We start from the raw sequence: 55,857 nt of genomic DNA on the forward strand, positions 1-55,857 counted from the left end.
AGATTTAAATGCGCCATTTGATTGGGAACATCACAATTCCACCAAGAAAAATGTGAAACATTCCCAACGTACTTGTTCCCAACTTTTGTCGCAGTACCTTCTTCAACCCAAATCCCCATCTCTTCGTTAAAAGACCACAACGGAATAGTTGCCGGCGCAGACGAAGCTTGCGAAGAAGCAATTGGATAAGTAATTTGAGCTGTATGTCCACTTGCAATTTGTAAATCTTGACCAGCACTTCCTGTTAACTGCACATGCATCATTCCATAGGATTCTAACATACGGGCTTCTCCACTACTTCCACTTGCCAACAGACTTCCTGGCATAGTCTCATTAAAGTAAGTATCTGTTGTTGAAAGATTAAAAACTGCAACATTGACATTACCTGAGTAAGCGTTACCATTAGCATCTTTAAAACTTCCATCAAATTTGACAGACGTACCATCAGGAAGCGTCACGGTACTTGTTGCACCTGTTGCAATGGTAGAAGTCGTGGTAATAGGAATCATCATAATATTGACTATCTCCGTTAGTTGGAATCAAGACTCTTGAAGCATCCACAAAGCCGGTCTTAGTCACCTTTATATGTGCAAATTTTTCCTTCACTGGAGCATTCTTAATCATGAAGAAACCTTCAGATGTTGTCTGAACCGTAGAAGTCCCGATTGAAATCGTGGCTCCCGAAACAGGGTTACCACTCCTATCCAAAACCTGACCATAAAAAGTCCGGTTAACAGCGTTGCCGTAATTATATTGAAATTCGACGTTCTGTTCGTCTACATCTTCGTAGAACGAATCGCTTTTACATGAATTAGTAAAAAATGCAAAAAGCATAAAATAAAGTAAAACTTTTTTCATATTGATATTTTTTTATTACTATAAAGATACTGATTTTCATAATAGTTGCACTTCGGATTAAAAAAAAAATTAAAAAGTTGTAACATTTCGCTCTTATAGATGTCTTATATAGAAAAGTTCGGAATGTTGCAGAGTTGTACTTTGTATAACAAGATACTAAACATAACATTTGACCCAGCATTTCAAATATTTAAAGTAAAGATTACCACCACCATCAACTAAAGAATATCAAAACATGAAAAAAATATCTATCTCATTATTTTTACTTACAGGCCTCCTCGCCTTTTCACAAGAAAAAGCTAAAGCGGATTCAGTCAAGACTTCCGCAATTAAGGAAGTCACCATTCAAAAGAAAATTATTCAAAAAAAATCAGACCGCTTGGTCTATGATGTTGCTAACTCTCCTGTTGCTAAAGGAAACACCGCTTTTGACCTTCTCAAAGTTACCCCTTTGGTTTCTTCAACAGACGATAAAACCTTAAAGATCGCTGGAAAAAATAATGCAGTGATCTACATCAATGGTAGAAAAACCCAAATGAATGCAGAGTCTTTGGAAGGGTTTTTAAAAAATACACCAGCGGAAAACATCCAGAAAATTGAGGTAATTACCTTGCCAGGAAGCGAATTCAATGTAGAGTCTTCCGAAGGCGTTATCAATATCATTTTGAAGAAAAAAATGGATGATGGCGCGAACGGAAATCTGCGTTTCGGGAATACCCAAGCAAAACAAAACAGCCAATCCGCATCTGGAAATATCAACCTAAGAAAGGGAAAATTTGGAGCTAATGCAAGCCTAAGCTTTAGCGACAATATGAGAAATCAAGATTATACACTATTTAATGGAAATGATGAATATAGCTACAAATCCATAGGAAGTGTTGACAATGAAGATAGAAATCTCGGAGGATACATTAACATGGATTACGCTTTGACCGAAAGACAGAATATAGGTCTTAACTACAACCTCTGGACGAGTGAAACACCAGAAATGCATTCTGATTTTTTCAATATTATAAATGAATCAGAATATACCAATTCCAAAAACATTGGTCACGGAAAAGACACCAATCATTCGGTCAACCTCAACTACGAAGTAAAATTCGATGAAGATGGTACTAGTAAACTGAATCTCAATGCCGCTTACCTTAACTTCCACAAAACGGAATTCAACAACAATATCACTAACGAGGTAAATTGGGCGAACGAAATCATCAAAAAACAATCGGAGTTTAATCAAAAAGCACCTCAAAAAATTGATAATTATTCAGCAACAGTAGATTATACAAAAGCCTTTAAATCGTTTACTTTAGGAGCGGGAGGTAACTATAACAAAACAAAAACAGATAACGACACTTACTTTGAAACACTTGATACAACAACAGGAATTTTCAGCAAAGATGAAAACCAAAGTAACCATTTTGTTTATGACGAAAAAATAGGTGGTATTTATTTGAATTTAGAAAAGAGTTTTTCAGACAAATTCTCAGGAAAAATAGGGACTCGTTTGGAGTTCACGGATAGTTTTGGTGAAATATTAGGAACTACCACTACAGTCAAAAGAAACAACACCAACATTCTACCCACACTAAGTTTGAACTACAACCCGAGTGAAAATCACATGTGGTCTTATGCCTTTACCAGTCGAGTGAGAAGACCAAGTTTTTGGGAAATTAATCCAGTTAGAATTTATTTAACAGAGGTTAATTACGTGCAGAACAATCCTTTCATGAAAGCGTCTTCAGTCTATAACCAAGAGCTGATGTACATGTGGAAAGGGACATATTTTATTCAGATTCAGGATACCTACACCAGAGATGCAATTACGCAGGTTCCTTTACAAAAAGTAGTTGATGGTGTTAATACCATCCGTTACATCCGAACCAATTATGGAACCGAAAATAATTTTGCAGCAAATCTAGGATTTAACAAGTCTTTCTTTAAGCAAATTTGGACCGCAAATGTTGTAATAGGACTACAAGTGAATACTTTCAAAGGTTCTGTCGACACCGATCCAATTACCAATGAAGTTCTTGATCCTTTTGTATTTGATTATACTCTGGCGACCCCTTTCTTCCAAGCCAATAACAACATTAGACTGGACAAAAAGAAAAGCTGGTATCTAGGAGTCAACTACTTCTATCTTGGAAAATCTCGTCAGGATTTGGGAACGTTGGATCCAATTCAGCAGCTCGATTTGTCTTTGAAAAAACTTTGGAATAATTGGACATTTGCTTTTAACTTTTATGACGTTTTAAGAACCAACAAAATCCAAATTTTTGATCAGCAAGCTAATGGAAACTTTAACAGCATCAATCAGTATCAATATAGCCAAAAGGGCGCTTTAAGCATCACTTACAATTTTGGAAACCAAAAAGTGAAAAAAATTCGCTCTATTCAAAGTGCAGCTGATGACATCAAACAAAGAACAGGAAACTAAATTTCAAACATTCATATCAAACTAAATTGAAAAACCACCGGAATCTTTCGGTGGTTTTTAGTTTTTACTCTTTTGACTTATGTCACACTGAAAAAAGTCGAAGCATTTATTTTCTTGGCAAAAAAACTTCTGCCAACATACATCTTGCACTTCCGCCACCATTAACCTCTATGGTATTTAAATCTGAATAAATAATCTCCGAATATTTTTCAATACTCGAAATTTGTTCTTGTGTCAAAGAATTATATGCAGATTGACTCATCACCAGAAATGTTTTTGGTGTCATGCTGAGCGAAGTCGAAGCATCTGAGCTTCTTACTTGCAACATATTACCAGCAAATTGTTGCATTTGACTTTCTGAAATTTCAATCAATTCCTTTCCTGACTTCGTAATCATATCAACCACATGAGCTCTTTCAATCTCATCATCAATACAATCCAAACAAATCACAACAAATCGGTCCGCAACGCACATCATCACATTGGTATGATAGATAGGAAGTCTTTCTGCTCCCGCAGTTTGATAGGAATGAAAAACAATTGGTTGATATCCAATTCTTGCACAAAAATCTCTAAATAATTTTTCATCTAACCTCAACGAAACCGAACCATAAGCCAATTGATTATCGTGGTCGAAAATCATACTTCCAGTCCCTTCCAAAAACAAATTCTCGTTTTCAGAACCTGATAAATCAACAATTTCCTTAATCTCATAACCTTGATTCCTAACTTCATTGATAATCTCTTCTCTCCTTTCATCCCTGCGATTAGGAGCAAACATCGGATAAAGAAACACAGTTCCATCTGCACCAAAACTCACCCAATTATTTGGGAAAATAGAGTCGGGCGTGTGTGGCTCCAATGTATCTTTTACTGTAATTACATTAATGCCTTTCGAACGAAGCTTCTCAACAAAATTTTGAAACTCCCGCAAGGCTTTTGCCTGCGTATCAGAGTTCTCAGAATTAACCTGAAAGTAATTATTTTCAGCGGTTTGAGCGTTGTAGCCAAAAGCGATTGGCTCTATCATGAGAACGGTATCGGTTGTCTGCATTTTGATTTCAGAATTTTAGAAACCCAAAGATAAAAAAATAGCACCTTTCTCAAGGCACTATTTGATTTTGCTGATATGTTTTTTGATGATCGTCAGGTCACATCTTTGCGAATATCCTAAGTGAAACGCCTTTGCGAACCTGAAAACAATAGATCATTAAAAAAATCTTTGCGCTTGTTGCGTTAAAACGATCAATATCAAAAAAACAGATATCCATATATTATTAGTGGACAATTTATTTTTTATCCAAAACACCGAATACTTTTTGCAGTGAACTGGTGGTTCTCATGGTAGAACTATTTCGGATTCCGCTTTCTTTATCTGCAACCATTTTGAAAACGCCATTAATGGTTTCATTGGTTACATATTCGTTAAGATCCGTGGTAATATTTTGCCCTGTCAGAAGATTATATTTAGAAATTAATCCTTTCCAAACGGTATCTGCTCCCACTTTTGCCAAAGAAGCCTTAACCTTAGGCTGAAATGCAGTAAAAAGTTGATTTTGTGTCTTCGTTTGAAGATAGGTTGTTGCCGCATTATTGTTCCCCAACAAAATATTTTTGGCATCTGTGAAGGACATCGATGTAATCGCATTGGCGAAAATAGGCGTTGCTTCTTGCACTGCATCTTCTGCCGCTCGATTAAGAAGCAAAACTCCTTGGTCAGCCACCTTTCCCATACCTAAAGCCCTCAATTTGGTATCAATTACTCTCAATTTTTCAGGCATCAAAATTTTCACGGCTTCATTTTTATAAAATCCGTCTTGCACACCCAATTTGGTAATTCCTTCTTTCACCCCAACATTTAGAGCTTCCTTCAAACCTGACGAAATTTGAGAGGATGTCAAACTCCCAAGATTAACACCAGAATTATTGGTCGTTGAAGTTGTTGAAGTTTTTGTTCCAGAAGTTGTTTTAGTTGAAGATATGGTTGCTTTTCCGATATCTACACCAGTTTTATCTTTCACTGTACTATTAAGTACATCTAATATTTGAGCTTGGGTTGAAACTGAAAACGAAATTACAAAAAGGAGAATGATAGATTTTTTCATTATAAAGAATTTAGACTTTGGATGGCATTGAGTTCATGAAGTTAATTGCACTTCAAAATATTTTGTATTTTTAAGAACTTTAAATGTCCGATGAAAACAATATCTATACCGCTTTTAACTTTCTTAGCAATCTTCTTTTTTCAAATTCATTTCTCTCAGGAAAAATTGCCTTTAATTCCCTATCCTCAGAAGATAAAAATAAAGCAAGGTGTTTTTAAAATTCCTCAAAACTTAATTGCAGAAAAGGGTGTATCTAATGATACTTTTCTAAGCCTTAAAAATATTTTTTCAAAATATGGTATTGAAATTAAAGTCTCTGATGATAAAAACAGACCTAATATTTCAGCTTCTAATCAACCTCTCTTACCGTACGATGGATTCTCCGAATTTGAAAAATATGAATTAATTATTAACAGCAATCATATTTTTATAAAATCGAAAAGTGAAAAAGGACAATTTTACGCACTTGAAACTTTAGCTCAATTATTTGAAATCTATAAAGAAAAAGGCGAAATCCCTAACCTTGAAATCCAAGACTACCCAAAATTCGAGTATCGCGGAATGCACCTTGATGTAGCTCGTCATTTTTTTACAGTAGAAGAAGTCAAAAAATACATCGATTACCTCGCCATGTACAAGTACAACACGTTTCACTGGCATTTGACTGATGACCAAGGTTGGAGAATCGAAATCAAAAAATATCCAAAACTAACCGAAATTGGAGCTTGGCGAAATGGTTCGCAAGTTGGCGCATATTCGGACATGAAGTTTGACGACAAAAAATATGGTGGATTCTACACTCAAGAACAAATTAAAGAGGTAGTCAAATACGCCAAAGAACGACACATCAATGTTGTCCCCGAAATCGAAATGCCGGGACACGCCGTTGCTATTTTAGCTTCATATCCTGAATTATCTTGTCTTAAAGGTCCTTTTGAAGTTTCTAAAAAATGGGGTGTCGAAGACAATATTTTATGTCCTAAAGAAGAAACTTTCAAATTTCTGGAGGGTGTTATTGATGAAGTGGTTGAACTTTTCCCTTACGATTACATCCATATCGGAGGAGATGAAGCTCCTAAAAAAGTGTGGAAAGAAAGCGAGTTTTGCCAAAATTTAATTAAAAATTTAGGGTTGAAAGACGAGCATGAACTCCAAAGTTATTTCATCACCCGAATGGAAAAATACATTAACAAAAAAGGGAAACAAATCATAGGTTGGAACGAAATTTTGGAAGGCGGATTAGCTCCAAATGCTACCGTAATGAGTTGGACAGGGATTGAAGGCGGAATTCAAGCGGCGAAGACCAAACATAAGGCGATTATGACGCCGACTTCCACTAATTATTTCGATTATTATCAAGGAAATCCCGAAACTGAGCCTATTTCTATTGGTGGAGATTTGAAGTTAAACAAAGTTTATCAATACAATCCAATTCCAGATGCGCTGAATGAAGAAGAAGCTAAGTATATTTGGGGAACTCAAGGAAATCTTTGGACAGAATATATTTTGGATTTCCCACATGTTGAACATATGATTTTTCCAAGAATGATGGCGCTTTCGGAAGTTGCTTGGGGAACATCTAATCCCAACGATTACAAAGGTTTTGAAAAAAGAGTGACTGAACATTTCAAAATTTTGGATAAACTCGGAATCCATTATAGTAAAGCAATTTTTGAAGTTTCAGGGAAAATTGATGCTGATAAAGATGGAAATATCTTTTATGAACTTACCTCTGCTAAACCAAACGATTTCATGCATTTTACAACCGATGGAACCGAACCTACTCCAGATTCACCATCTTATTCACAACCTTTAAAAATTGAAAAATCAATGGCAGTGAAATCGGCTACTTTTGAGAATAATCAAAAAATAAGTGCAACAGTTTCACAAGAATTTGTTTACTCTAAGTCCACTGGAAAAAAAATAGAATTACAAGTCCCTCCAAGCGAAGCTTACTCTGTTGGAGGAGCTTCTGCATTGGTTAACGCCGTAAAAGGTCATGAAAAAAATCATGGGAAAAATTGGTTAGGATTTGGTGGAAAAGATTGTGTCGCAACCATAGATTTTGGAACCAAAACAGAATTTTCTCAATTAAATTTCAACGCTTATGACCGACAAGGAAGTTGGATTTATTTACCGAAATCAGCGATTATTTCGGTTTCAAATGACGGTATCAACTTCAATGAAATTTCAAGAATGTCTTCTGAAGATATTACAAAAAGTGGCGGAAAAGTTTCAATTAATTTCAAAAAACAAAATTCAAAATTCATCAAAATAGAAATCCAAAACTACGGCATTATTCCCGATGGAAAAGAAGGTGCAGGAAATCCAGCTTGGCTTTTTGTGGATGAAATATCTGTTAATTAATATTCCCCTTCTTTTAGAAGGGGTGGCAAAATTTTTATATAAAAATTTTGACGGGGTAGTTTAAACATGAAACTCAAATTGAAAAAATTAACAATTCTAACAAAATTGTTTTAAAACAAATCAATTCACAATTTATATTCAAAAAAAGATATGAACACCAACCGTAGAAAATTTATAAAAAAAGCTGGAATCTTATCCGCCATTTTAGCTTTAAATCCATTAAAAGCCGAAGAATTTCTTCCAAAATCGTCCTCAAAAGTTACTAAACCTGTCGTACTTTCCACTTGGAATTTTGGTTTGCAATGCAACGAAGAAGCTTGGAAAACCCTTTCTACAGGTGGTCATGCTTTGGACGCTGTAGAATCGGGAGTTAAAGTTTGCGAAGCCGATCCCAACGAAAGAAGTGTCGGTTTAGGAGGAAGACCAGACAGAGATGGACGTGTCACTTTGGACGCTTGCATCATGGATGAAATGGGAAATATAGGTTCTGTGGCGTGTTTGGAGCATATTGTTCATCCAATTTCGGTGGCAAGAGCCGTGATGGAAAAAACACCTCATGTGATGTTGGTTGGTGAAGGTGCTTTACAATTTGCATTGGAACAAGGATTCAAAAAAGAAAATCTTTTGACCGAACCCTCAAAAAAAGAATGGGAAGAATGGTTGAAAAAATCCGAATACAAACCTGTCGTCAATATCGAAAATCACGACACGATTGGTATGATTGCTTTGGATGGTGATGGAAATCTTTCAGGAGCTTGTACCACAAGTGGAATGGCTTTCAAAATGCATGGTCGTGTTGGAGATTCTCCGATTATTGGTGCAGGATTGTACGTCGATAATGAAGTTGGCGCGGCGACGGCAACTGGACACGGCGAGGAAGTCATCCGAACTTGTGGAACTCATCTTGTGGTGGAACTGATGCGTCAAGGAAAATCGCCTCAAAAAGCGTGTGAAGAAGCGGTGAAGAGAATTCACAAATTCATCATGATGCGCAAGAAAAATCCAAAGGATATTCAAATTGGTTTTATTGCCTTAAACAAAAATGGTGGAACGGGAGCATTCTGCTTGCAGAAAGGATTCAACTATGCGGTTCGGTCAGAGAATAAGAAAGAACTAATTGACTCCAAGTTTTTAATTTAAAGAAATATTTAATTTAGTCAGAAAAGTAATTATTGAAATCTAAATTAAAGGTTATTACAATTGGAATGTAAAAAACTTTTGTGCCTTTCATGGTTTATTTTTTAAGATTTAAAATACTAATTTACGCACCAATCACGTCATTCCAAAGAAAGCGTTTTAGACAACAAAAGATTCCGACGAAGGGACAAAAACTATCATATCAATTATGAAGAAAAATAACTTTCATTTCAAACTAATTTTCATTGCTGTTTTTAGCTTTCAATTTTTTTTAGCTCAAGAAAAAACGGAGAAAAAATATTATCCCGACCCCAATCCTAATATTCATCAACAATTAGAAAAGTGGCAGGATTTAAAATTTGGCTTGCTCATGCATTGGGGAACGTACAGTCAATGGGGAATTGTTGAGAGTTGGACACTTTGTCCAGAAGATATTCCATGGGCAACAGGAGAGCGCAAAAAAGGTCAAAATGAGGACGATTATTATGCCTACAAAAAGAATTATGAAAATCTAAAAAAAACTTTCAACCCGGAAAATTTTAATCCTGAAAAATGGGCAAAAGCCTCACAAAAAGCAGGAATTAAGTACATGATTTTCACCACCAAACATCATGACGGATTTTGTATGTTCGATACCCAATACACGGATTATAAAGTGACAGACACCGAATGCCCGTTTTCAGAAAACCCAAAAAGTAATATTACCAAAGAAGTTTTTGACGCTTTCCGAAAGGAAAATTTATGGATTGGAGCCTACTTTTCGAAGCCAGATTGGCATAGCGATGATTATTGGTGGAAAAACTTCCCAATTGCCGACCGAAACGCTAATTATCAAATCTCAAAACATCCTGAAAAGTGGCAAAAATTTGTGGACTACACGCACAATCAAATCGAAGAACTCATGTCCGATTATGGAAAAGTGGACATCCTTTGGTTGGATGGAGGTTGGGTGAGAAAAACGTCGGATGAAGCGGTTAGAGACTACCTTAGTCAAGAAATCGAAGGCGTTCGATATCTGAGAAATCCGCAAAGTCAGGATATTAAAATTGAAGAACTTGCCCGAAAAGCGAGAAACCACAATCCGAATGTGTTGGTTGTTGACCGAGCATGTGAAGGGCCGTATCAAAATTATTTGACGCCTGAACAAGAAATCCCGAAAGAAGGTTTGCCTTATCCTTGGGAAACTTGCATGACGATGGCCACGAGTTGGAGCTACAAAGAAAATGACGTTTACAAATCCTCGGAGGAACTCATCAAAAAATTAGTAGATGTGGTGAGTAAAGGCGGAAATTTCTTGCTCAACATTGCACCTGATGAAAATGGAGAATGGGATTCCACGGCTTATTCTAGTTTGGAAGATATAGGAAATTGGATGACGAAGTACGGGAAATCCATCTACGAAACCCGAATGTATAAACAGTTCGGTGAAGGCGAAAATATCCGATTTACCGAAACCAAAGACCGCAAAACTGTTTACGCATTTGCCATGGACAAATCTCACGATATTTCGTTGGAGAGCGTTCCATTTAAAAAGGTGAAGAAGATTTCGGTTGTTGGATTTCCAAAAATAAAACTAAACGTCTCTTCAAAAAACGAAAAGACCATCATCAAAATCCCTAACGATAAAACTTTGAACAAAGAATATTTGTACGTCTTACAAATTGATTTGAAGGATTAATAATTTATTTTATAAAATTTTCACCACAGCCTCTGTGTCCGCAGTATCTCTGTGTTAAAATAATGATTTAACCACAGTGTAACTTAGATAACAGAGATTAGAGCTTTAGCCTTCATGTTGTATTTTAGTGATTTTTTTCAAGGATTAAATAATATAACACCCTTGTTTTGTGGAATAATTTTGTACCTTTTCATTGGTAAAAAAAATAAAATTTAAACCAAAAATTAATGTTAGAAATTGCTTGTTTTGAAATGACTTCTGCGGAAACCGCTTTGAAGTCCGTTGCTGATAGAATTGAATTATGTTCCGCTATTGAAGTTGGTGGACTAACTCCCCATATTGAAGAATTCCGTTATCTGAAAGCACATTACGACAAACCAATTATGGTGATGATTCGTCCAAGTGGAGGCTCTTTTTTGTATTCGGATGAGGAATTTCACCAAATGAAAAGAGATTTAATTGAATTTAAAAAAGCTGGAGCCGACGGTTTTGTATTTGGTATTCTTGACGAGCATAACGAAATCGACATCGACAAAAACGAAGAACTAATTCTACTTGCCGAAGGAATTCCTTGTACCATTCATAGAGCATTTGATAGAACTAAAAATTTAGATAAATCCATTAAGACTTTAATTGAATTAGGATTTTCGACCGTTCTAACTTCTGGAGGAAAAAATTCGGCGATGGAAGGTAAAGACAACCTCAAACATTTGGTCGAAAAGTATTCTGACCAAATTGATATATTGATTGGTGGTGGCGTTCGTTCCAGTAACATTCAAGAATTGAGAGAATACACGAAAGGAAAATTGTTTCATTCGTCTGCAATCCTGAGTTACGAGTCTTTTGCTAATGAGGATGAAATTAAAAAACTGAAAGTATCGGTCTGATTATTCTCTCACCAAAGGCATGGTTGAACAACGTAATAAACCGCCCATTTTTGAGATCTCACGATAAGGAATTTCTTCAACCGTCATTCCCCATTCGTTTCGAAGGTGATTGTTCATTCTTGTAAAAGTTTGGTCAGAAACCACAATTTCTGGTGAAATCGAAAAGATATTAGGATTCATTTCGAACATTTCCTCTTTGGTTACATGGAAACAGTTTTCCTCGCCGAAAATATCTAAAAGTAAGCGATAGTCACTTTCGTCCACAAAACCGTCTTTGTAAATGATACATTTATCATGACCAACTGGATTAAATGTACAATCCAAATGCAAAATTCCACTGTAAGGATCGGTGTCGCTCTTCTTAAGATCCAAATCGATAATCCTTTTTTTAGGGAAATATTCTTTTAGAATTTCGATAGCATATTCGTTTGTTCTAGCCGTTTTGAAGCTTCTATAATCTCGGTCATAACTAGTCCCAATAAAAATAAAATCATTCCATACAATGACGTCTCCACCTTCGATATGAGCGGTCTCTGGAAGATTAACGATTTTCTTCCATCCTACCCTTGCAAAAATTCTTCTATACGCATCTTGCTCCTCGTAACGATCTTCGATGATATTAGAGATAATCATGAGGTCATCTATCACAAAAGCAACATCACGAGCAAAAACCTGGTTGTAATCCTTAATAATACTTGGTCTATAGACTTCGACGTCATGCTTTTTCAAAACTCTTTCAAATTCTGTCATTTCATCAACGATATCCTTTTCACATGGATAAATACAGTTCTGGATAGAATGATATGACTTAGCATCATAGCTATCTTCCAAAGAATGTGGGTGTCCCATAGAATTGGGCAGTCCCAGTACGACAGATTTGAGTTTTGAAGTTTCGTTTTTGACGTTGAGTATCATAAAATTGTACTTGTTACAAATATAAAACAAAGACGCATCTAGGCAAAAAATTAATAAAAAAACCTTTCAAAATAATTTGAAAGGCTTTCTATATCTATGCTAAACGCAATATTATCTGTTGTTCATCGGAATATAATCTCTTACAGAAGCTCCTTGATAAACCTGTCTTGGACGACCAATTGGGTCTCCATGAAGTCTCATTTCTTTCCATTGAGAAATCCATCCTGGAAGTCTTCCTAATGCAAACATTACAGTAAACATTTCTGTTGGGATTCCTAAAGCTCTGTAAATAATACCAGAATAGAAATCTACGTTTGGATATAATTTTCTTTCTACGAAGTACTCATCTTCCAAAGCAACTCTTTCTAACTGCATTGCAATATCTAACGCTTTATCTTTTACACCAAGACTACTCAAGATATCATCTGCTGCTTTCTTGATAATCTTAGCACGAGGATCGAAGTTTTTGTACACTCTGTGACCAAAGCCCATCAATCTGAAGTTATCTTCTTTATTTTTAGCTTTTGCAACATATTTAGCAACATCTCCTCCATCTTTTTCAATCATTTCCAGCATTTCGATTACCGCTTGGTTAGCACCACCATGAAGTGGTCCCCAAAGCGCAGAAACACCAGCTGAAATAGAAGCAAATAATCCTGTATGCGCAGAACCTACCATTCTTACTGTAGAAGTCGAACAGTTTTGCTCATGATCTGCGTGCAAGATTAATAATTTGTCTAAAGCACTAACTACAACTGGATCGATTTCGAATTTCTCGTATGGTAATCTAAATGTCATGCGATAAAAATTCTCCACATAGTTAAGAGAATTATCACCATGATTCAAAGGCAAACCTTTGATTTTTCTATAAGTCCACGCACATAGGTGAGAGAATTTTGCCAATAACATTTCTGCTGCGTGATCCAAATCTTCTTTGGAACTAACGTCCACTGCTCTTGGATTAAATGCCGTCAAAGCAGAAGTAAGCGAAGATAAAACTCCCATAGGATGCGCAGAACGTGGGAATACGTCAATGATCTTCTTCATCTCTTCAGCTACATAGTTGTAGTTTTTCAAAGCATCTGTAAAACCATTAAATTGATCCTTGTTAGGCAACTCCCCATGAAGCAATAGATACATTACTTCTGTAAAGTTAGAATGTTCTGCAATTTGTTCGATTGGATAACCACGATAGTAGAGTTCTCCTTTATCTCCATCCAAATAGGTAATTTCACTGATGGTTGCACCAGTATTTTTGTAACCTAAATCCAAAGTGATAAGTCCTGTTTCGTCTCTTAATTTTGAGATATCAATCCCTCGATCTCCTAATGAACTATCAACAATTGGGTATTCAAATGCTTTCCCGTCGTAATTGAGAATAACTTTATTATCTGACATGCTTAATTTTTTGCTAAAAATACGGAAATGATTTCTAAAAATCAAATACAATGAGCTGTTGTAATCAATTATTTTTTTAGCGAAATTCTATCAATATTTATTGCATATTAGTAAAAAAGCAATTCTCGAATTAATCATTTGATTTTCAAAATATTAAAAAAGATTCAATATTTATAAATTATTCTTTTATTATCTTAAAAATTTGTGCTCCCTTCTTTTCAAACACTCGTAACAGATAGACTCCTTTAGGTAGATCTCCAATATCGATCATCTTGCCTTTAATCACATCACTTTTCGCAACTTTTCCCGTCCAATCAATTACGCTATAGAAAGAACCATCCGAAGTATTTTCTAGATGTACAATTCCAGCTGTAGGATTGGGATAAATCGTAATACGAGACTTTTCACTCTGGTTTTCAAATATTGACAAATAACAACTGCCCTGGGAATCTCCTAGTATTATCCAACCTTTGCCATTAATCAATACATTTCTTTTATCAACAACATTAGTCGCATATTGCGATGGAGCCGTCAGTCCCAAATTAATATTATTGGGGGTGTTAGGATTATCAGCCCAACCTGCAAGCGTTGCACTATAATTTTGACAATCGATCTCTGTCATGTTGAGAGCCCCAGATGCATTAGTGAGAGAGTTAAAATCCCAGCTGCCTAGAGACTGATTAAAAGAACTTGTATGGTCGAACATTGCTTTAACTGTAGTGACATTACTTACATCCCACAAATCTAAAGGTTGATTAAATGATGTTGCATATGAAAAAGCTTGGTTCATTTTAATAACATGTGAAGTATTCCAACTATTTAAAGGCTGATTGAACAACGCTGCGTTAAAGAACATAAACTCCATATTTTCCAGACTTACTGTATTCCAATTATTAAGAGACTGATTGTATACTGGACAAATCGCAAACATCCAAGCCATATTAGTGACATTAGAAACATTCCATGAATTTAAGTTTTGATTAAAAAACTGTCTTCCAGAAAACATAAAACTCATATCCGTAACAGAAGATACGTTCCAGGTACCTATAGGCGAATTAAATGTCTCCCCAGAAGCATAGACTTGACTTTGATGTCGGCTGTCAAATGCATGACTAAAATTTTCAATATTTGAAACGTTCCAATTTTGCATAGAAGGAGCTCCAGAAAAGCTAGTAGCCAAATAAAACATTAAAGAAGCATCTGTGACATTACTCAAATTTGGAACATCAACTGCTGACAATTGTACCCTTTGACAATTCGCAAATGCTGCATTCATTGATGTCCAGTTAATATTTCCCCATTGCTCAATTTCCAAGAGCTTATCAAGGCTTCCTTTTAATTGCATATTTGTTACAATTATACCACCAACTTGGTAGGAAATTGACTTTATCTGCTGAAAAACACCATTCCCATTAGAAACTTTTACACGGTACTACGTTGCCAAACCACTACCATTTTCTCTTTTGGGTCCGAAATCAATCAAGACTTGCGATGTTGATGTCACATTGGTCATCGTTCCATTGTTTGCAGGATAACCAACTTCTTCCCACTCAATAGTATAATTTTGTCCAATTCCAGGAAACCAGATTTGATCCGTATTAGCCTGAAAAGGAGCATCAACCGTCTGGGGAATACTAGTTGTGATGCCGGGTTGCCAAATGGTGATAAACTCGTTTTGAGCTTCTAGTAGCTGAAAGAAAACGAAAAAAAAATAAAGGAAATAGTTTTTGAAGCATTGCATTTTTCATTAAAGATATTGAAACCTAGCAAATTATACAACAAAAAAAAGTCGCTTAAGAAAAATAAGCGACTTCATTTAATTTTTTAAATTGATCCTACATCAATTATCTTTTTACTTTGAAAGCGTCTAATCCTGGGAAAATTGCAGTTTCTCCAAGAGCTTCTTCGATTCTCAATAATTGATTGTACTTCGCCATTCTGTCTGAACGAGAAGCAGAACCAGTCTTAATCTGACCACAGTTTAAAGCAACAGCCAAATCTGCAATGGTATTATCTTCTGTCTCACCAGATCTGTGCGACATTACTGAAGTATAACCTGCATTTTTCGCCATATTAACAGCCGCAATCGTTTCTGTTAAAGAACCAATTTGGTTAACTTTAACTAAGATTGAATTTGCAATACCTTGCTCGATCCCTCTTGATAATCTTTCTACATTAGTAACGAATAAATCATCACCTACCAATTGTACTTTGTTTCCAATTTTTTCGGTCAACAATTTCCATCCTTCCCAATCGTTTTCATCCATACCATCTTCAATAGAAATAATTGGATATTTGCTGCAAAGTTCAGCTAAATATTCAGCTTGTTCTTGGCTTGTTCTTACCGCTCCTTTATCTCCTTCGAATTTGGTATAATCATATTTTCCATCAGTATAGAATTCAGCAGAAGCACAGTCTAATGCAATCATTACTTCGTCACCAAATTTGTAACCAGCGTTTTCAACTGCTTTTCCGATAGTTTCGATAGCATCCTCAGTACCGTCTAAAGTTGGTGCAAAACCACCTTCGTCACCCACAGCAGTGCTTAAACCTCTGTCGTGTAATACTTTTTTAAGGTTATGGAAAATTTCAGTTCCCATTTGCATTGCGTGAGTGAAATCTTTAGCCTTAACCGGCATAATCATAAATTCTTGAAATGCAATCGGCGCATCAGAGTGAGAACCTCCGTTGATGATATTCATCATTGGTACAGGAAGTGTGTTAGCACTTACCCCACCAACATATTTATAAAGAGGCATTCTCAATTCCGTTGCTGCAGCTTTCGCAACAGCCAAAGAAACACCTAAGATGGCATTAGCTCCTAATTTGCTCTTATTTTTGGTTCCGTCTAATTCAATCATGATTTTGTCAATCAAATTCTGGTCAAAAACCGGAAGTCCGATTAACTCAGGTGCGATAACTTCTCTAACGTTTTCAACAGCCTTCATAACTCCTTTACCCATGAAAGCGTCTCCACCATCACGTAATTCTACAGCTTCGTGCTCTCCTGTTGAAGCTCCTGAAGGAACCGCTGCGCGACCCATTGCTCCACTTTCTGTAAATACATCCACTTCAATTGTTGGATTTCCTCTTGAATCAAGAATCTGTCTTGCTTCGATGTACGAAATGTAACTCATATTTTTTTATTTAAATTTTCAAAATTTTAACGGCACAAATTTAGGCAAATTTGAAGTCTCAGAGAATTAAAGAACATTAATATTTATCAGTTAATTCAAAAAAATCAAAATTAGGTGGCTCTTCCTCATAAGAATTTGGTTCTTAGTGTGGGAAATAAGAGAAAAGTTCGTAATTTTAAATCAAATTTAGAATATTATGAAAGTAGCGATCTATGGAAGTATGCTCGGGACATTACTGCTGTTAAGTGCATGTAATAAAAGTGCCGAAGGAAATAAAAGTGTTGTTAAGGAAGAAATCCAAATGGAGAAATTTGAGAAAAATGGCAAAATAGACAGCACTAGTAAAAGTGTGAAAACCACTACTACTAATGGCAAAACCACCACCGAAACAACCTATCGTTATGTTGCAACAGATGGTGCTTCTGCCAAAGTCACCTTCATTAAATCAGATGAAGGCGAAAAAATAAATATTTTCAGTAACAAAAAAGCAATTATTGGAGATCTAGAAAGTACCGCAAATGGTAAATCAACTTACAAAAATCAGGATATCACCATTACTTCAGTTGGTGATTCCCTCAAGATTGAGCAAGGAGGTCAAATCATTGAGCTTCGTAAAGCGAGAGGTATCTAAATTCGATAACGCTTTAAAAAAACAAAAGCTGTCCATGCGGGCAGCTTTTATTTTTACAAATTTTGCTGAGTTGATGAGAATTATTCTTTGACGATTTTTTCTGAAACCTTCCTTCCATCTATATCACTTCCTACTAAGTAATATGCCCCTTTTTGTAATCCACGCAAATCAATAGATTCACCTTCGATATTATCAATAATAACTTTGCCATCGGCTGAAATCAATTGTGCGGTTTTAAGTGTATTTGAAAAATTAAGTTGGTCTTTAACCGGATTGGGATAAAAAGTCATTGACGAACCTTCAGCTTCTGACGTAGCTAGAGTCCCAAATTTGATTCTAGAGATAACAAAATCATTTTCAGTGTTGGTGGTAAGCGTATAAATTGTGCTATTTGAAGTATTATACAGAAAAAACATCGAATCAATCATGGAAAATTCACTTTGTGTAAATTGGAAAATCCCCCCAGAACCAAAAGCTGAATCGGAAATCCCAGAAGAAGAAAATCTGGCTAACTGAACAATATTAGTTCCGTCATCAGAATTTAGTTGAAGAATCTTACCATCAGGCTGAAAAGCAATTTCTAAATTATTTGCACCAGGCATCATGGCGGTCCCTGAAGTGCCAAAAGAGGTCACCGAAGCTAAAGAGGTACTTACTTTTTTTATCATATTAGTGTTAACGGTGGAATCATAACCCGAAAGATAAAGCTCGCTGTTGAACATTTTGAAATTGGAAAGATTTCCTGTAAAAGCATTGAAGGTAGAACTTTGCCCTCCTGCATTGTACACTTTACTTACTCTCCAATTACCAAAAAATTGATAATCCGAAAAGAAAATATCGTCAGTAGCACGATCCACCTGGATGTTGGCTAACTCATTAACATTGACTAAAGCGAAAATGCCCGAACTTCCAAATGTTGTATCCAAGGTTCCATTTGTATTATATCTTCTCAAGGAGTTGGTATCCCCCTCAATCATCACTATCTTGCCATTAGACAGAAGGTCATAATCAACCAAATACATAGGTGTATAAATGTACGGTAGGTTAAAGCTTGTGTCAAGGATACCATTGGGTGTCAACTTCATAATCCGATCTTTCCAATAGTTTCCAGCATTATTCAATGCCTCGCTAGCAACCAAAATACTGCCATCAGAAAGGACTTTTGGATAGCCAATAATATACAATGGGAAGGCATCATCATAAAAAATAGCTTTACCACCACTTCCAAAAGAGGTATCAAAGCTCCCATCAACATTTAATCGATAAACAAATCCTAAGTTATCTACGGTTCTTCCTGTGAGGATCAACTTACCATCAGGTTGTACCGTGAAGCCCCACACAGTCCCTTGATCGGAAAAGAGTTTTCTACCTCCTGTCCCGAAAGTAGAATCCAATTGTTGTGCATTACCCAAAATAATGCTAAAAGCAATGGCTAAAAAAGAGAAAATTGTTTTCATAATTTGTAGTTTAATGATTAGTCCTACAAAGGTCATGAAAACCATGCGCGAATGAAATTACCCATTAGGGTGATTTTAAAAATAAAAAAACCGTTCAAAAAATTGAACGGTTTTGATTATCTGTACTAAAGATTAATTATTCTTCAGTTTTAGTTTCTTCCTCAGAAGCTGCTTCAGCAGCTGGAGTTTCTTCTACAACTTCAGCTTTAGGCTCTACTTTCTCTTCTTTAGCGTCTTCGATAGTTGCTACTTTCTCAGTTGCTTTTTTTGCAGTAGTAGATCTTCTGCTTCTTCTTGTAGTCTTTTTCTCTTCTCCGTTAGGATTATAGATCTCATTGAAATCTACCAATTCGATCATTGCCATATCAGCAGCATCACCTTGTCTGAAACCAGTTTTTATGATTCTTGTGTATCCTCCGTTACGTTCTGCAATTTTAGGAGCAACAGTTCTGAATAGTTCAGAAACTGCCTCTTTGCTTTGTAAGTAAGAGAAAACTGTTCTTCTGTTATGTGTAGTATCGTCTTTTGATTTTGTAAGAAGCGGTTCTACATATACTCTAAGAGCTTTAGCTTTAGCAACAGTTGTATTGATTCTTTTATGTTCAATAAGAGAACATGCCATATTGGAAAGCATTGCTTTTCTGTGCGGTGCAGTTCTTCCTAAGTGATTGATTTTTTTACCGTGTCTCATTTCTAATTATTTATCAGCGTCTAATTTATACTTGGAAGTATCGAAACCAAAGTTAAGACCTTTAGAATGCACCAATTCTTCCAATTCTGTTAAAGATTTTTTACCAAAATTTCTGAATTTCATTAAATCCGATTTGCTATAAGAAACCAATTCACCCAAAGTCTCCACTTCAGCAGCTTTCAAACAGTTCAAAGCTCTTACAGAAAGATCCATGTCAGAAAGTTTGGATTTCAAAAGTTGTCTTGTATGCAACGTTTCTTCATCATATTGAATAGATGCTTTAACCGCTTCGGTTTCCAAAGTGATTCTTTCATCAGAGAACAACATGAAGTGATAGATCAAAATTTTGGATGCTTCTGTCAAAGCATTCTGTGGTGTAATCGAACCGTCTGTTTCAATATCCAATACTAACTTTTCGTAGTCAGTCTTTTGCTCAACACGATAATTTTCTATTGCATATTTTACTTTCTTAATAGGAGTAAAAATGGAGTCAATAGCAATCGTACCAAGTGGAGCATTGTTGGACTTGTTTTGTTCAGATGGAACGTAACCTCTTCCTTTTTCAATATTGAAAGTGATTTCGAAGGATACGTCTTTTTTCATATTACAGATAACAAGTTCTGGATTCAAAACTTCAAATCCGTTCATTGTTTTTCCAAGGTCTCCGGCTGTTACAACGCTTTGACCTGAAATTTTAGTATGAACTTGTTCTCCCGGTGTATTTTCAGCTTTTGCTTTCAATCGAAGTTGCTTAAGATTAAGGATAATCTCAGTAACATCTTCAATTACTCCCGGAATCGTTGAAAATTCATGCTCTACACCTTCAATTTTAATTGATGAAATAGCATAACCTTCCAATGAAGAGAGTAATACTCTTCTTAGCGCATTTCCAATGGTAAGTCCAAATCCGGGTTCCAATGGACGGAACTCAAACTGTCCACTAAAGTCATCAGAATTGAGCAGGATTACTTTGTCTGGTTTAATAAATTGTAAAATAGCCATATGATTTGGTTGAGCAAAAATTTTGTTATTATTTAGAGTAAAGTTCGACGATCAATTGTTCCTTGATGTCTTCAGGGATTTGGATTCTTTCCGGTGCGGAAATGAAAGTCCCCTCCTTCTTCTCGTCATTGAACTGTAACCACTCATAGTTAACTTTAGAAGCTAAAGAATCTGCGATTACTTCCAATGATTTTGACTTTTCTCTAACAGCTATAACGTCTCCTGCTTTTAAAAGGTAAGAAGGAATATTAACGATTTCTCCGTTAACAGTAATGTGACGGTGAGAAACCAATTGTCTAGCCCCAGCTCTTGTTTTTGCATAACCTAATCTATATACTACGTTATCCAATCTAGATTCGCAAAGTTGCAATAATACTTCACCTGTTACTCCTTTGCTTCTATGAGCTTTGTCGAATAGGTTAGCGAATTGTCTTTCAAGAATTCCGTAAGTATATTTTGCTTTTTGCTTTTCAGCTAACTGAACTGCGTATTCAGATTTTTTTGCTCCTCTTCTTTTGTTGGGTCCATGTTGTCCCGGCGGTTGATTTTTTCTTCTTTCGAAGTTTTTATCACTTCCGTAAATTGCAGCACCGAATTTACGAGCAATTTTAGTTTTTGGTCCTATATATCTTGCCATAATGTTTTAAGATTTGAGATTCGAGATTCGAGATTCGAAATTTGAAGTATTTACTAAATAAAGGTTACAAATTTCTAACATCCAATTTCAAATTCGTGTGTTATACTCTTCTTCTTTTTGGAGGTCTACAACCATTGTGTGGCATAGGAGTCACATCAACGATTTCACTAACTTCGATTCCAGAATTGTGAATAGTTCTGATTGCAGATTCTCTACCTGCTCCAGGACCTTTCACGAATACCTTTACTCTCCTCAATCCAGCTTCGTGAGCTACCGAAGAACAATTTTCTGCAGCCATTTGAGCAGCAAAAGGAGTGTTCTTTTTGGAACCACGGAATCCCATTTTACCAGCAGATGACCAAGAGATCACCTCACCGTTCTTATTGGTAAGCGATATAATAATATTGTTAAAAGTAGCTTGGATATGAGCTTCCCCAATCGCTTCTACTTTTACTTTTCTTTTCTTTGTTGTCTTAGTTTGCTTTGCCATAATTCTTAACGATTATTTACTTGCTTTTTTCTTATTAGCAACAGTTTTTCTCTTTCCTTTTCGAGTTCTAGAGTTATTCTTCGTTCTTTGGCCTCTTAAAGGTAATCCAAGTCTGTGACGTATTCCTCGTTGGCATCCTATGTCCATCAATCGCTTGATGTTCAATTGCACTTCTGATCTTAATTCTCCTTCAACTTTGATGTTTTCTTGGATAAAAGATCTAATTGCAGCCAATTCATCGTCATTCCATTCGTTGACTTTCTTGTCTTCGCTGATACCGGCATTTTTTAAAATTTCAGAAGCGGTACTTTTTCCGATTCCGTAGATGTAGGTTAGGCCGATAACACCTCTTTTGTTTTTTGGTAAATCAATACCTGAAATTCTCGCCATAATTTAATTTTAACCTTGTCTTTGTTTAAATTTTGGGTTCTTTTTGTTGATTACAAACAGTACACCTCTTCTGCGTACGATTTTGCAATCAGCACTTCTTTTTTTGATTGATGCTCTTACTTTCATCTTTTTTCTTTTATGTAAGACCCCTGTCTCACGTTAAAAATTAGTATCTAAAAGTTATTCTACCTTTGCTAAGGTCATAAGGTGACATTTCTAATCTCACCTTATCACCTGGCAAAAGTTTGATGTAGTGCATACGCATTTTCCCAGAAATGTGGGCGATAAGAATGTGACCATTCTCTAACTCAACCCTAAACATTGCATTGGAAAGTGCTTCTACAATAACACCGTCTTGTTCTATATGTTTCTGTTTAGCCATTTACTTCCTAAAAGTTGTTTGAAGTTCTCGACAATTTTGACTGCATCAAGCCATCATAATGATGATTAAGCAAATAAGTATTTATCTGCTGAATGGTATCAAGGGTTACCCCAACCATAATCAAAAGCGATGTACCCCCGAAAAATAGGGCAAATCCTTGTGTCTGAACCAACCATCCGAACACTAGTGCCGGAAGGATTGCAAAAGTAGCCAAAAATATTGAACCTGGCAAAGTTATTTTTGATAAAATATCATCCAGATAATCAGCAGTATCTTTCCCAGGTCTTACCTTAGGAATCAATCCACCATTTCTCTTAAGATCATCTGCCATTTGGTTAACTGGAATTGTAATCGCCGTATAGAAAAATGTAAAGATGATAATCAACAATGCAAACAACAAATTGTACTGCCAACTAAACATATCCTGAAATCCAGCGAAAAACGAATTCTCGTTATCCACTTTTGTTAATAATCCTGGAAGAAACATTAACGCTTGAGCAAAGATAATTGGCATAACACCAGCAGCATTAACCTTCAAAGGAATCCACTGACGTGCTCCTTGCATTAAGCTTCTGTTGTTACCTCCTCTTGCTTGAGCTCTACTTACATACTGGATCGGTACTTTTCTTACAGCTACAGAAAGAACTACAGATAGTAATACTACGACCATCCACATCAATACTTCGATAAGGATCATTAACGTACCTCCACCTGTTTCACCAGTTTGAGTTACATATTCTTGAACAAATTTTTGCGGTAAACCAGCTAAGATACCAACCATAATAAGAATGGAAATACCATTTCCTATTCCTTTGTCAGTAATCTTCTCTCCTAACCACATTGCAAAAATAGACCCAGCACACAACATGATGATACTTGGCAACCAAAACATAATGGAAGCTGGATCAATCAAATACGCTTGCTGAAACTGTCCGTAAGGTAAAAACACTTGTGTTATAGATGTCAAATATGAAGGTGCTTGAACTAAACATACTCCAATGGTAAGCCATCTTGTAATCTGATTAAGTGTATTTCTTCCGGACTCGCCATCTTTTTGCAATTTTTGCAAATATGGAATTGCCATCCCCATCAACTGCACAATAATAGATGCTGAGATGTAAGGCATAATTCCTAAGGCCATAATGGAAGCTTGGCTAAAAGCTCCTCCCGTAAATGACGATAACAATCCAAGGAGACCAGCTCCTTGATTGTTACCACCACCTTGTTTGTTATAGTGATCTAAAAGATCTCCAACTTCTGCCAAATTAATTGCAGGCAAAGAGATGTATGAGGCGAATCTATACACGAGGATAATTCCCAAGGTAAAGAGAATTTTATCTCTTAGTTCTTTTAGATTCCAAATATTTTTTAACGTTTGTATAAATTCTTTCATCGTACAATTTATAAAGTAATTGCTTTACCTCCAGCCTTTTCAATCAACTCCTGAGCAGATTTTGTGAATTTGTGTCCTGAAACAGAAACACCAGCTTTCAATTCTCCTCTACCCATGATTTTTACCAAATCATTTTTAGAAGCTAATCCGTTTTCTACTAATACGTCAAAAGTGATGTCACCTTTAACAGACTTAGTATCAATTAAGTTCTGAATTGTATCAAGATTGATTCCTCTATAATCTTTACGATTAACATTGTTGAAACCAAACTTCGGCAATCTTCTTTGCAAAGGCATCTGTCCACCTTCGAAACCGATTTTCTGAGAATATCCAGCTCTTGCCTTCTGACCTTTATGTCCTTTTGTGGAGGTTCCTCCTTTACCGCTACCTTGTCCTCTTCCGATTCTTTTAGAATTGTGTGTAGAACCGCTAGCTGGCTTAATATTATTTAAGTTCATTTGTCTAAATTTTTAGTTTTCCTGTACTTCTACTAAGTGTCTTACATTAGCTACCATTCCAAGGATAGAAGCAGTTGCTTCATGCTCTACTACTTGGTTTAGTTTTTTTAAACCTAAAGCTTCAAGGGTTCTCTTTTGGTTTTTTGTTCTTCCGATAGCACTTTTAACTTGTTTTACTTTAATTGTTGCCATTTTACAAAATTTTTAAGATTAACCTTTGAATACTTTTTCTAACGTAATACCTCTCATTCTAGCGATTTCTTCTGGTCTTCTGATATCCAACAATGCTTTGAAAGTTGCCTTTACCACATTGTGAGGGTTAGATGATCCTTTAGATTTTGCAAGAATGTCATGGATACCAGCTGATTCCAAAACCGCTCTTACAGCACCTCCGGCGATCAATCCAGTACCATGAGAAGCAGGTCTCAAAAAGATATCTGCTCCACCATATCTTGCTGAAGTTTGGTGAGGAATAGTATGGTTCATTACAGGAACTTTTACTAAATTTTTCTTAGCATCTTCTACCGCCTTAGCGATTGCAGAAGCTACTTCTTTAGACTTTCCTAATCCATAACCGATAGTTCCTTTTTCGTCTCCTACTACAACAATAGCAGAAAATCCGAAAGCTCTACCACCTTTGGTTACTTTGGTTACTCTATTAACAGCTACGAGACGATCTACTAATTCTAATCCTCCCGGTTTTACTTTTTCTATATTATCTAGTCCTAACATAATTTCCGAAATTTTTAATGATTAGAATTTAAGTCCACCTTCTCTAGCTCCATCAGCTAAAGCTTTAACTCTTCCGTGATATACAAATCCGTTTCTGTCAAATACTACTTGCTCAATACCAGCAGCTTTTGCTTTTTCAGCAACTGCTTTACCAACAGCAGCAGAAACTTCTGTTTTTGTTCCTTTAGCGTTAACTTCTTTCCCTCTGGAAGAAGCAGATGCTAATGTAGTACCAGTTTTATCATCGATCAATTGAGCATAAATTTCTTTGTTGCTTTTATAGACAGATAATCTTGGAAATTCTGCAGAGCCAGAGATTTTTCCTCTAACTCTTCTTTTTATTCTATTTCTTTTTTCTAATTTATTTAGTCCCATTTCTTTTGAATATTAAATTATGCAGATTTACCAGCTTTTCTTCTAATGATTTCACCAACAAATCTAATTCCTTTTCCTTTGTAAGGTTCAGGTTTTCTGAAAGATCTGATTTTTGCAGTTACCATTCCCAAAAGTTGCTTATCGTGAGATGAAAGCGTGATGATTGGGTTCTTACCTTTTTCAGTAAGTGTTTCTACTGCAATTTCTTGAGGAAGCTCTAACACGATACCGTGAGAAAATCCTAAAGCCAATTCTAATTTTTGACCTGCATTAGATGCTCTGTAACCAACTCCGACTAATTCTAATTTCTTAGTAAATCCTTCGGTAGTACCAACTATCATATTATTGATAAGTGCTCTGTATAGACCGTGAAGTGCTTTGTGCTGTTTAGAATCAGAAGGTCTGTTAACTGTAAGTTCTCCTTCGTTTTGTTCTAAAGTAATACCAGCTGTAAGTACTTGAGAAAGTTCCCCTTTTGGACCTTTTACTGTTACTACACCTTCAGCTTCAGTGATTGTAACTCCAGCAGGGATTGATATAATTGCTTTACCTATTCTTGACATTTTTTCTTTTTTTAAAAGATTAATAAACGTAGCAGATTACTTCACCACCTACTTTTTCTTCTCTAGCCTTCTTGTCTGTCATCACACCTTTTGAAGTTGAGATGATCGCTACACCTAATCCATTTAATACTCTTGGAAGTTCTGTAGAACCAGCATATTTTCTTAAACCTGGCTTAGAAGCTCTTTGGATAGACTTGATAGCCGGTTTGCTGGTTTTTTTGTCATATTTCAAAGCGATTTTGATGTTCCCTTGAACAGCGCTATCCTCGAACTTGTAGTTGAGGATGTACCCTTGTTCGAAAAGGATCTTCGTAATCTCTTTTTTGATTTTAGATGCAGGAATGTCAACAATCTTGTGACCTGCCATCTGTGCATTTCTTACTCTCGTAAGATAATCTGAAATTGGATCTGTTACCATTTTTTGTTTTAAATTATTGGTTAATGATAATCAGTTTTGATCAAGATGTCAGAAATCAGATGTCAGAGTCAGAAAAAAATTCTGAGGACTGAAATCTGATATCTTAAAATCTATTACTCAACTTGATTACCTAGATTTCTTAAAAATTGTTACCAACTTGCTTTTTTAACTCCAGGGATAAGACCGTTGTTAGCCATTTCTCTGAAAGTTACTCTGGAAATCCCGAATACTCTCATGTAACCTCTTGGCCTACCTGTAAGCTTACATCTGTTGTGTAGTCTTACTGGAGATGCATTTTTTGGTAATTTTTGAAGAGCATCATAGTCTCCAGCTTCTTTTAAAGCTTTTCTTTTATCAGCATATTTTTTTACTAATGCTTCTCTTTTGCGCTCACGCGCTTTCATTGATTCTTTAGCCATTTCTTAGTTCTTTTTGAATGGTAAACCGAAGTGAGTTAATAATGCTTTTGCTTCTTTGTCTGTCTGAGCAGAAGTTACAAAAGTGATGTCCATCCCTTGGATTTTTTTCACTTTGTCGATTACGATCTCTGGGAAAATGATTTGTTCTGTAATCCCTAAGTTGTAATTACCTCTTCCATCAAAACCGTCCGGCTTAATACCATTAAAATCTCTAATTCTTGGTAATGCAGACGAAGTTAGTCTGTCCAAAAATTCGTACATTTTATCAGCACGAAGAGTTACTTTAGCACCAACTGGCATTCCTTTTCTTAGTTTGAAAGCCGCTTCGTCTTTCTTAGAAATTGTACCAACAGCTTTTTGTCCAGTGATAGCAGTAAGTTCTTCTACAGCATAGTCGATAATCTTCTTATCTGCAGTAGCGTCACCTAAACCTTGACTCACAACAATCTTCTGCAATTTTGGTACTTGCATAACGGATTTGTAACCAAACTCTTCCATTAACGCAGGTACAATTTTCTCTTTATATAATTTCTTGGGTCTTGCGATGTATTCCATTGTTGTTTCGATTATAGAGTTTCACCAGTAGTTTTAGCTACTCTTACTTTTTTATCTCCTTCCACTTTGAAACCGATTTTTGTCGGCTTACCATTCTTATCAAGAATAGCTACATTGGAAATATTAACTGGAGCTTCTTTTTCTACGATGCTTCCTTGAGGATTCTGAGCGGATGGCTTCATGTGTTTTTTAACAACATTAACACCAGCTACCAAAACCTTAGCATCTTGTCCTTCTTTCTTAATCACTTCAAGGATTTCTCCTTTGCTACCTTTATTTTTTCCGGTAGTAACGATTACGTTATCTCCTCTTTTTAGTTTTAACTTTGACATTTTCTTATTTTTAAATATTAAAGTACTTCAGGAGCTAATGAAATGATCTTCATGTACTCTTTATCTCTCAACTCACGAGCAACAGGTCCGAAAACACGTGTACCTCTCATCTCACCTGCTGTATTAAGCAATACGCATGCGTTATCGTCAAAAGAGATATATGATCCGTCTTTTCTTCTAACTGCTTTCTTAGTTCTCACAACAACCGCTTTAGAAACTTGTCCTTTCTTAGCGTTACCAGATGGTGTAGAATCTTTGATAGTTACTACGATTTTATCACCAACTGAAGCATATCTTCTTCTAGTTCCTCCTAGAACTCTGATTACCAATACTTCTTTTGCACCGGTATTATCAGCTACTTTTAATCTTGATTCGGTTTGTAACATTACTTAGCTTTTTCAATGATTCGTACTAATCTCCATCTTTTATTTTTGCTCAAAGGTCTTGTTTCTTGGATAAGAACTGTATCCCCTTCGTTGCACTCATTGTTCTCGTCGTGTGCGGTATATTTTTTCGTTTTCAAAACGAACTTACCATACATTGGATGCTTGATCTTGGTGGTCTCGCTTACAACAATAGTTTTTTCCATTTTATTGCTGGAAACAACACCAATTCTTTCTTTTCTTAAATTTCTGTCCATAGTAAAATGAATTATTGTTGTTTAGCGGTTAATTCTGTTTGAAGTCTCGCAATCGTCTTTCTCACATCTCTAATTTGGATTGGATTTTCGATTGGACTGATTTTGTGAGCAAGCTTAAGTTTTGTGTATTCAGCTTTAACTTCAGCTAATTTATTTTGTAAATCACCTACTGTTAGGTTTTTGATATCTGCACTTTTCATAGTTTCAAAAATTATTCAGGTTTTACAAAATCGTTTGATACAACAAACTTAGTTACTACTGGAAGTTTCTGAGCGGCTAAACGAAGTGCTTCTTTAGCTACCTCATAAGGAACTCCTCCGATTTCAAACATAATTTTACCAGGCTTAACAACAGCTACCCAATATTCTACGGCTCCTTTACCTTTACCCATCCTTACTTCGGCTGGTTTCTTAGTAATAGGCTTGTCTGGAAAGATCTTGATCCAAAGTTGACCTTCTCTTTTCATATATCTCGTTGCAGCGATACGAGCTGCTTCGATTTGTCTTGCAGTGATCCAAGCTCCTTCCATCGCTTTGATTCCGAAAGTTCCATACGCTAATTGATTTCCTCTTTGCGCATTTCCCTTCATCTTCATTTTATGAACACGGCGGAATTTGGTTCTTTTTGGTTGTAACATTTCTTTAAATTTTAGATTTTAGATCTTAGATTTTAGATTTTTCTATTTTAAAAAAGTAACGGTAATTTAAAATTCAAAATTTCCAATCTAAAATTTTAGTTATTGTTATTTCTTCTTGGTTTTCTTTCTCTATTATCGCCTCTGTTACCTCCACCTGAAGATTTCTTTTGTTGAGCTACTAATGGAACAAGGTCTCTTCTTCCATATACTTCTCCCTTCATGATCCATACTTTAACTCCTAATCTTCCGTATGTAGTGTGTGCTTCTGCGATATGATAATCGATGTCTGCACGGAAAGTTGACAATGGGATTCTTCCTTCTTTGAAAGACTCGCTTCTTGCCATTTCTGCTCCGTTCAAACGTCCAGAAATTTGTACTTTGATTCCTTCTGCTCCCATTCTCATGGTACTTGCAATAGCCATCTTTACTGCTCTTCTGTATGAGATACGGTTTTCGATTTGTCTTGCGATATTTTCAGCAACAAGGATTGCGTCTAATTCTGGTCTTTTGATTTCGAAGATATTGATCTGTACGTCTTTTCCAGTCAACTTCTTCAATTCTTCTTTCAATTTGTCTACTTCTTGACCTCCTTTTCCGATAATTAATCCTGGTCTTGCGGTAGTAATTGTAACTGTTACCAATTTAAGAGTTCTTTCGATATAGATTCTAGAAACTCCTGCTTTTGATAATCTAGCTTCAAGGTATCTTCTGATTTTGTAGTCCTCAGCGATTCTGTCTCCATAATCACTTCCTCCGTACCAATTAGAATCCCATCCTCTGATGATTCCTAATCTATTTCCTATTGGATTTGTCTTCTGTCCCATACCTTGATTAATTTTCTTTATTACCTAAGATTAATGTAACGTGATTAGATCTTTTACGGATTCTGTATCCTCTACCTTGCGGTGCTGGTCTTAATCTTTTTAATTGTCTAGCGCTATCTACAAAGATTTCTTTAACAATTAGATTAGCCTCTTCGATATCAGCTCCTTCGTTTTTGCTTTGCCAATTAGCCATAGCAGAAAGTAAAAGTTTCTCTAATTTGTTAGAAGCATCTTTCTTAGAAAACTTCAAAATATAAAGTGCTTTGTCTACATTTTCTCCACGAATAATGTCAGCAACAAGTCTCATTTTTCTAGGAGAAGAAGGACAGTTGTTTAATTTAGCTGATACAACATCTTTGTCAGCCTCTTTTCTTGCAATACTGCTATTTCTTTTTCTTGATCCCATAATTATCTACTTCCTTTATTTTTGTTACCACCGTGACCTCTGAAAGATCTTGTTGGAGAGAATTCGCCTAACTTGTGACCTACCATGTTTTCTGTAACATAAACTGGGATAAAAGTTTTCCCGTTGTGTACAGCGATAGTTTGTCCTACGAAGTCTGGAGAAATCATAGATGCTCTAGACCAAGTTTTGATTACGGTTTTCTTACCGGATTCTACGTTTGCCTGAACCTTTTTATCTAAAGAATAATGAATAAAAGGTCCTTTTTTAAGTGATCTTGCCATAATTATTTTCTTTTAGATATAATGTATCGGTTAGACGCTTTGTTTTTCTTTCTAGTTTTGTAACCTTTAGCTGGTTTACCGTTTCTTGATCTTGGGTGACCTCCTGAAGAACGTCCTTCACCACCTCCCATAGGGTGATCAACTGGGTTCATTACTACAGCTCTTGTTCTTGGTCTTCTACCCAACCATCTGCTTCTACCTGCTTTACCAGATACTGTCAATTGGTGATCTGAGTTAGAAACTGATCCAATCATTGCGATACATTCTGTAAGGATCATTCTTGATTCTCCAGAAGGCAACTTAACGATTGCAAATTTTCCGTCTCTTGAAGTTAATTGTGCTGAAGATCCTGCACTTCTTGCGAGAATAGCTCCTTGTCCAGGTCTCATCTCGATGCAAGAAATCACAGTTCCTAAAGGAATATTTTTCAATTTCATTGCATTACCAACTTCTGGTTCTGCTGATTCAGCTGAAACTACTTTTTGTCCTACTTTGATTCCGTTAGGAGCGATGATGTATCTCTTCTCTCCGTCTGTGTACTCAAGTAATGCAATAAAAGCGGTTCGGTTTGGATCGTACTCTACAGTTTTAACTTCTGCTTCAACATTGAACTTGTTTCTTTTGAAGTCTATAATTCTGTATTTCTTTTTGTGTCCACCTCCGGTGTAACGCATGGTCATTTTACCAGTTTGGTTACGTCCACCTGACTTTTTAATACCAACTGTTAGAGATTTCTCTGGTTTGTTGGTAGTAATTTCCTCAAAATTGTTTACAATTCTGAATCTCTGTCCCGGGGTGATAGGTTTTAATTTTCTAACAGACATTACTATTGTTTATAATTATTTATATTTTATTAAGCTATATGCAATAGGCGTTAAGCTTGTTGCTTAGCGCCCATCACTAATTTTATACTGCAAAGATGTCGATTACTTCCCCTTCGGCAAGTTTCACAACAGCTTTTTTCAGTTTGTTGGTTTTACCAACTTGAAGTCCTTTTTTGGTATACTTTTCAGAAACTTTAGGAGCGTAAATCATGGTATTTACATCCGCTACCTTCACGCCATAAGCTGCTTCTACTGCATTTTTAATTTGGATTTTATTCGCTTTAGTATTTACTAAGAAAGAATAAGTTCCTCTTAAATCAGTAAGGTAATTTGCTTTTTCTGAAATAACCGGTTTGATGATTACTGACATGATTTATTTCTTTAAGTTTTCTTGAAATTTTTCTACTGCTCCCTCGAAGAAGATAATTTCACCAGCATTAACTAAGTCGTAAGAAGAAATCTCGTTGAAATTCTTAACGCTAGTTTTTGGTAAATTTCTTGAAGAGAGATACACATTTTTGTTAGCTTCTGGAAGAATGAACAAAGATTTTTTCCCGTTAAGAGCCAAAGCGTTCAATACTGTAATGAAATCTTTGGTTTTAGGAGCGTTCATTGACATATCTTCTAAAACTTTAATCTGGTTGTCTTTCATTTTTTGAGAAAGAGCAGATTTTTTAGCTAATCTTTTCAAAGCTTTATTCAACTTGAAACGGTAGTCTCTTGGTTTTGGACCAAATACTCTACCTCCACCTTTGAATGTAGGAGATTTGATATCACCATATCTTGCAGATCCACTACCTTTTTGTTTTTTCAACTTTTTGGTAGAACCGGTGATTTCGCTTCTTTCTTTTGCTTTATGAGTCCCTTGTCTTTGTGCAGCAAGGTATTGTTTCACTTCTAAGTAAACCGCATGCTGGTTAGGCTCGATTCCAAATACAGACTCGTCCAAACTTACTTTTCTTCCGGTTTCTTTTCCTGATGTATTGTATACTACTAGTTCCATTTTCTGATAATTACATAAGAATTTTTAGCTCCCGGAACAGCACCTTTTACTACTAAAAGATTTTGTTCTTGATCTACTTTTAATACTTGCAAATTCTGAACAGTTACTTGCTCACCACCCATTCTTCCAGCCATTCTCATTCCTTTGAATACTCTTGATGGATCCGATCCAGCACCGATAGAACCTGGAGCTCTAAGACGGTTATGCTGACCGTGAGTAGCTTGCATAACTCCACCGAAGTTGTGTCTCTTAACTACCCCTTGGAAACCTTTTCCTTTAGAAGTACCTGTTACATCCACAAATTCGCCTTCGTTAAATAAGTTAACTTTTACTTCATCTCCGATGCTTAATGTATCAACGAACTCATGATAGAATTCTACAATTTTAGCTTTTGGAGCAGAACCAGCCTTTTTAAAATGACCAGCTAACGCTTTTCCAACGTTTTTTTCACTCTTGTCATCGAAACCTAACTGCACGGACTTATAACCGTCGTTTTCAATGGTTCTGACCTGTAAAACCGAACATGGCCCAGCCTGAATAACGGTACATGGAATGTTTTTTCCATTCTCGTCAAACAGGGAAGTCATCCCGATTTTTTTTCCAATAATTCCTGACATTGTTTATAATTGCTATAAAATTTATCTTGTTAAATGCTTCATTTTAAACGGTTCACGTAATCTCTAAGTTTGAAATAGGCATACGTCACCCTTAAAATGAGTGTGCAAATGTAGGAATATTTTCTAAATCAGCAAAATATATTTTAAAAATAATTAATAATTTAAAAAATCTCTTCTTTAGCGATCCTTCTTTGCAAAAAAATGTGACCTAGATGCAAATAATGAAAACCATGTTACTTCCTGAGAAGAAATATTATTTTATCTTTATACTTTATTTTTACAACAAAAACACATTGTTTCATTCTAATAGATCTTAAATGAAGAGAATTTTGAGTATCATCTGTTTGGTTAGCTACTGTATTCTGTTTTCGCAAACACCAAAAGATGATTTTGATAAATACAAGAACAAGTACAAAGATTATCCAATTGCTTATACCCTCATCAAGGCACAATACAATATCGATCTAATTGACAACAAACTAAGTATTGTTTCTCAAAGACAAGAGGAGTCCATCGTGCTTCAGGATTTGGGCAAGATTAGAAACAGAGAGAGCATCCACTTTTCTAATTTCAGAAAAGTTGAAAACGTAACTGCTTCTACCCTTAATCCAGAAAAGAAGTCATACGCCAAAATCCCTGTTACTGACTTTAGCCAAAAAGCGTACATATCGGAAAGAAATTTTCACGATGATAACAAACAAATTGAGTTCTACTACCCTAATCTAGAATTAGGATCTAAGAAAGAACTCAGTTATCAGACTGCTTACACAGATCCCAATCTGATGAGTGGATTTTCCTTCTTTGAAGGATACCCAATTGAGCAAGCTATACTAGAAGTGACTGTAGACAAAAACGTCGAACTAGGATACAAACTTTTCAACTCACAGAATAAGAACATCCAGTTTTCTTCAGAGACCAAAGGCGACAAGACCATATATAAATGGAAGGGCACAGAACTTTTTCCTTTCAAAGCAGAGGAAGACATGATCGCTCCCATGTCTATTATTCCTTACGTCGAACTTTACATTAAAAGCTATACAATCAACAACAAAAAAATTAATGTCCTTAATGATATTGGAGGACTTTATAATGTTTACAAAAATTACCTCAAAGATGTCAATAAGACCGCAGATCCAAGCCTTAAAGCTAAAGTTAATGAAATCATTGCAGGAAAAAAAACTGAAGAAGAAAAAGTAAAAGCAATCTATTATTGGGTGAAGGATAATATAAAGTACATTTCCTTTGAAGAAGGCTACGATGGATTCATCCCTAGAAATGCAACTGATGTCTATAAAAGAAAATACGGTGATTGCAAAGACATGACAAGTATATTGTATCAGATGCTGAAAGAAGCTGGTATTCAAAATGCATATTACACCTGGATTGGAAGTAGAGAAAAGCCCTTCAGCTATTATGACATCCCAACAATGATTGTTGATGACCACATGATTTGTAGCTATCAAAACGCTAAGAATCAATTGATCTTCTTAGATGCTACAAGCTCAGTAACTCCTTATGGTATACCAACCTCCTTTATACAAGGAAAAGAAGCTCTCATTGGCTTGGGTGAAACTTATAAAATTGTAAAAGTTCCCGTCTTAGATGGTAGTGTTAACAAAATTTCTGAAAACATTATCCTCAAAGTTGACAAAAGTACTCTAAGCGGAAAATCCATTGCTAACTTCAACGGATACAATAGAGACAAAGTTATCAACTCCTTCGGAGACAAACATGGTAACGACGAGCTTTCTATCGCAAGAGGGTTGCTACAAAAGGGCAGTAACAAGTTTATCCTCCATCATTTTGATGTCAAAAACAAAGATAACCGAGACTTACCTCTCGTCGTAGGCTACGACTTCAACCTTGATGATTACTCTGTTGCTTTTGGAGAAGAAATCTTTGTAAACTTATTTTTGGACAAGCCTTTGGAAAATACCACCATTGATAAAACGAGAGAAAACGACATCGAAAAAGACTTCACTTTTGAAAAAAACTATTCTGTAACCTTGGAAATTCCTCAAGGATACAAAGCTGGATTTATTCCGAAAAATGATTCGTTTCAAAATGGTCTATTACAATTCGATGTACAATACACTGTAAAACCAGACGCTATTGTTCTTAATTACAAGGTGAAATCTCTACAATTAATTACTAAAAAATCAGAATTCGCTCAGTATAATGAAGCTATCAAAAGGCTTAAAGCCAACTATGACGAATCTGTCTCCATCGTAAAAAAATAAAAAATTCAATATGAAAATTAGACTTGTAACAACTTGCCTCCTAATAAGTGCATTAGCGCTTTCTCAAAATAGGATCAAAGAATATCAATGGGAAACCAACCCGAAAGCTTACTCACCGACAGAAGAAGAAAAAAAACAATCCGAAATCAATCTTCTCCGTTATGAGATCAAGGAATTGGTGAATGGTACTCAAAATCAAAACGAAGAATATAGCTTATTACATAAAAAAGTATTTATCAATAGTGATGAAGCTGTTGAAAGAAACAACAAAATATATATTAGTGCAGGAGATACTAAAGAGATTATCACCAACAAGCTTAGAATTACCTTTCCCGACGGGAGTACAACCGAAGTAACAGAACGTAATATTAAGGAAGCCGAAGATGAAGAAACAGGTAGAACGTACAAATATTTTGCACTCGATGGACTGACAAAAGGTTCAGTTTTAGAACAGCTGCTGGTAAAGAAAGAAGACCCTAACTTTACTGGGATGTATATGAGACTTCAGGGCTCTTATCCTATCAAAGAATCAGTTGCTGAAATCATCCATCCTAGCTATCTTGTATATGATCTGAAACTACTTAACAGCAATTCTCCAATATCTACCACTTCTCAGGGAAATTACACCAATAACAAAGTAAGGTTGACCAATCTTGCTGGTTTGCCAGAGGAAAAATACGCTAACCCTGATGCTAATCAAGCCATTCTTCTTTTCAAGCTTTCGGAAAACAAGAGTTCTGGAAAGAAAAACTTATTTGGTTACGACTTGTTTAGTGAGTCAGTTAGAGAAATTTCGTTCAAGGAACTGGAAAAAAGCGAAGAAAAACTTGTCAAAAATTTTAATTCCAAAATACCTTTAACCAAAAATCAGGAAGATAACATTCGCATTATAGAGGATTATGTCAAAAAGAATATTGGATATGAAGAACGATATGGAAACGGTCAGAATCTAGAAGAGATTTTTACCCAAAAAGTTGCTGGAGACGCAGGATATCTTAAGGTACTAAGTCATCTCTACTCACTAAACGACATAGAATTTCAAACCGTTTTCACCTCAGATAGATTTAAGATAAAAGTAGATCCTACTTACGAAAATTTTGCGTTTATGGATGATATCCTCTTATACTTTCCTAAATATGATAAGTATCTAAGTGTAAAATCCTTTAGTCATAGATATCCATTATATTCAGAAAACAACGCTGGCAACTATGGAGTCTTCGTAAACAAAGACCAGCCTAAATCTTATCAGATCAAATTAATCCCTGCAAATCCCGTTTCTAACGAAACCCACGAAATAACAGTCGATTTTTCTAAAAACATAACTGAACCCGAAATCCATACCATCTTAAGCTATGACGGAGTTTCCTCTGCAAATTTTCAAGGGCTTGAAGATGTAATCCCGAAAGAACAGTTTGGTAATGTTAAGTTAGATATTGCAAAAAATTACACTGGATTTGCGAGCAATGCAACAGTGGATTTTATCAATAGTGGTTTCCAATATTCTGGAGTGAAACCTTTTATTATGGATATTAAATACGTAGGAAGCAATCTTGTACAAAAAATGGGTGATAAGATCCTATTCAAGTTCGGAGAACTCATCGGTCCACAAGTGGAAATGTATCAAACAGGAGAACGTGTATTACCTGTGGAAATCCCTTTTAAACATAAATACACAAGAACCATCACTATTAATGTACCTGATGGATACAATGTGAAAAATCTAGAAAAGATGAAAAACAACTACGAAGTGACGCTTAATGGAAAAAAAGCAGCTTACTTCAACACAGATTACAAAATCGATAAAAACCAAATAATCATTACCAATCAGGAAGTGTATTTGGAATTAACCTACCCTATTTCTTCTTACACAGATTACCAAAAGGTGATTAACGCAGCGGCTGACTTCAACAAATTGTATGTCATTTTCGAGAAAAAGTAGAATTGCAACCAATAGTAACAAGAAAAGACACTTCCCCAAGTGTCTTTTCTTATTTTTAAGTTATACTTGAGAGGTTTCTGTCACGTTTTGTTCCACAATTCAAAAACTTATCCATCTACCACTTTTTTCGCAAGATTTCAAAAACTATGTATATCAGACCTTTATCTGAGTGTTCAATTCTACTCCGTCAAAAATCATGTTATTTCATTGTAATCAAACTAGAGTGATTATAGTATCTGGGAAAACTTATTCTTTACCTTTGCAAAAAAATACGGAAGATTAGATTCTTCTTTCTGAAACACAATTTGATAATGAAAAAAAGCTACGCTATTTTATTACTATTTCTATGGTATAACTTCTGGTCAGCCCAAAATCCTAATCTAACAAGTTCATCAACGACAGCCAAGATCGATTCCTTTTCAGATGACGAAACAGGAAAACCCTCAGAAGGGCAAACAAATGCCATCGAGAAAAAAGAACAAAAACAAGATTCTATCAGCAACAAAAAAGTCAACGCACCAAAGCCTACTATTTCTCCATTACTTATTAACGAAGTAGATTCTACCAAACAAGTTATTGCACGATACGGAAACAAAGGTTTTGAATTTCAAACGCGTGACAACAACTTTTTGCTTCAGATTCAGAGTCGCTTACAATTTAGAGTTTCTGCTCCTTTCGATCAAGATCCAGTCACCTATGATGAAGTAGATTCTAAAGGCGAACCAGATTTCAAAATCAATCGCGCACGTCTTAAAGTAGGTGGTCATGCATTTCAACCTTGGCTCAAATATTACTGGGAATATGAACTCGGACAATCTAATCTGCTAGATTTTCGATTGATGATTGAAAAATGGAAATGGCTTAGTTTCAAAGTTGGACAATGGAAAATCGAATATTCTCAGGAAAGGATGATTAGCAGTGGGCAACAGCAAACAGCTGAACGATCCATTATTAACCGTCCCTTTACAATAGACCGTCAACAAGGTTTAGAAATCTATGGCCAAATTGCCAGAAAAGGCTTGGCTAACTTTAATTATACTTTAGCAGTGCTTACTGGCACAGGCATGGGTAATAGTAAAAATGATGATCACAACCTAATGTACTTCGGTAGATTTCAATGGAATTTCCTGGGAGACGAATTAGAGTTTTCTGGAAGTGATTTAGAATTTCATGAAAAACCATCAGCTCGAATTGCCATCGCAGTAGTAACCAATCGAAGTCCTTATACAAGATTTTCTCAGTCTGGAGGTGGAAGTCTTGAAGGTTTTCATTCAGATAATCCGGGTCAATATCGCGTGAATCAATACAATATTGAATCTGCGTTGATGTACAAAGGTTTTTCTTGGCAATCCGAATGGCACCACAAACAAGTTAAAGACTATCTTGATAATAAGGCCACGACTACAATGAGAGGTTACTATTTACAAGCGGGATACTTTTTCCATGGTATCATAAATTGGATTCCAAAAAATCTAGAATTTGCAACAAGATTTGCCGAATATCGACCAAATAAAGAGATAACTCACAATTTTGAAAGAGAAACTACTTTTGCGTTCAATTGGTTTTTCAAAGAACATCGCAATAAATTAACTGCGGAGATTTCTTATTTCGATTTTTTCGAAGCAAGTCTTCCAAAAAATGAAGGATGGCGCTTCAGATTACAATGGGATATTTCGATTTAAAAGAAATTACATTCCTACTTGCTCCGCAAAGTAATTTTCGAGTAATATTACAAAAATCAAGAACTTAATCAAAAAAAAAAAAAATCCGAAGCCTTACGACCTCGGAATATTGTTCTTCAGTACAAAGTCAGGAGACTTTGAGATGAGGATATCGTCATAAACTTTGAATTTCTGTTAGGTAATCTAAATTTTCTCTAAATTTATCTAACAATTCTAAACTATGTGCATCTGTATTATTAGAGAGACGGCTTATAGCACCGCTAAGAAATTGTGCATTACTATCATAATTTATGATACTTTGTTTAAGAGACGCAATATTTACTGACACCATATTTTGATTTTTAAGGGTCTCTAAACAGTTATAAAGCAAACAGTATCCCATATAATTTGAATCTACTAAGATACTAGTGTACTTCAGAATAGCCTCTGCTTTAATTTGATCTTGATTAGAATTAAAATCACTCAATAAATCTTTTTTTGACAAAATAATATATGCTAAATATTGTTTTTGCGTAACATTAAGATTAACATTATATAGTTTATCAAAATACTCCCAGCCATATTGCGCATCCGCAATCTTTTTATCCAACTCATTATCAATTCTAAATTGATCAATATCATCTTGATTACCATTCAAATATGGCAATTGCCCTTGATAATTTGTTTTACTAAAATCTACTACTGAGGATCCTCCAGAACTACTAGCTCTTGCATTAGAGTTAATTGTTGCTTGGTCGTCTTTCTGTCCAACACTTGCGCTATTTTCATCACTACAACTTGTAAAAAAAGTGACAAAAAAGGATAATAACAAAATAGTGTAATTTTTCATTTTTCTAATTTTTTAAGTTTAAGAACAAGCCATCCCGCTTTGATAATTTTCAAATACTCCTTGACCAATTATCACGTTACCTACTCCTGTGTTATTATAATCTGGCATAACCTCACACCAATATACATCATGACCAATCGCACTGGAAACGCTACATTGAGTACCAGCTGAAACATTCCATGCATATCCATATGCAACACCATTAGAACTACTAACACATCCCTTTGTACATAATTTAGCATTAATTATTGACGCACTGCTAAAAAGTAACAATAAAAACAAAAATTTTTTCATAAAACATATTTTTTTAAATTAGTAAGACTAAATTAAAATTAAAATTAAAATTAAAATTAAAATTAAAATTATGCAACATTTTTAAGTAATAATTAAAATTTATTTTATTATGTTAAGTGAAAAATTAAAAAAAAACATAAAAAAGACATTACTTTTATCAGTATAATAATATTCAATCCTACATTCCTACTTGCTCCGCAAAGTAATTTTCGAGATCCTTAAGAGTTTCTGGACTGGTTTGGATATCTTGTACCAACTTTCCTTTTTCTAGGACAACGATTCTATTACACACTTCAGTTGTATGTGATAGGTCGTGACTCGAAATCAAAAACGTGACGTTAGCATCTTGCGACCATCGTTTGATAAGGTTTTTTAATTTGATCTGAGTCGAAGGGTCAAGATTGGCAAAAGGCTCATCCAAAACAATAATTTCTGGATGACCAATCAACGCTCCAACAATCCCTACCTTCTTCATATTCCCTTTGGAAAGGTCCCTGATGTACTTTTTGGCATTAATAATTTCACCGTTAAATAGATCTTCGAACTGTTTCAAGAATTCGTCAACGGTAGCCTTGTTCTGACCCCTCAATTCCCCAAGAAAATAAAAATATTCCTCAGGTGTCAAATATCCAATCAAAAAGGACTCGTCAATAAAGGCCGAAACTTTGCTCTTCCAAGCTTCTGACTGATCTACTCGTATCCCATCAATACTAATATAACCAGAACTCGCTTTAATTAAATCTAACAAAAGACTAAAAAGAGTGGTCTTCCCTGCCCCATTATTACCAACTAAACCAAATGTTTCTCCTTTTGAAATCTCGAGATGCTGAATATTAAGAACTTCTGCAGTCCCATATTTTTTTGAAATATTATTAACGCTTATCATGTGATTTTTTCTTTAAATTTTAAATAAATACTTAAGACTCCCGGTTTTTAGCTTTTCTTTTTGAATGCTTCAATCGTAGAGTACTTTTCTGTTTTGTAAATTTTTACGATTTGATCGAATATCTTATCTCGAAGCATAAAACCAATAAGACCTAATATTCCAATCGCGAACACCGCCGCTTCAAGACCAAAGAAATAGTTAACTCCACCAAAGACTGCCATCGGAACTACCATCTGCGGAATAACCAACAGAAGTGTTTTGAAGTTGAAATTATTTTGCCCTCCAGAAAAAGTTTTCGCTGTTGAATTAAGATCGATCGCCGTTTTATTATACGCTCCTGAAACTAGGGTTAAATAAGAGTTAACACCTAAATTATAAATTCCACCCGCCAAAATAGTCAAGTAAAATTCCCAACTGACCACAAAAGCATAAAAAATAGATACAACCATCGAAATAGCAATAACTATAACGGACAATGCCCATTTGGCTTTCAGGTATTCTTTGTAAGGTACTCGCTGCGTCATCATCAATGGATAATAAGAACTATCCCAAGCAGGAACTCTTTGACCAAAAACAATGTTCATTCCCCCAGTAACCATTATTCCCAAGAAAATCTGCATTCCCGAGAATTGATATCCTCCTCCACTGTAAAACAACAATCCATAAAATAAGAATAGGACACCTCCAATTAAAGCTCCTCTTGCGGCTTTGTTTCTCTTGATTAGTTTGATATCATTATTGATAAACGTCCCGATGGTCCCGAATCGATTAAGAAACTGAATATTTTCACTTTTACCAATGGCTGTCTTCACTTCTAGACCTTTATCTAGGTAAAGATTTTCTTTAATAAAGTCAAAGGTAAAGTATCCAATAACCGCAAATAAAATTATCGGAATCAACACCAAAAAAGGACGCTCAAACAAGGGATAAAAAATTGCTTGAGAGATATCCATTACATTGACAATATCATAATAATGCAACAATGACACCACCGAAATCACCCCAAAAACGATATAAGAAATGCTATCGCTTTTGTTGATAATGGTATTGATAAAGGTGTTGATAAAAAGAATCAAGATGCAAGACAGCGAAAAAATCAGCACCGAAGCTACACTATAACCTCCATCAACTAATAACAAAATAGTAAACGGAATCATAAACAACAGAAAAGCCCAACTGAAAAAAGAGGACAAAATCTTTCCCATTGTGTATTTGGTAATCGTATTTTTTGTCACATTAAGCGTCATCAAGGGTTTGATGTTGTTAGTGGGAAGTTGTTGCAAAAAGTACTTAAGAATAAGATCCACGACCCAATAAATAATAAAAATGCTCGCGAAAACGGCAATTGGATTACCTCCACCCTCTTCTTTTGCATAATAATACAGTCCAAAGGCTCCGCCAATTAAAGCGATAGAAAAATAAAGTACCAAAAAGAACATCCCAATCTTGGATATCAAACTGGCTGCGAGATTTGGACTTCGGAAAAGACTCTTGATTTCTAAACTAATAAACTCTAAGAACATTATTGTTTTTTTATTATTAGTGAAAAAGCACCCAATAATGTTACAAATTTTCTTAAAAAAGTAGAGAAACGTTTTTCAATTTGAATAAAAAAAAGCTTACTTCATCAGCTCTTTAGCTTGCTTCAAAGCTGCATCGGTAACTTTGCTTCCCGAAAGGAGTTGCGCTATCTCTTGAAGTTTCGCTTTCTGCGAAAGAGAAATAATAGTGGATTGGGTTTTACCAGAAATATCTTCTTTGACCACCTTGTAATTATGATCTCCTTTTGCAGCAACTTGCGCAAGGTGGGTAATCACAATCAGTTGCATGTCTTGAGACATGACTTGCATCAATTTTCCCATTTCATCTGCCACTTTCCCAGAAACTCCAGTATCAATTTCGTCCAAAATCAAAGTTGGAAGCTCAGAGTTTTCCGCCATAATTTTCTTGACAGAAAGCATCACTCTAGAACGCTCTCCACCAGAAATCGCAGACCTAATCGGCTTCAAAGGAAACCCGGAATTGGCTTGAAACAAAATATCAATCTTATCCTTACCAAAAAAACCTAGTACATCACTTTCGGTGAGTTCTACTTGTATTTTGGCCTTTTCCAAACCAAGTTTATGAAGCAAATCTTCAATTTTTTCAGTAAAAACAATACTAGAAGCAAGTCTATTCTCACGAAGCTGAAGCGCCAAAACTTCTAATTTCTCTTGAAGAACGGCCAATTCTTTTTGGGACGTGGCAATTTTTTGTTCTAGTTCCTCAAAACCGCTTTGTTCATTGGATATTCGGTTTCGTATCTCAATGAGTTCTTCGATGGAATTAACTTGATGTTTCAAGAAAAGAGCATTAATCGCATTGACTTTGGATTGTAAATCTTCCAAAATCTTTGGATTAACTTCAATTTTTTCGGCTTCATTCTGAATTTCAAAAATAAAATCTTTAAACTCCAAAAACTGACTTTCGAATCTTGCATTTAATTCAGAAAAACGATGAGAAAGCTCTGCTGTCTTAGAAAGGCGATTCCTAATCTCTAACAAATGGTCAAGAACACCAATTTCTTCTTGGTCGATTCTTGCCATTACTTGAGAAAGATGCTCCGAAATATTTTCTGCATTTTCCTGCATCGAAAGTTGAGCCTGCAAGTCCTCCCAATTAATTTCATCCAAATGGGCATCTTCGAGCTCTTGCAATAGAAATTGTTGATAATCACTTTCCCGATTACCTTCAGCTAAAGCGGCCTTCAGGTTTTCAATTTCTTTTTTTATCGTTCGGAATTGTCCAAATTGCTTTTGATATTCGTTTAAAAGGCTTTTATTTTCAGAAAGTCCATCAATAATACGGAACTGATATTGCTCGTCAAAGAGTTGAGAAGTCTCAAACTGGGAATGGATATCGACCAATTGTTGAGACAGTTGTTTCAACACATCCAAAGTAACGGGAACGTCGTTGATGAAGGCGCGCGATTTTCCACTTGGCAAAATATCTCTTCTTATAATCGTGTGCGTATCGTAATCCAAATCGTTCTCTTCAAAAAATGGTCTAAACTGGTCACTAATCTCGAATTCAACTTCGACGGTACTTTTTCTTTCGGGGTCCGAAATATTTTTAGCATCAGCTCTTTCTCCTAAAATCATTCTTAATGCACCAAGAATAATAGATTTACCAGCGCCGGTTTCACCGGTTATCACCTGTAATCCACGGTCCAACTTGACTTCTAAAGAATCAATGAGCGCAAAATTCTGAATAACGATTTTAGATAACATAGTATAAGGAAAACAAAGACCTGCGATATAGGTCAGGTTGATTCTGACTACAAAAATAAAGTTTTAAAAGGGAAAAATAACAAAAAAGCAAAAGGGAATTTACTTCCACTTATCCCAATAGTTTTCGGTATTTTTAGGATTAAAGAGAATCATTAGCTGTTTGAGCTCTGTCATATTAACCGAAGCATTATTACCACTGCTGAAAATATTATAAATCTCCAAACTCTTAGCATCAATAAAGAGGCTTATCGCATAATTCTGCTGGAAAGAGTTTTCGTACTCCTTCAATCTCATTAGAGACTCTGCAATAGTTTTTTTGGCAGGGCCTTGGTCGGTTTTATAAAGATTATCCAATCCATTTCTGTGATACGTATAATAGATCCCTCTTAGATTAGATAAATTAGGATTCAAAATACCCGTAATTAGAGAAAGACGAGATTTGTTGCCTTCCGTTTGGCTCCAACCATCAAAACCTTTGTTTTGTGAATTTTGACCAATTTGCTGAGCTTTAGTGAACCATTGTTGACCTCCTCTCATCTGGAAGCTATCTGCATCATACCCTAAAATCAAGTAAACATAAAAGCTTACCACATCGATAAGATTTTTCCCAGAAAACTGCCTTTCATTGAAAATTAAATTCTCGTTTTCGACATAATCAAAGGTAAATTTGGTATCATTAATATTAATCAAAGGACTTTCGTAGATGGTTCCGTAGACAGGTCTCACCGCTTGCACAACCACACTACCAGTAAATCGGTTTCCTTCTCTCGATGAAATGATAATTGAAAAATTGGACTTAATTTTTTCAAAATTCTGAAGTTTCTTGCCTGTCCAACTGGTATTATTGATGAAGTCTCTGAGGTTTTTTTCCAAAGTTTTAAAAACCTGCTGATTACTTCCAGGGACTTGCTGCGCATTGATGGCAACATTCGCAAACAATTCCTGCGAAAATGCACTTTGCGATATAATAAATAAAAATATAAAAACTAATATCTTCTTCATTTTCAATAGTTCAAATTTAAGAACGGAAATATAGTTAAATTATTTTGAAAGTTGGTTTTCAACGAAATCCAAAATATCTTTTGCCACCTCTGCTTTAGATTTCAACCCAAATTCTACTCGCTCTTCTGTGGTTATAAAAGTCACTTTATTGGTTTCTCCCTGAAATCCTGCTCCTTCATCGCGAAGCGAATTAAGAACAATCATATTAAGATTCTTTTTCTGCAACTTTGAAGTGGCGTTTTCAGTTTCATTCTGAGTTTCTAAAGCAAATCCTACTAAAAATTGGTCAGACTTACGCTCACCCATCGTTTTCAAAATGTCAGGATTCTTCACCAACTCGATAACCAAGCTTTCATCATTCTTTTTAATCTTTTCCTGGGCAACCTCCTTAGGCGCATAATCAGCAACGGCCGCACTTGCAATCGCAATATCAACATCTTCATAAAAACGAAAAACTTCATTATACATTTCCTTTGCAGAGGTAACTCGCACAATTTCTATGTTAGAATGAATAGGCTTAAGAGACGACGGCCCCGAAATAAAAACAACTCTTGCTCCTCTCCCAGCTGCTTCTTCTGCAATTGAAAAACCCATCTTCCCGGAAGAGTGATTCCCAATAAATCGAACTGGGTCAATCGCTTCGTAAGTTGGACCTGCTGTAATCAAAACGGTCTTGCCTGCAAGTGATTTAGTATTATTATTTTCAAAGTAATTTGAAATCGCCTGAGCAATAGTTTCCGGTTCTGCCATTCTCCCTTGTCCCACCAAACCACTCGCCAATTCTCCATGTTCTGCAGGAATAATGATATGTCCAAAATCCTGAGCTAACTCCAAATTTTGCGAAGTTGAAGGATGCGCATACATCTCCAAATCCATCGCTGGAGCAATAAAAACAGGACATCTAGCTGACATGTAAGTTGCTAAAACCAAATTATCACACATCCCATGAACCATTTTTGCCAAAGTATTGGCCGTACAAGGCGCAACAAGCATAACGTCCGCCCAAAGTGCCAATTCTACATGATTATTCCAGGTTCCCTTATGGTCATAAAATTGAGAGTAAACTGGTCTATTAGAAAGCGTTGAAAGGGTTACTTTTGAAACAAAATTCTCCGCGTCCTCAGTCATCAGCACTTGTACTTCGGCATTATCTTTCACCAAAAGACGAACCAGAAAATTGATTTTATAGGCTGCGATTCCGCCTGAAATAGCGATAAGAATTTTCTTTCCTTCCAAACTCATAAGGTCACAATTAGATGACGAAATTAACTAAAAAAATCCATTTTGATACTATAACAAAAAAGTCGCAAACAAAATTTGCGACCTAATATTTTTCAAATCAAAGAAAGATTAACCTTGAGGTTCTGTCTTTCTGAAATATACTTCTCCTTCCAACCACTCATTAATTGCAATAGATGTTGGTTTTGGAAGTTTTTCGTAATGCTTAGAAATTTCGATTTGCTCTCTGTTTTCGAACACCTCTTCCAAATTAGAATTATGAACAGCAAATTCGTCCAATTTGTTGTGCAATTCTGTACGGATTTCCGCATTGATTTGCTCCGCTCTTTTTCCCATAATTACGATAGCTTCGTAGATAGAACCTACTTTTTCTTCGATTTTATCTTTATCGTAGGTGATGGTACTCAATTCTGCTTTTGTATCTTTTACACTCATTGTTAAGTTGGTATTATATTGATAAAGGGTTGCAAATGTACAAATTATCTTTTAATCTTGAAAGTAGCTGCAGGTGGTGGTGTTGCATTTCTTGCACTATCCTGTAAAGCTCTCTGCATTTTAATCTCTTGACTATCCTGCTCTTTCAATAGTTTATCCGTTTTTTTATTCTGTTGTTCCTTCAGCGCCAAAGCTTTCTGTTTAGCATCTAATTTTGCAAGTTCTGCTTCTCTTTGCTGTTTAAGAATCGTAAAACTCTCTTTCTCTTTCACAAGCTTTTCACGCATATCAACAGCTGCCTTGGCAAATTCTGGCTTAGTCTGCTCCTTTTCTACATATTTGGAATAAGCAATAGCATTGTCTAGCCTTTCCATTTTAAGGTCAAAAATCGACTTCATCGCCAATTCGTAACGAGATTTCATTGTATAATCATAAATCTCTGGACGGAGTTTCGTTGATGGAAAATCATCAAGTACATTCTGCAAAGCAACATTAGCTGCTTTGTAATGACCAATTTTATAGTACTGTCTTGCATTTTCATAAGCTTTGAATTCTAGCTTATACATTAACTCATCAATTAGTTGAGTAATATTTTTCGAACGCTCAGAATTAGGATAAGCATTCAAGAAATTCTGCAATTCATTAATCGCCAATTCCGTATTTTCTTGCTCTAGATTATAATCCAAAGAACCTTCATAATAACACAATGCAGACATATAAGCCGCTTCTTCTACTCTCGCATCTTGAGGAAAAGTCACCGAAAAATTCTTGAACTGATGTCCTGCAAGTCTATAATTTTTATCGTAGTAATTGGCGAAAGCTGAATTGAAAACCACATTAGGTGCATCATCTGTCCCTGCAACCAAGTTAGAAAGTCTCTCGTACAAAGGAAGCGCCTTTGACCATTTCTTCTTAGCATAATAGTCATTAGCAGTCTTAAGTATAACGTCCTTTTCGGCACTCTTCATTGCAAGGTCATATGGACTTTTACAGCTTGAAATGGCCACCGCAACAAAAATAGTGATGATGATTTTTTTCATAAAAAGTAAATCGATTTTCTTTCGAATTTATTGTACAATCCGAAATGCAAAAATAAAGTTTTTTTGTCAAATAGCCTGTTTTTAAGAAAGTTTAACTTTTAGCCCTCCTGCGCGTAGCCCAAAACAGCAAAAACACTCAACAATAAATTGGATTGAACTTTCTTCTGTGCCTCACTCAAAATCTTGGTTTCGTCCTCCGTTGCCAAATAAGTTTTAATAAAATCAATATTACGAATAGTGAATAACGCCGAACCTAAAATATTGGTTAAGATATCTTCTGATTTGGGCGCAAATGTGAATACGCCAGTTGAAATCCCCTTTCTAACAACTTCCGACATTTTTATCGTACAATATTGGTAAAATGCCATCAATTCCTCTTTCAACACTTTGTTATGACGAAGTTCTTGCGTAACAAAACCATGAAAATGATGCGATTTGAAAAGCTCCGAAATCAAAAACTGAATAATCTCTTTCATCTGCATTTCGGGTTTTCCACCTCGGATGGTTTCTGCAAATTCTGAAAACTTTGCTCTTATTTTTCGGACACGATGCTGATAAAGCGCAGACATCATCTTATCCTTCGACCCAAAATAATAGGAAATCATCGCAACGTTCACATTGGCTTTTGCAGAAATATCTCTAACTGAGGTACCTTCAAAACCCTTTTGGGCAATGAGTTCTTCAGCGACATTAAGAATATGAATTTGCTTTTCGTTGATTTCTTTTTTCATTGTCAGAAGTTCCTTTTTTGGTAAAAGTAAAAAAATATTAGAATATAAAGCACAAGTTACTTTGTACATTACCATCGAATTCAATAATTTTGAAGATGACCTTTTTCGACTTCCACCATCACCATCCCCATATGAAAGGAATCTATAATCTTTCAATGTTTGAAAAGATTCCTGAAAACCAGCTGTTTTCTGTTGGCATTCATCCAAAATACATTTCCGCGCAATGGGAAAAAGAAATGGCTTGGATACAAGAAGTCTCTAGAAATAATAATTGTGTCGCCATTGGTGAATGTGGCTTGGATGCCTTTTCAGAAACTGATAAAGCACTGCAAGAAAATATTTTTAGAAAACAAATAGAATGGGCTAACGAAATCAAAAAACCCCTGATTATCCATTGTGTGAAAAGGTTTTCCGAAATGCTTCATTTCAAAAAAATAACGAAAGTTCCCATGATTATTCATGGATTCAATAAAAAGAAAAGTATCGCTGACGAACTTTTAAAGAAGGATTTTTACCTCAGTTTTGGTGTTGCGATTTTGGAAAATGTATCTTTGCAGCAAATCGTAAAGGACACTCCCATTCATCGCTTTTTCCTAGAAACGGATGCTGCTGAAATCCCTATCGAAGAAATTTATGAAAAAGCATCTGATATAAAGGAGATTCCGCTCAATACATTGGTAGAACAAATTAACCTCAACTGGGAAAACCTCAAAAATGGATAAGAACTGGCTAGAACGCACTGAGCTTTTAATCAAAGAAAACGGACAAGAAAAACTTCAAAACGCTCAAATCCTCGTTGTTGGACTTGGGGGAGTAGGCTCTTTTGCAGCAGAATTTTTAGCAAGAGCTGGTGTTGGAAAAATGACCATTATTGATGGAGATGTTGTAGATATTACCAATATTAATAGACAGCTTCCGGCCCTACATTCCACAGTTGGCAAGGCAAAAGTTGAAGTGGTATCACAAAGACTTCTTGACATCAACCCAAAGCTGGATTTAACTCCAATCAATGCTTTTATGGAGCCAGAAGATATGTCAAAAATTTTAGAAGAACATCGTTTTGACTATATTCTCGATTGCATAGACAGCCTTACACCAAAGCTGACCTTGATTAAGGAAGCGAGAAGAAGAAAATTAAAAATAATTTCAGCGATGGGAGCTGGTGGAAAAATAGACCCTTCCAAAGTGATGGTTAGAGATATTAGCAAAACAAGAAATTGCTACCTCGCAAAACAAGTGAGAAAAAGATTAAAAAAAGAAAATATTAATAAAGGGTTTCGATGTGTTTTCTCAACAGAATTACAACGAGAAGATAGCCTTAGAATGACCGATGGTACTCATTTTAAAAAATCTTTCTACGGAACCATCAGCTATATCCCTGCAATCTTTGGGTTGTATGCAGCATCTGAGGTCATCAATTATTTACTAAATTCTAAAAATTAGAAGTTGTAAATTGCACCAGTTAATGTTTTGTCAAGACAAAAACCGACAACTAGAACCTAATAACACTCCTTTGAATAACACATATCCAAAAAAAGAAAGACTAAAGCAAGAAACCGAAATTTCCTTATTGTTTCAAAAGGGAAAGTGGGATCGTTATGATAATATTACCATTATCACTTTAGGAATACAAGGATTAGAAAACAATAAAGTTGGGGTGTCGGTGTCCAAAAAGTTCTTCAAAAGAGCGGTCGATAGAAACCGTATCAAAAGATTATTAAGAGAAAGTTACCGGCTGCACAAAGACCTCTTTCAAAGAGCATATGGAGAAGAGAATATTGCAATGCTCTTTTGGAAAAGTAACAAAATGCCTGAAAAACTATCAGAAGTAGAGTCCCTTTTCACTGCACTTTGTGAAGCAAGAATTGCAAAAAGGAAATTAGCATAGTTTTTGTAAATTTGATGAAGACTTTTAACTAAAAGAACACGACATGTTAGACAATATTCCTTTTATACAATATCTTTTACCAGCTTTCATTGGTATTGGACTGGCTGCAGCTTCGGGATTCCGGGTTTTCCTTCCTATGTTTGCAGTAAGCTTAGCTTCGTACTTTGACATCATCCCCACTAACGAACATTTCGAATGGCTGGCGGGTTTACCAACACTCATCACAACAGGAATCGCAACCATCGTAGAAATTTTGGCGTACTATATTCCTTATGTTGACCACCTATTAGACTCGTTGTCCGTTCCACTAGCAACGATAGCAGGTTCGGTATTATTCGCTAGTCAATTTGCAGATATTGGGACATTTCCACAATGGGCTTTAGCATTGATTGCAGGAGGAGGAACTGCTGCCGTTATTAGTTCGGGGTTTGCGGGAACTCGAGCTGCGTCTACCGCCACAACTGGAGGATTAGGCAACGCTGTTGTTGCCACCACTGAAACTGCAGGAGCTGGAATCATGTCCGTTCTTGCAATCGCAACTCCCGTTATTGCAGGTATTATTGCTATTATTCTGGTTGTTGTTGTGATTAAAATAGGGAAAAAAGTTTGGACAAAATTCCGAAACTACAATTCTGATAAGTCTGACTTAGATTCTGCGTAAACCAATCTGAATAAGAGTTTCACAAAAATTAAATAAAAAAAAAGAAGCAAATTAATTGCTTCTTTGTTCTTTAATCTCTTGAATGCGTGATTCGAAGTAATCCTTCTTTTCTGGATGTTTTAGGATAAGCATTTCGAAAGCTTTGATGGCTTTTCCATATAACTTCTGCCCAGCATAAATATTGGCTAAAGTCTCAGTCATTAGATGTGAAATATCATTGCTTTTCTCTTTCACCACATAATCGCTTTCTTCTTTAAGTTTGGAAATTTTCGGTTCCTTCTCGATGAAAGTCTCGATAACCTTAGATTTCTTATCTTCAACTTTATCAACCAACGCAGTTTCCTCTACTACTGGCGAATCCGTTTTACCAAGTTTAAGCCAATTTTGCCAAGTATTTATAAATTGAGGCACATTGCTCTGAGCGGAAACCTCTACTTCCGAAGGCTTTTCCTCAATAATCTCTATTTTGTCCGAGAAGAAGGAAACGTTAATCACAGGTAATTCCTCTTGAATCTGCGCTTTTTCATTAACCATAGGCTTTTCAATAGCTGGAGTATCAATTTTGGGAGTTTCTTTTTTCCCTATAAGTGCATCAGGTACATTAAGAGCAATTGAAAGTGGCTTCCAAGTAGATTCGGTCTTAGTGGCTAATTTTTCTTCAGAGACCTTAACTTCATCGACCTTAACTTCGGTTGGTAAAATTGATTGCTTTGTTTCTTCCTGACTACTAGTTTGATTCTGAGCTACAACAAAATCCTGAGTATCCGCAAAGCTAATTTCGCTTGATGCTTCTACTGGTTCAATAATAGGAGTAGATTTTTGCTGGGCTTTTTTCTGCTTCATTTTTCGCTCTACCTCTGCAATTAGCCTTTGCATCTCAGTTTCCTGTTTATCATTAGTTTCAGAAGTCCGCGGAGTACTGCTTCCTTCTAAGTGAGAAGGCGTAATCTTAACTTCCGGGAGAAAATTAGATGTCTGATGAAAATTAATATCTGTCGAATTTTCAGTAGATTCAATTTCTGGTCGTTTTGCTTCCTCAACAACAAGGTTTTCTACATCAACCGTAAAATCTTCCGCTATTTTGTCTTCAACAATAGTCCCTTCTTCAACTTGCGAAACTTCTTGAATCTCCACGATTTCTACAACCGAATCAATCGATTTTTCTTCAGATAATTCTTCAACAAGTGATTCGGATAGAATAACTTCATTGTCAATAATATGATTATCTATCACTCCTACAGATTCTGCTTCTACAACTAAATCCTCTGGTGTTTCATCAAAAGAATTGATTGGTGCAAGAATCTCATTTTCGACAACAAAATGCTCTTCCACTGTTACAATCGCCTCTTCAGGCTTTTGTCCGTTAATCAATTGATACAATATCTTTTTATCTGTCGTATAAGCGGCAGTTTCTGATAAAATAGAACTATACTTCTCTGGGTAAAACTGATGAATACCCAACAAGTAAACTGCCCTTACACTTTGTAAATAGGATTTTTGTTTGACCTCGTTTTCCAACAAGGCCAAATCATCATTTTCCAACAATTGGGGAACTTTCAAAAGCTCTATCACTCTTGGATTCATCATTACCAATCTGCTACTATATCGTTAAAAATTTTGTTGATAATTCTTTCGTTAACTATCTTGACTTGAGACGCCTCCACTTGGTTAATATCTAGACTACTATCAAAAGTAGATTCGTCCGTGTAAGACCTATCAAAACTTTTTTCAGGCTCAATCTTGTTCTCGTAATGAATCTTAACCGTCATCGAAAGCTTATTTTGTGCCGCTTGAATAACATTTCCGGAGGTTGTAGTGGTTGCCGAAGAAATTGTTGTCGGAGAAATATTGTAATCAGTTATTTCTCCTTCAATCATAATATCGGGATTGCTAGCTGCACCCTTTAAAGTTGTTCTTTGAAGAAAACGTTTATTAATATCAATATTAAATTGCTGCGCCAAGGTAGGATTAACCAAGGCTGCATTATTAATGATTTCTTTGATTTGAATCGTTTTATATTCGTCTCCAAGATTACTATTAGTAAAGGTATAACAAGAATTCAAAAGCATTGAACTCCCTAGAAAAAATAATCCGAGAAGAAGTTGACGAAAATTCATTTTAATATTCTGATTTACCAATTTCGTGAATTTCATTTTTAGTAACCTGTTGTAAAGCATCTTCTTGAGAAAGATAAGACATAACATAATACAAAGGCATCGTTAAAAACAAACCAATCCCACAAAGCAATACTCCAATCTGACCAATAAAACCGATAACAATACCAAAGAGAAAAATATTTAAAATGTTATTAGTTGTCATTATTTTGGATGCGTTCCATGCTTGCGCAAGATCAGTCATTCCTCCTAAAGAAATAAGGCCAATCATGTAATAAGACTTGAAACTCACATATAATAATGTTGCTAAAAATAACACCCCATAAATCATTAAAAACACCGTCATTATTGGAGACATATCCTCCCCGCCCCCAGTAAAGGGAATAACAAAAAGCAAAGGGATGTATAAAACTATAATAAGCGCCATCAATATTAATAGAAGTTTGAAATAAATCACGAAATCTTTGAAGTCAAAGATATCTCCAGCAGAAGCCATCCTTCCCTCTCTCTTATTTCTACAAAATTTAAAAAAATTACCTATTCCTAAAATAGAGCAGAAGGGAATAATAGACATTACCATTACACAAAGAAATGCAATGATGTAATCCCCAATATCTTTTTTAAAAATTTCAATACCCTGATTGATGTACTCTCCAAATTTGAATTCGACTGATTTTGGACTAATTTGTTTTCTAACTTCCATAGTTTTTCCTTTTAATTTAATTTGTGTTTATTTTAATCTGTTGTAATACATCTTCTATTGCGGAATAAATGACAATTAAACTAAATGGAATTGTAATTAATATGCCTATTCCAAATAAATAAAAACCGCCAACTCCTATTATTAGCACCAAAGTAAAAAAAATACCCATTTTTACCAAATTTTTGCTAATAATCTCCTTTGTTAATCTAAAGACCGATTTGATATCTTTAATCTCTCCCAATGATATAAGTCCACACATAAAAAATGTCACCGGTATTGCATAAATAAAGAATGCAAATGAACTCCAAAAAAGCGTCCCCAACAAGTAGTCCAAAAAGGAGTTAGGTTCTGCTTCACGGTAATAAGCATAAATTGAAAGCGACAAAATTGGGATGGATACAATCATCACCATCGCTATCAAAGTTACAAATAGCTTTATATAAGTTGAAGAATCAGAAAAATCCAAAAGCATTTCTAAAGAAGCATCTTCCATTTGTTTTCTTTTTTTACAGTATTTAAAGAAATTTCCAATTGCATTAAAACTCATAAAAGGTATGAAAAACAAAAACAACGTACACAGAAAAGGAACAGCAATACCTTTATAATTATTCTTAAAAAAAAGCCAACCTTGACTAAAGTACTTTAAGTAATCAAATGCTATTGGCCTTGTCAAAAGGCTATTCATTAATCTTCTAAATTATACTGCTTTATTTTTCTATACAATGTTCTTTGAGAAATACCCAACTCATCTGCTGCTTTGTTTCTTCTTCCATTATGCTTCTCCAATGCCTTAACGATAAGATCTTTTTCATTATTTTGCAGCGAAAGTGACTCAGGCTCCGCCTCAACTGCTTCGACATCTTCAACATCATGATAATCTTCTGATGGACTAGAAATAATCTCAGGTTGCTGTGGATGATTTCTACTTCCGTTTTCAAAAAATAGCAAAGAATTAGAATTAACGGCTGGAGTTTCCGGATTAAAAACCCTTCCTATCAAATCCTTTTCTTGGTTAGAAAACGTCTGTGTTCCTCTATTTTTAATAAGCTCCGAAGTTAAGGATTTTAAATCATTAATATCGTTACGCATGTCGAAAAGGATTTTGTACATAATCTCCCTTTCGGAATTAAATTCTGAACTCGAAATTCCGCCTGAATTTTTCTGAATGACAGCTGGTAAATTAGCATTCATCGGAATATATTCAGCCAATTTCGTGGAGTTGATTTCACGATTTTGTTCAACAACGGTTAATTGTTCAACTAGGTTTCTCAACTGTCGAACGTTCCCTGGAAACGAATAATTTTCTAAATAATGAACGCCATCATCGGTTAATTTTATTTCAGGCATTCTGTATTTTTCAGCAAAATCAATCGCGAATTTTCTGAAAAGTAAGTGAATATCGCCTTTACGTTCTCTTAAAGGAGGCATGTCCACTTGAACCGTGTTCAAACGATAGTATAAATCTTCTCTGAATCTTCCATCTTGAATGGCTTTCATCATGTTGACATTCGTAGCTGCAACAATTCGAACATTGGTTTTTTGAACTTGTGAAGAACCTACTTTCATAAATTCGCCACTTTCTAAAACTCTTAAAAGTCTAACTTGGGTCTGAAGTGGTAATTCTCCCACCTCATCAAGAAATATAGTTCCACCGTCTGCAACTTCAAAGTAACCTTTTCTGGTTGTGGTAGCTCCTGTAAAAGCGCCTTTTTCGTGTCCAAATAATTCGGAATCGATGGTTCCTTCAGGAATTGCACCACAGTTGACCACGATGTAAGGTTGATGTTTTCGTTTGGATTCTGAGTGAATAATTTTTGGGATAAATTCTT

66 protein-coding genes (1 of these 66 only partly in view) are annotated in these 55,857 nt (G+C 35.5%); 13 read left to right on the forward strand and 53 right to left on the reverse strand.

What is annotated here, in order from left to right:
* The coding region (locus AC4AGG_RS01710) for a hypothetical protein (RefSeq protein WP_489770245.1) at nt 1–512 on the reverse strand (512 nt) is incomplete at its 3' end.
* The gene (locus AC4AGG_RS01715) at nt 445–858 is read right to left on the reverse strand and encodes a carboxypeptidase-like regulatory domain-containing protein (protein ID WP_489770246.1); all 414 of its coding nucleotides are present in this window, start codon (nt 856–858) and stop codon (nt 445–447) included. The genes AC4AGG_RS01715 and AC4AGG_RS01710, both read right to left, overlap by 68 nt.
* Before the next feature lie 235 nt (nt 859–1,093).
* Here AC4AGG_RS01715 and AC4AGG_RS01720 point away from each other — a divergent pair, with 235 nt between their 5' ends.
* On the forward strand, nt 1,094–3,295 hold the full coding sequence (locus AC4AGG_RS01720) for a TonB-dependent receptor domain-containing protein (protein ID WP_489770247.1): 2,202 nt from the start codon (nt 1,094–1,096) through the stop codon (nt 3,293–3,295).
* Nucleotides 3,296–3,401: 106 nt separating this feature from the next.
* On the opposite strand, the gene ctlX is transcribed toward AC4AGG_RS01720, so the two are convergent.
* Complete coding sequence (gene ctlX, locus AC4AGG_RS01725; RefSeq protein WP_489770248.1) at nt 3,402–4,349, reverse strand: citrulline utilization hydrolase CtlX; 948 nt, start codon at nt 4,347–4,349, stop codon at nt 3,402–3,404.
* A 235-nt stretch (nt 4,350–4,584) separates the two neighbouring features.
* A complete protein-coding gene (locus tag AC4AGG_RS01730) occupies nt 4,585–5,400 on the reverse strand; it encodes a DUF4197 domain-containing protein (RefSeq protein ID WP_489770249.1) in 816 nt (271 codons plus the stop codon).
* 90 nt (nt 5,401–5,490) lie between these two features.
* Between AC4AGG_RS01730 and AC4AGG_RS01735 the strand changes: the two genes are divergently transcribed.
* The 4 genes from AC4AGG_RS01735 to AC4AGG_RS01750 all read left to right on the forward strand — a co-directional run bounded on the left by AC4AGG_RS01735 (nt 5,491) and on the right by AC4AGG_RS01750 (nt 11,469).
* A complete protein-coding gene (locus AC4AGG_RS01735; RefSeq protein WP_489770250.1) occupies nt 5,491–7,767 on the forward strand; it encodes a glycoside hydrolase family 20 protein in 2,277 nt (758 codons plus the stop codon).
* A 150-nt stretch (nt 7,768–7,917) separates the two neighbouring features.
* A complete protein-coding gene (locus AC4AGG_RS01740; protein ID WP_489770251.1) occupies nt 7,918–8,907 on the forward strand; it encodes a glycosylasparaginase in 990 nt (329 codons plus the stop codon).
* Nucleotides 8,908–9,112: 205 nt separating this feature from the next.
* Entirely contained in the window at nt 9,113–10,582 is a 1,470-nt protein-coding gene (locus AC4AGG_RS01745; protein ID WP_489770252.1) for an alpha-L-fucosidase, read from the forward strand.
* 227 nt (nt 10,583–10,809) lie between these two features.
* The gene (locus tag AC4AGG_RS01750; protein ID WP_489770253.1) at nt 10,810–11,469 is read left to right on the forward strand and encodes a copper homeostasis protein CutC; all 660 of its coding nucleotides are present in this window, start codon (nt 10,810–10,812) and stop codon (nt 11,467–11,469) included.
* Here AC4AGG_RS01750 and AC4AGG_RS01755 read toward each other — a convergent pair whose 3' ends face one another.
* The 5 genes from AC4AGG_RS01755 to eno form a co-directional block, all read right to left on the reverse strand.
* Complete coding sequence (locus AC4AGG_RS01755) at nt 11,470–12,384, reverse strand: dimethylarginine dimethylaminohydrolase family protein (RefSeq protein ID WP_489770254.1); 915 nt, start codon at nt 12,382–12,384, stop codon at nt 11,470–11,472.
* 111 nt (nt 12,385–12,495) lie between these two features.
* A complete protein-coding gene (locus AC4AGG_RS01760; protein WP_489770255.1) occupies nt 12,496–13,782 on the reverse strand; it encodes a citrate synthase in 1,287 nt (428 codons plus the stop codon).
* Nucleotides 13,783–13,960: 178 nt separating this feature from the next.
* The gene (locus tag AC4AGG_RS01765; protein ID WP_489770256.1) at nt 13,961–15,127 is read right to left on the reverse strand and encodes a BspA family leucine-rich repeat surface protein; all 1,167 of its coding nucleotides are present in this window, start codon (nt 15,125–15,127) and stop codon (nt 13,961–13,963) included.
* 87 nt (nt 15,128–15,214) lie between these two features.
* Nucleotides 15,215–15,523 (reverse strand): hypothetical protein, encoded by a 309-nt coding sequence (locus tag AC4AGG_RS01770; protein WP_489770257.1) that lies wholly within the window; start codon nt 15,521–15,523, stop codon nt 15,215–15,217.
* A 103-nt stretch (nt 15,524–15,626) separates the two neighbouring features.
* Complete coding sequence (gene eno / locus AC4AGG_RS01775; RefSeq protein WP_489770258.1) at nt 15,627–16,919, reverse strand: phosphopyruvate hydratase; 1,293 nt, start codon at nt 16,917–16,919, stop codon at nt 15,627–15,629.
* Between the two features lie 196 nt (nt 16,920–17,115).
* Here eno and AC4AGG_RS01780 point away from each other — a divergent pair, with 196 nt between their 5' ends.
* Nucleotides 17,116–17,550, forward strand: a complete 435-nt coding sequence (locus tag AC4AGG_RS01780) for a hypothetical protein (protein WP_489770259.1) — start codon at nt 17,116–17,118, stop codon at nt 17,548–17,550.
* A gap of 80 nt (nt 17,551–17,630) precedes the next feature.
* On the opposite strand, the gene AC4AGG_RS01785 is transcribed toward AC4AGG_RS01780, so the two are convergent.
* The 29 genes from AC4AGG_RS01785 to rplC form a co-directional block, all read right to left on the reverse strand.
* Nucleotides 17,631–19,007 carry a T9SS type A sorting domain-containing protein gene (locus tag AC4AGG_RS01785; RefSeq protein ID WP_489770260.1) on the reverse strand — a complete coding sequence of 459 codons (1,377 nt, stop codon included), beginning with the start codon at nt 19,005–19,007 and terminating at the stop codon, nt 17,631–17,633.
* Between the two features lie 136 nt (nt 19,008–19,143).
* Complete coding sequence (gene rplQ / locus AC4AGG_RS01790; protein WP_489770261.1) at nt 19,144–19,698, reverse strand: 50S ribosomal protein L17; 555 nt, start codon at nt 19,696–19,698, stop codon at nt 19,144–19,146.
* 6 nt (nt 19,699–19,704) lie between these two features.
* Entirely contained in the window at nt 19,705–20,700 is a 996-nt protein-coding gene (locus tag AC4AGG_RS01795; protein ID WP_489770262.1) for a DNA-directed RNA polymerase subunit alpha, read from the reverse strand.
* Nucleotides 20,701–20,728: 28 nt separating this feature from the next.
* Nucleotides 20,729–21,337 (reverse strand): 30S ribosomal protein S4, encoded by a 609-nt coding sequence (gene rpsD, locus AC4AGG_RS01800; protein WP_489770263.1) that lies wholly within the window; start codon nt 21,335–21,337, stop codon nt 20,729–20,731.
* Between the two features lie 100 nt (nt 21,338–21,437).
* Nucleotides 21,438–21,827, reverse strand: coding sequence for a 30S ribosomal protein S11 (rpsK, locus tag AC4AGG_RS01805; protein ID WP_489770264.1), 390 nt, complete (start codon nt 21,825–21,827; stop codon nt 21,438–21,440).
* Between the two features lie 12 nt (nt 21,828–21,839).
* Nucleotides 21,840–22,217 carry a 30S ribosomal protein S13 gene (gene rpsM, locus AC4AGG_RS01810; RefSeq protein ID WP_489770265.1) on the reverse strand — a complete coding sequence of 126 codons (378 nt, stop codon included), beginning with the start codon at nt 22,215–22,217 and terminating at the stop codon, nt 21,840–21,842.
* Nucleotides 22,218–22,226: 9 nt separating this feature from the next.
* Entirely contained in the window at nt 22,227–22,343 is a 117-nt protein-coding gene (gene rpmJ / locus AC4AGG_RS01815; RefSeq protein ID WP_370897394.1) for a 50S ribosomal protein L36, read from the reverse strand.
* Between the two features lie 40 nt (nt 22,344–22,383).
* Nucleotides 22,384–22,599 carry a translation initiation factor IF-1 gene (gene infA / locus AC4AGG_RS01820; protein WP_489770266.1) on the reverse strand — a complete coding sequence of 72 codons (216 nt, stop codon included), beginning with the start codon at nt 22,597–22,599 and terminating at the stop codon, nt 22,384–22,386.
* A gap of 7 nt (nt 22,600–22,606) precedes the next feature.
* Complete coding sequence (gene secY, locus AC4AGG_RS01825) at nt 22,607–23,992, reverse strand: preprotein translocase subunit SecY (protein WP_489770267.1); 1,386 nt, start codon at nt 23,990–23,992, stop codon at nt 22,607–22,609.
* A gap of 8 nt (nt 23,993–24,000) precedes the next feature.
* Nucleotides 24,001–24,450 (reverse strand): 50S ribosomal protein L15, encoded by a 450-nt coding sequence (gene rplO / locus AC4AGG_RS01830; RefSeq protein ID WP_489770268.1) that lies wholly within the window; start codon nt 24,448–24,450, stop codon nt 24,001–24,003.
* Between the two features lie 12 nt (nt 24,451–24,462).
* A complete protein-coding gene (gene rpmD, locus AC4AGG_RS01835) occupies nt 24,463–24,642 on the reverse strand; it encodes a 50S ribosomal protein L30 (RefSeq protein WP_489770269.1) in 180 nt (59 codons plus the stop codon).
* Between the two features lie 18 nt (nt 24,643–24,660).
* Nucleotides 24,661–25,182, reverse strand: coding sequence for a 30S ribosomal protein S5 (rpsE, locus tag AC4AGG_RS01840; RefSeq protein WP_489770270.1), 522 nt, complete (start codon nt 25,180–25,182; stop codon nt 24,661–24,663).
* A 21-nt stretch (nt 25,183–25,203) separates the two neighbouring features.
* Nucleotides 25,204–25,557, reverse strand: a complete 354-nt coding sequence (gene rplR, locus AC4AGG_RS01845; RefSeq protein WP_489770271.1) for a 50S ribosomal protein L18 — start codon at nt 25,555–25,557, stop codon at nt 25,204–25,206.
* 17 nt (nt 25,558–25,574) lie between these two features.
* Nucleotides 25,575–26,120, reverse strand: a complete 546-nt coding sequence (gene rplF, locus AC4AGG_RS01850; protein WP_489770272.1) for a 50S ribosomal protein L6 — start codon at nt 26,118–26,120, stop codon at nt 25,575–25,577.
* 19 nt (nt 26,121–26,139) lie between these two features.
* Entirely contained in the window at nt 26,140–26,538 is a 399-nt protein-coding gene (gene rpsH / locus AC4AGG_RS01855) for a 30S ribosomal protein S8 (protein ID WP_489770273.1), read from the reverse strand.
* Between the two features lie 149 nt (nt 26,539–26,687).
* Entirely contained in the window at nt 26,688–26,957 is a 270-nt protein-coding gene (gene rpsN, locus AC4AGG_RS01860) for a 30S ribosomal protein S14 (protein ID WP_489770274.1), read from the reverse strand.
* Nucleotides 26,958–26,960: 3 nt separating this feature from the next.
* The gene (gene rplE / locus AC4AGG_RS01865; protein WP_489770275.1) at nt 26,961–27,512 is read right to left on the reverse strand and encodes a 50S ribosomal protein L5; all 552 of its coding nucleotides are present in this window, start codon (nt 27,510–27,512) and stop codon (nt 26,961–26,963) included.
* 11 nt (nt 27,513–27,523) lie between these two features.
* Nucleotides 27,524–27,844, reverse strand: a complete 321-nt coding sequence (gene rplX, locus AC4AGG_RS01870; protein ID WP_489770276.1) for a 50S ribosomal protein L24 — start codon at nt 27,842–27,844, stop codon at nt 27,524–27,526.
* 17 nt (nt 27,845–27,861) lie between these two features.
* On the reverse strand, nt 27,862–28,230 hold the full coding sequence (rplN, locus tag AC4AGG_RS01875; protein ID WP_489770277.1) for a 50S ribosomal protein L14: 369 nt from the start codon (nt 28,228–28,230) through the stop codon (nt 27,862–27,864).
* Nucleotides 28,230–28,484: a 30S ribosomal protein S17 gene (rpsQ, locus tag AC4AGG_RS01880; RefSeq protein WP_489770278.1), complete on the reverse strand. Its 255-nt coding sequence runs from the start codon at nt 28,482–28,484 to the stop codon at nt 28,230–28,232. The genes rplN and rpsQ overlap by 1 nt, the downstream gene beginning before the upstream one ends.
* An 11-nt stretch (nt 28,485–28,495) precedes the next feature.
* Nucleotides 28,496–28,684, reverse strand: coding sequence for a 50S ribosomal protein L29 (gene rpmC / locus AC4AGG_RS01885; RefSeq protein WP_489770279.1), 189 nt, complete (start codon nt 28,682–28,684; stop codon nt 28,496–28,498).
* 11 nt (nt 28,685–28,695) lie between these two features.
* The gene (rplP, locus tag AC4AGG_RS01890) at nt 28,696–29,121 is read right to left on the reverse strand and encodes a 50S ribosomal protein L16 (RefSeq protein ID WP_489770280.1); all 426 of its coding nucleotides are present in this window, start codon (nt 29,119–29,121) and stop codon (nt 28,696–28,698) included.
* Between the two features lie 95 nt (nt 29,122–29,216).
* Complete coding sequence (gene rpsC / locus AC4AGG_RS01895; RefSeq protein WP_489770281.1) at nt 29,217–29,945, reverse strand: 30S ribosomal protein S3; 729 nt, start codon at nt 29,943–29,945, stop codon at nt 29,217–29,219.
* 7 nt (nt 29,946–29,952) lie between these two features.
* A complete protein-coding gene (rplV, locus tag AC4AGG_RS01900) occupies nt 29,953–30,351 on the reverse strand; it encodes a 50S ribosomal protein L22 (RefSeq protein WP_489770282.1) in 399 nt (132 codons plus the stop codon).
* Nucleotides 30,352–30,353: 2 nt separating this feature from the next.
* Complete coding sequence (gene rpsS / locus AC4AGG_RS01905) at nt 30,354–30,632, reverse strand: 30S ribosomal protein S19 (protein WP_489770283.1); 279 nt, start codon at nt 30,630–30,632, stop codon at nt 30,354–30,356.
* Between the two features lie 2 nt (nt 30,633–30,634).
* On the reverse strand, nt 30,635–31,456 hold the full coding sequence (rplB, locus tag AC4AGG_RS01910; RefSeq protein ID WP_489770284.1) for a 50S ribosomal protein L2: 822 nt from the start codon (nt 31,454–31,456) through the stop codon (nt 30,635–30,637).
* Between the two features lie 82 nt (nt 31,457–31,538).
* Entirely contained in the window at nt 31,539–31,826 is a 288-nt protein-coding gene (gene rplW, locus AC4AGG_RS01915) for a 50S ribosomal protein L23 (protein ID WP_489770285.1), read from the reverse strand.
* Nucleotides 31,827–31,829: 3 nt separating this feature from the next.
* Nucleotides 31,830–32,459, reverse strand: coding sequence for a 50S ribosomal protein L4 (gene rplD, locus AC4AGG_RS01920; protein ID WP_489770286.1), 630 nt, complete (start codon nt 32,457–32,459; stop codon nt 31,830–31,832).
* On the reverse strand, nt 32,450–33,076 hold the full coding sequence (gene rplC, locus AC4AGG_RS01925; RefSeq protein ID WP_489770287.1) for a 50S ribosomal protein L3: 627 nt from the start codon (nt 33,074–33,076) through the stop codon (nt 32,450–32,452). The genes rplD and rplC overlap by 10 nt, the downstream gene beginning before the upstream one ends.
* 317 nt (nt 33,077–33,393) lie before the next feature.
* Between rplC and AC4AGG_RS01930 the strand changes: the two genes are divergently transcribed.
* The 3 genes from AC4AGG_RS01930 (at nt 33,394) to AC4AGG_RS01940 (ending at nt 38,937) form a co-directional block, all read left to right on the forward strand.
* Nucleotides 33,394–35,316 carry a DUF3857 domain-containing protein gene (locus tag AC4AGG_RS01930; protein ID WP_489770288.1) on the forward strand — a complete coding sequence of 641 codons (1,923 nt, stop codon included), beginning with the start codon at nt 33,394–33,396 and terminating at the stop codon, nt 35,314–35,316.
* A 10-nt stretch (nt 35,317–35,326) separates the two neighbouring features.
* Complete coding sequence (locus tag AC4AGG_RS01935; protein ID WP_489770289.1) at nt 35,327–37,255, forward strand: DUF3858 domain-containing protein; 1,929 nt, start codon at nt 35,327–35,329, stop codon at nt 37,253–37,255.
* A gap of 311 nt (nt 37,256–37,566) precedes the next feature.
* A complete protein-coding gene (locus AC4AGG_RS01940) occupies nt 37,567–38,937 on the forward strand; it encodes an OprO/OprP family phosphate-selective porin (protein ID WP_489770290.1) in 1,371 nt (456 codons plus the stop codon).
* Nucleotides 38,938–39,091: 154 nt separating this feature from the next.
* On the opposite strand, the gene AC4AGG_RS01945 is transcribed toward AC4AGG_RS01940, so the two are convergent.
* The 10 genes from AC4AGG_RS01945 to AC4AGG_RS01990 form a co-directional block, all read right to left on the reverse strand.
* Complete coding sequence (locus AC4AGG_RS01945) at nt 39,092–39,766, reverse strand: hypothetical protein (RefSeq protein ID WP_489770291.1); 675 nt, start codon at nt 39,764–39,766, stop codon at nt 39,092–39,094.
* A gap of 18 nt (nt 39,767–39,784) precedes the next feature.
* Entirely contained in the window at nt 39,785–40,039 is a 255-nt protein-coding gene (locus AC4AGG_RS01950; RefSeq protein ID WP_489770292.1) for a hypothetical protein, read from the reverse strand.
* Nucleotides 40,040–40,238: 199 nt separating this feature from the next.
* Nucleotides 40,239–40,946, reverse strand: coding sequence for an ABC transporter ATP-binding protein (locus tag AC4AGG_RS01955; protein ID WP_489770293.1), 708 nt, complete (start codon nt 40,944–40,946; stop codon nt 40,239–40,241).
* Between the two features lie 47 nt (nt 40,947–40,993).
* Nucleotides 40,994–42,469, reverse strand: coding sequence for a DUF5687 family protein (locus AC4AGG_RS01960; RefSeq protein WP_489770294.1), 1,476 nt, complete (start codon nt 42,467–42,469; stop codon nt 40,994–40,996).
* 96 nt (nt 42,470–42,565) lie between these two features.
* The gene (locus tag AC4AGG_RS01965) at nt 42,566–44,215 is read right to left on the reverse strand and encodes a DNA repair protein RecN (RefSeq protein WP_489770295.1); all 1,650 of its coding nucleotides are present in this window, start codon (nt 44,213–44,215) and stop codon (nt 42,566–42,568) included.
* A gap of 99 nt (nt 44,216–44,314) precedes the next feature.
* The gene (porD, locus tag AC4AGG_RS01970; RefSeq protein WP_489770296.1) at nt 44,315–45,217 is read right to left on the reverse strand and encodes a type IX secretion system protein PorD; all 903 of its coding nucleotides are present in this window, start codon (nt 45,215–45,217) and stop codon (nt 44,315–44,317) included.
* 39 nt (nt 45,218–45,256) lie between these two features.
* Nucleotides 45,257–46,459 (reverse strand): bifunctional phosphopantothenoylcysteine decarboxylase/phosphopantothenate--cysteine ligase CoaBC, encoded by a 1,203-nt coding sequence (coaBC, locus tag AC4AGG_RS01975; RefSeq protein WP_489770297.1) that lies wholly within the window; start codon nt 46,457–46,459, stop codon nt 45,257–45,259.
* Nucleotides 46,460–46,567: 108 nt separating this feature from the next.
* Entirely contained in the window at nt 46,568–46,891 is a 324-nt protein-coding gene (locus tag AC4AGG_RS01980; RefSeq protein ID WP_489770298.1) for a DNA-directed RNA polymerase subunit omega, read from the reverse strand.
* A gap of 44 nt (nt 46,892–46,935) precedes the next feature.
* Complete coding sequence (locus tag AC4AGG_RS01985; protein ID WP_489770299.1) at nt 46,936–47,931, reverse strand: outer membrane protein assembly factor BamD; 996 nt, start codon at nt 47,929–47,931, stop codon at nt 46,936–46,938.
* A 98-nt stretch (nt 47,932–48,029) separates the two neighbouring features.
* Complete coding sequence (locus AC4AGG_RS01990) at nt 48,030–48,662, reverse strand: TetR family transcriptional regulator (RefSeq protein WP_489770300.1); 633 nt, start codon at nt 48,660–48,662, stop codon at nt 48,030–48,032.
* Between the two features lie 95 nt (nt 48,663–48,757).
* Here AC4AGG_RS01990 and AC4AGG_RS01995 point away from each other — a divergent pair, with 95 nt between their 5' ends.
* The 4 genes from AC4AGG_RS01995 to AC4AGG_RS02010 are packed head-to-tail and all read left to right on the forward strand — an operon-like array spanning nt 48,758 to nt 51,211.
* Nucleotides 48,758–49,384, forward strand: coding sequence for a TatD family hydrolase (locus AC4AGG_RS01995; RefSeq protein ID WP_489770301.1), 627 nt, complete (start codon nt 48,758–48,760; stop codon nt 49,382–49,384).
* Nucleotides 49,377–50,105 carry a tRNA threonylcarbamoyladenosine dehydratase gene (locus AC4AGG_RS02000; RefSeq protein ID WP_489770302.1) on the forward strand — a complete coding sequence of 243 codons (729 nt, stop codon included), beginning with the start codon at nt 49,377–49,379 and terminating at the stop codon, nt 50,103–50,105. The genes AC4AGG_RS01995 and AC4AGG_RS02000 overlap by 8 nt, the downstream gene beginning before the upstream one ends.
* 22 nt (nt 50,106–50,127) lie before the next feature.
* Entirely contained in the window at nt 50,128–50,550 is a 423-nt protein-coding gene (gene rnpA, locus AC4AGG_RS02005) for a ribonuclease P protein component (RefSeq protein ID WP_489770303.1), read from the forward strand.
* A gap of 43 nt (nt 50,551–50,593) precedes the next feature.
* The gene (locus AC4AGG_RS02010; RefSeq protein ID WP_489770304.1) at nt 50,594–51,211 is read left to right on the forward strand and encodes a DUF4126 domain-containing protein; all 618 of its coding nucleotides are present in this window, start codon (nt 50,594–50,596) and stop codon (nt 51,209–51,211) included.
* A 51-nt stretch (nt 51,212–51,262) separates the two neighbouring features.
* Here AC4AGG_RS02010 and AC4AGG_RS02015 read toward each other — a convergent pair whose 3' ends face one another.
* From AC4AGG_RS02015 to AC4AGG_RS02035, 5 genes are all read right to left on the reverse strand, one after another.
* Nucleotides 51,263–52,798 carry a DUF8458 domain-containing protein gene (locus AC4AGG_RS02015; protein ID WP_489770305.1) on the reverse strand — a complete coding sequence of 512 codons (1,536 nt, stop codon included), beginning with the start codon at nt 52,796–52,798 and terminating at the stop codon, nt 51,263–51,265.
* Complete coding sequence (gene lptE / locus AC4AGG_RS02020) at nt 52,798–53,328, reverse strand: LPS assembly lipoprotein LptE (protein WP_489770319.1); 531 nt, start codon at nt 53,326–53,328, stop codon at nt 52,798–52,800. The genes AC4AGG_RS02015 and lptE overlap by 1 nt, the downstream gene beginning before the upstream one ends.
* A 1-nt stretch (nt 53,329) precedes the next feature.
* Complete coding sequence (locus AC4AGG_RS02025) at nt 53,330–54,028, reverse strand: hypothetical protein (RefSeq protein ID WP_489770306.1); 699 nt, start codon at nt 54,026–54,028, stop codon at nt 53,330–53,332.
* Nucleotides 54,029–54,044: 16 nt separating this feature from the next.
* Nucleotides 54,045–54,521, reverse strand: coding sequence for a hypothetical protein (locus AC4AGG_RS02030; protein WP_489770307.1), 477 nt, complete (start codon nt 54,519–54,521; stop codon nt 54,045–54,047).
* Between the two features lie 191 nt (nt 54,522–54,712).
* Nucleotides 54,713–55,857 carry the 3' portion of a sigma-54 interaction domain-containing protein gene (locus AC4AGG_RS02035; RefSeq protein WP_489770308.1) on the reverse strand. The gene runs 139 nt beyond the window's last position, so 1,145 of the gene's 1,284 nt are visible here — the last part of the coding sequence; the start codon falls outside the window, past its right edge — the gene reads right to left on this strand; the stop codon is at nt 54,713–54,715.

The sequence above is a fragment of the Chryseobacterium sp. CG10_8 genome (assembly GCF_058117085.1).

Excerpts from the sequence above, each read along its gene's own strand:
- AC4AGG_RS01715 (WP_489770246.1), bottom strand. The coding sequence starts at position 858 with ATGAAAAAAGTTTTACTTTATTTTATGCTTTTTGCATTTTTTACTAAT.
- AC4AGG_RS01720 (WP_489770247.1), top strand. The coding sequence starts at position 1,094 with ATGAAAAAAATATCTATCTCATTATTTTTACTTACAGGCCTCCTCGCC.
- ctlX (WP_489770248.1), bottom strand. The coding sequence starts at position 4,349 with ATGCAGACAACCGATACCGTTCTCATGATAGAGCCAATCGCTTTTGGC.
- AC4AGG_RS01730 (WP_489770249.1), bottom strand. The coding sequence starts at position 5,400 with ATGAAAAAATCTATCATTCTCCTTTTTGTAATTTCGTTTTCAGTTTCA.
- AC4AGG_RS01735 (WP_489770250.1), top strand. The coding sequence starts at position 5,491 with ATGAAAACAATATCTATACCGCTTTTAACTTTCTTAGCAATCTTCTTT.
- AC4AGG_RS01740 (WP_489770251.1), top strand. The coding sequence starts at position 7,918 with ATGAACACCAACCGTAGAAAATTTATAAAAAAAGCTGGAATCTTATCC.
- AC4AGG_RS01745 (WP_489770252.1), top strand. The coding sequence starts at position 9,113 with ATGAAGAAAAATAACTTTCATTTCAAACTAATTTTCATTGCTGTTTTT.
- AC4AGG_RS01750 (WP_489770253.1), top strand. The coding sequence starts at position 10,810 with ATGTTAGAAATTGCTTGTTTTGAAATGACTTCTGCGGAAACCGCTTTG.
- AC4AGG_RS01755 (WP_489770254.1), bottom strand. The coding sequence starts at position 12,384 with ATGATACTCAACGTCAAAAACGAAACTTCAAAACTCAAATCTGTCGTA.
- AC4AGG_RS01760 (WP_489770255.1), bottom strand. The coding sequence starts at position 13,782 with ATGTCAGATAATAAAGTTATTCTCAATTACGACGGGAAAGCATTTGAA.
- AC4AGG_RS01765 (WP_489770256.1), bottom strand. The coding sequence starts at position 15,127 with ATGCAATTAAAAGGAAGCCTTGATAAGCTCTTGGAAATTGAGCAATGG.
- AC4AGG_RS01770 (WP_489770257.1), bottom strand. The coding sequence starts at position 15,523 with ATGCAATGCTTCAAAAACTATTTCCTTTATTTTTTTTTCGTTTTCTTT.
- eno (WP_489770258.1), bottom strand. The coding sequence starts at position 16,919 with ATGAGTTACATTTCGTACATCGAAGCAAGACAGATTCTTGATTCAAGA.
- AC4AGG_RS01780 (WP_489770259.1), top strand. The coding sequence starts at position 17,116 with ATGAAAGTAGCGATCTATGGAAGTATGCTCGGGACATTACTGCTGTTA.
- AC4AGG_RS01785 (WP_489770260.1), bottom strand. The coding sequence starts at position 19,007 with ATGAAAACAATTTTCTCTTTTTTAGCCATTGCTTTTAGCATTATTTTG.
- rplQ (WP_489770261.1), bottom strand. The coding sequence starts at position 19,698 with ATGAGACACGGTAAAAAAATCAATCACTTAGGAAGAACTGCACCGCAC.
- AC4AGG_RS01795 (WP_489770262.1), bottom strand. The coding sequence starts at position 20,700 with ATGGCTATTTTACAATTTATTAAACCAGACAAAGTAATCCTGCTCAAT.
- rpsD (WP_489770263.1), bottom strand. The coding sequence starts at position 21,337 with ATGGCAAGATATATAGGACCAAAAACTAAAATTGCTCGTAAATTCGGT.
- rpsK (WP_489770264.1), bottom strand. The coding sequence starts at position 21,827 with ATGGCAAAGCAAACTAAGACAACAAAGAAAAGAAAAGTAAAAGTAGAA.
- rpsM (WP_489770265.1), bottom strand. The coding sequence starts at position 22,217 with ATGGCGAGAATTTCAGGTATTGATTTACCAAAAAACAAAAGAGGTGTT.
- rpmJ (WP_370897394.1), bottom strand. The coding sequence starts at position 22,343 with ATGAAAGTAAGAGCATCAATCAAAAAAAGAAGTGCTGATTGCAAAATC.
- infA (WP_489770266.1), bottom strand. The coding sequence starts at position 22,599 with ATGGCTAAACAGAAACATATAGAACAAGACGGTGTTATTGTAGAAGCA.
- secY (WP_489770267.1), bottom strand. The coding sequence starts at position 23,992 with ATGAAAGAATTTATACAAACGTTAAAAAATATTTGGAATCTAAAAGAA.
- rplO (WP_489770268.1), bottom strand. The coding sequence starts at position 24,450 with ATGAACTTAAATAATATTAAGCCAGCTAGCGGTTCTACACACAATTCT.
- rpmD (WP_489770269.1), bottom strand. The coding sequence starts at position 24,642 with ATGGCAACAATTAAAGTAAAACAAGTTAAAAGTGCTATCGGAAGAACA.
- rpsE (WP_489770270.1), bottom strand. The coding sequence starts at position 25,182 with ATGTTAGGACTAGATAATATAGAAAAAGTAAAACCGGGAGGATTAGAA.
- rplR (WP_489770271.1), bottom strand. The coding sequence starts at position 25,557 with ATGGGACTAAATAAATTAGAAAAAAGAAATAGAATAAAAAGAAGAGTT.
- rplF (WP_489770272.1), bottom strand. The coding sequence starts at position 26,120 with ATGTCAAGAATAGGTAAAGCAATTATATCAATCCCTGCTGGAGTTACA.
- rpsH (WP_489770273.1), bottom strand. The coding sequence starts at position 26,538 with ATGGTAACAGATCCAATTTCAGATTATCTTACGAGAGTAAGAAATGCA.
- rpsN (WP_489770274.1), bottom strand. The coding sequence starts at position 26,957 with ATGGCTAAAGAATCAATGAAAGCGCGTGAGCGCAAAAGAGAAGCATTA.
- rplE (WP_489770275.1), bottom strand. The coding sequence starts at position 27,512 with ATGGAATACATCGCAAGACCCAAGAAATTATATAAAGAGAAAATTGTA.
- rplX (WP_489770276.1), bottom strand. The coding sequence starts at position 27,844 with ATGTCAAAGTTAAAACTAAAAAGAGGAGATAACGTAATCGTTACTACC.
- rplN (WP_489770277.1), bottom strand. The coding sequence starts at position 28,230 with ATGTTACAAACCGAATCAAGATTAAAAGTAGCTGATAATACCGGTGCA.
- rpsQ (WP_489770278.1), bottom strand. The coding sequence starts at position 28,484 with ATGGACAGAAATTTAAGAAAAGAAAGAATTGGTGTTGTTTCCAGCAAT.
- rpmC (WP_489770279.1), bottom strand. The coding sequence starts at position 28,684 with ATGAAAAGTGCAGATATCAAAAACCTAACAGTAGGTGATTTACAAAAT.
- rplP (WP_489770280.1), bottom strand. The coding sequence starts at position 29,121 with ATGTTACAACCAAAAAGAACCAAATTCCGCCGTGTTCATAAAATGAAG.
- rpsC (WP_489770281.1), bottom strand. The coding sequence starts at position 29,945 with ATGGGACAGAAGACAAATCCAATAGGAAATAGATTAGGAATCATCAGA.
- rplV (WP_489770282.1), bottom strand. The coding sequence starts at position 30,351 with ATGGGATCAAGAAAAAGAAATAGCAGTATTGCAAGAAAAGAGGCTGAC.
- rpsS (WP_489770283.1), bottom strand. The coding sequence starts at position 30,632 with ATGGCAAGATCACTTAAAAAAGGACCTTTTATTCATTATTCTTTAGAT.
- rplB (WP_489770284.1), bottom strand. The coding sequence starts at position 31,456 with ATGTCTGTTAGAAAATTAAAACCTATCACCCCGGGACAGAGATTCAGA.
- rplW (WP_489770285.1), bottom strand. The coding sequence starts at position 31,826 with ATGTCAGTAATCATCAAACCGGTTATTTCAGAAAAAGCAAATTACCTT.
- rplD (WP_489770286.1), bottom strand. The coding sequence starts at position 32,459 with ATGGAACTAGTAGTATACAATACATCAGGAAAAGAAACCGGAAGAAAA.
- rplC (WP_489770287.1), bottom strand. The coding sequence starts at position 33,076 with ATGTCAGGAATTATTGGAAAAAAAATCGGGATGACTTCCCTGTTTGAC.
- AC4AGG_RS01930 (WP_489770288.1), top strand. The coding sequence starts at position 33,394 with ATGAAGAGAATTTTGAGTATCATCTGTTTGGTTAGCTACTGTATTCTG.
- AC4AGG_RS01935 (WP_489770289.1), top strand. The coding sequence starts at position 35,327 with ATGAAAATTAGACTTGTAACAACTTGCCTCCTAATAAGTGCATTAGCG.
- AC4AGG_RS01940 (WP_489770290.1), top strand. The coding sequence starts at position 37,567 with ATGAAAAAAAGCTACGCTATTTTATTACTATTTCTATGGTATAACTTC.
- AC4AGG_RS01945 (WP_489770291.1), bottom strand. The coding sequence starts at position 39,766 with ATGAAAAATTACACTATTTTGTTATTATCCTTTTTTGTCACTTTTTTT.
- AC4AGG_RS01955 (WP_489770293.1), bottom strand. The coding sequence starts at position 40,946 with ATGATAAGCGTTAATAATATTTCAAAAAAATATGGGACTGCAGAAGTT.
- AC4AGG_RS01960 (WP_489770294.1), bottom strand. The coding sequence starts at position 42,469 with ATGTTCTTAGAGTTTATTAGTTTAGAAATCAAGAGTCTTTTCCGAAGT.
- AC4AGG_RS01965 (WP_489770295.1), bottom strand. The coding sequence starts at position 44,215 with ATGTTATCTAAAATCGTTATTCAGAATTTTGCGCTCATTGATTCTTTA.
- porD (WP_489770296.1), bottom strand. The coding sequence starts at position 45,217 with ATGAAGAAGATATTAGTTTTTATATTTTTATTTATTATATCGCAAAGT.
- coaBC (WP_489770297.1), bottom strand. The coding sequence starts at position 46,459 with ATGAGTTTGGAAGGAAAGAAAATTCTTATCGCTATTTCAGGCGGAATC.
- AC4AGG_RS01980 (WP_489770298.1), bottom strand. The coding sequence starts at position 46,891 with ATGAGTGTAAAAGATACAAAAGCAGAATTGAGTACCATCACCTACGAT.
- AC4AGG_RS01985 (WP_489770299.1), bottom strand. The coding sequence starts at position 47,931 with ATGAAAAAAATCATCATCACTATTTTTGTTGCGGTGGCCATTTCAAGC.
- AC4AGG_RS01990 (WP_489770300.1), bottom strand. The coding sequence starts at position 48,662 with ATGAAAAAAGAAATCAACGAAAAGCAAATTCATATTCTTAATGTCGCT.
- AC4AGG_RS01995 (WP_489770301.1), top strand. The coding sequence starts at position 48,758 with ATGACCTTTTTCGACTTCCACCATCACCATCCCCATATGAAAGGAATC.
- AC4AGG_RS02000 (WP_489770302.1), top strand. The coding sequence starts at position 49,377 with ATGGATAAGAACTGGCTAGAACGCACTGAGCTTTTAATCAAAGAAAAC.
- rnpA (WP_489770303.1), top strand. The coding sequence starts at position 50,128 with ATGTTTTGTCAAGACAAAAACCGACAACTAGAACCTAATAACACTCCT.
- AC4AGG_RS02010 (WP_489770304.1), top strand. The coding sequence starts at position 50,594 with ATGTTAGACAATATTCCTTTTATACAATATCTTTTACCAGCTTTCATT.
- AC4AGG_RS02015 (WP_489770305.1), bottom strand. The coding sequence starts at position 52,798 with ATGATGAATCCAAGAGTGATAGAGCTTTTGAAAGTTCCCCAATTGTTG.
- lptE (WP_489770319.1), bottom strand. The coding sequence starts at position 53,328 with ATGAATTTTCGTCAACTTCTTCTCGGATTATTTTTTCTAGGGAGTTCA.
- AC4AGG_RS02025 (WP_489770306.1), bottom strand. The coding sequence starts at position 54,028 with ATGGAAGTTAGAAAACAAATTAGTCCAAAATCAGTCGAATTCAAATTT.
- AC4AGG_RS02030 (WP_489770307.1), bottom strand. The coding sequence starts at position 54,521 with ATGGAAGATGCTTCTTTAGAAATGCTTTTGGATTTTTCTGATTCTTCA.